Origin of the sequence: Hymenobacter sp. B1770, assembly GCF_049896385.1 — a bacterium.
In the GTDB taxonomy this organism is placed as follows: Bacteria; Bacteroidota; Bacteroidia; order Cytophagales; family Hymenobacteraceae; genus Hymenobacter.
This window is the reverse complement of sequence record NZ_JAFCUF010000001.1, coordinates 172,156-229,826: the sequence shown is the minus strand read 5'-3', so window position 1 is coordinate 229,826 and position 57,671 is coordinate 172,156. Positions and strand designations below refer to the sequence as shown.

The following is a 57,671-nucleotide window of genomic DNA, read 5'->3' as shown; positions in this document are numbered from 1 at the left end:
CGTGGGCAGCTCCCAGCCCTTGGTCGACAAGCTGAAGTACCAGACTGAAAGCGCCACGTCCACAGCCGGGCAGCTCTCTACCGCGGAGGTGCTGACCGTGAAGCTGCGCTACAAACAGCCACAAGGCCTCAGCAGCAAGCTACTTACCCAGTCCCTCACCGGTGCGCCGGCTGCCATTGCCACCGCATCGCCTGACTTCCGCTTTGCCGCTGCCGTAGCGCAGTTCGGGATGCTGCTGCGCCAGAGCACCCAATGCGGCACCGCCACCTGGGCCACCACCGAGGAGCTGGCCAACAGTGCCCGCGGCACCAATGCCGACGGCTACCGCGCCGAGCTGGTGCGCCTCGTGCGCCTGGCCGAAGGCCTCAGCAGCAGCAAAACCGTCGGAAAGCGGTAGCAAGGCATCCGCCAAAGAATATTGTCTGAGCAATTACTCATGTTTTGGCTATGACAGCCAAAAAAAGGCCCCGCTGTTTCCACGGCGGGGTCTTTTTGATTCTTCAAAATGGGGTAAACTACGGGCTAACCAAGTTCAGGCTGAGGTTGAAATACAGCGGGTTGGTGAGCGTGTTCTTGAACAGCTCCGGCTCCGAGCCCAGCGGACTGGAGCGTTCGCCGGTTACGTTTTGGTTGCGGAAAGCGTCGTTGCGGTAATTGTAGCGCAGGCCGGCCTGGGCCGACAGCCACACAAAGCCCGACAACTGGCGCTCGTAGGTGAAGCGGGGCTTCAGCTCGCCGCGGCGCAGGTACACTTCATCGGCGCCAACTTTGCCCAGGTAATAGGTGTTGCCTTCAAGCTCGTAGCCAAATTTCAGCAAGGAATTAGTGCCGAAGTTGCGGCGAATCTCGGCGCGGGCCGGGAAGATGACTTCGCAGCCCCACTGCGGCGAGAAGGTGCGATTGTAGAGCAACACTGGGATGTAGAGCAGCTGCCCGGCGCGGTACGTGCGGCTCAGGCCCAGGCCCCACTGTAGGTTGTCGTTGGGCTTCCAGCCGTAAATGCCGGTGCCGCTAAAGGTGAAGGCCTCACTCTGCACATCGCTGAAACTACGGTAGTTGCCGTTGGCGTCGAGGTTGAACTGCAGGATGAAGAAGTGCTTGTTGTCGAAGGGGTTGAAAACGGTGGTGTTGATGCCCGTGGTGCGCAGGCCATCCTTCAGCTTGTCGAAATACTGCGAACCTTCGGCGTTGGCTAGGTTCAGGCCGGTGTTCCAGTAAGTGAGGCCTACGTTGAAGATGAAGTCGTTGCGCGAAATAACCGGCGCGTTGAAGGCCAGGCGCATGCCCCGGGCCGAGTTGACGCGGGTTTCGGCCGACGTCGTGTTGGCTGGCAAGGGGCCGGATGAAGTCAGGTTGAAAGGAAGCTGGGCCTCATAGCCCACCGAAATCAGCTTGGTGGGGGTGAGGTAGAGCACCTTTTGGGTGTTGTAGTTGCCGCCACCCGTGCCGGCATCGCCAAACTCATCGAAGTTGTCGTCGCCGGCCGGAGCCGAAGTGCGGGTAGTGTCGGTGACCTGTGCCGCTGCGGGTGTCAGGGCCAGCAGGCAGGCAGCAAGTGCGTAGTAGCTATATTTCATGCAGCAGGTGGGATGGTATGGGGTGGGAAGATACAGCTAAAAAGCATTGTCCCGAGCCACTGCCCGTTGGGGGCAATAACTCGGGAGCTTGCTTAGCAGCACGCAGGAGCTACTTCTTCACCTGGCGCTTCCATACGTCGGTCCGTCCGAAGAGCGAGACGCCGATATAGCCACGCACTTCCAGCGTGTTGGGGTCAACCAAGGTCATTTCGCAGCTGTAGTCGTTGCCGTTCTTGGGGTCGTAGATTTTGCCGTTGTCCCATTTGTTGTCGCCGGCGTACTTAAAGTCCCGCATGTTCTCCAGGCCTTTGAGAGAAACTTTGCGCTTGCTCTCGTCTGGGTTGTTCACGTCGGTGCGGGGCGTGCCATCGGGGTTGTTAGGCACTTTCAGCCACACCAGGCGGCCAAAGTACTTATCACCCTTCTTGAATATCTGAATCATGCCGGTACCCTCACCGTTTTTCCATACCCCGAGCACGTCGTCGGGATTGGTAGCGGCCTGGGCCGAGAAGGCAGCCATTACTAGGCTAAGGAGCAGGACGAATCCTAGAAAACGTTTGGTCATGGTGGGATTTATATGAAAATGTGAAAAAGCAATTAAAAGCAAATGTATACAGCGAAGTGACCCAACCTAAGAAAAATTTCAGTTGAAAACCGATTTGTAATGCGCGACCGAACTGCTGTAGCGTTCAAGGTTCTAAAAAGTAGCCAGCTCTCGGGTACCAAGGCGCAGCGGCAGCCACAGTTTTGAGGGCCAATTACCCCTGCGGTTGGTTGGTAATAAGCTGTTTTGCAGGAATCGTACCAATTATGAGCCTCCGTGCCACAAGGTGATTTTGTGGACGATTTTAGCCTCTATACTATGGCGAATCGGTAATCTTTTTTCACACTGAAAAGAGACCTTTTGGTATCTGCCGCATCTGGGCAGCACCTGGTCTGTTCGGGCTTGTGAACAGGCTGGGTAGAGTTGTTTTCTCTCGCAGGTGGGGCAGTGTCAGGTCAAGAATGCGGCTGGAGCAAGCCGCTTCTCAAGTGCGCTGCTGAACGATTTGGGCTGTGATGATAAGATGCTTCGTGGCTCAGCATGACAGACGCGGGGCAGATGGAGCGAGCGAGATGCTTGGCTACGCCGACCTTCGGTTCGCTGCGCTCTGCATGACCGTTCTCCTAAAACCAGAAAGGCCCCGCCGTTGCAGCGGTGGGGCCTTTTCAATAAGCTATTTCGGATACTGACCCGAGCAATAAGTGAACTTAGATAATTGAAATAGGATGGCTGATAATCAGCAATGGGGTTAAAAGGAGTAGTTCAGGCCCACTTTCACCACGCGGTTCTGGGCGTCGAAACGGTTGCCGGAGTCGAGGGAGGAAAGGCCGTAGTCGTAGCCCGCGCTCAGGCCGAGGCCGCTTTCGAACTGGTAGCCCAGGCCACCCACGGCGGCGAAATCAATCTTGCGAAGCTGATTTGAGAGGTCAAAGTCCTGGCGGTAGGCGTTAAAGCCGAGGGCGCCAGCTTCCACGCGGGCCTTGCCGCTAACTAAGAACGAGGCCTGCGGACCGGCGTAGAGGTAGAAGCCAGGAGTCACGAAAACTTTGGCAAGCACCGGCACATCGATGTAGGCGAGGCGGGCCGTGCCGGTAAGCTGGGTGTTCAGGAAATCGAGGGCCGGTACGGGTACCCGGCCTCGCAGCACGGTGCCTTTTTCGGAATACGTGATGCCGGGCTCAATAGCAAAACTAGGGCCAAGGGGCAGCGTGGCGTAGAGGCCCGCATAGAAGCCCGGACGCATCTGCCGGCTGATGGAGCCTTCTGGAGCGTAGCTGGTCAGGTCGGTGAAGCTCTTCACGGCATCGCCCTGCACATCGGCCAGATTGAGGCCGCCGCGCAAGCCGAAGCGGACGCTGGAGTTGCCGCCAGTGCTGGCCGGAGCCGAGTACGATGGCTGCGTGCGAACAGGGGCGCGGCGCACCGGCGCGGAGTTAGGACGGGGCGACGGAGCGGCTTTGGGGTTGCCGTAAGCATCGCGGGCGCCCTGGGCCGACGCCGAACCGGCAAAAGCAGAAATAAAAAGGCAAGCCGCGGCCAGGCCGCCCGAAAGGCGTGAAATTTTCATGACCAAAAAGGTTGGAGGAGTGAATGAAGCCGGCCCGTGTGGCATCGGGCTCAGTGCCCGGCTACCGGCCGATGCAAGGCTGTATTACAAAACCGTGCCAAACCATTTGCCTGGGAAGCACTCGGAATTTACCTGGTCATAATTATCTCGACCAGCAGCTAAGAATCACTGCTTAGCAGGCTAGGGGCAACGACCAAAAGTTAAGTTGCGCTACAGGTTGCCTTGCGCCACCTCTACCTCCTGAGAAGCTTTGCACTTGTGTCGAAAACCTGCCCCAATTACCCGGTGGGGGTAGCAACATGCCCATCGCAGAATATATCCAGAGCAAGCTGGTTTATCCTGATGTAGCCTCCGCTAACCGAAAATCAGGCCGCGTATTTGCCTCTTTTTACGTCGATAGCGATGGCCGAATCCAACAAGGTAAAGTCGTGAAAGGGCTGGACCCGATATACGACGCGGCAGTGGTGGTGGCCGTGGAGAAATTGCCCCGTTTCACGCCCGGCACGCAGAACAATAAGCCAGTATCCGTCACCTTCACCGTGCCCGTCGAGTTTACGCGGTAAGTTCTTGCTGCAAAGAAAAGTGATGGCCTGCCCAGAGGTCGGGACTTCGGTCCCGGGTGCTCTGTAGCCTGCTGCTTAGAGAAACCGCCGAAAAGCTCCGCCATAGGCTTGGGCTTTTCTGCGTTTGACTCGACAGCAACCGGTCAAAATAGGTTAACTTGCGGGTAGTATTGGCCTTTCATTTAGCTTTATTCAGTGTTTTTTTCCCTCCTGCCCCGTCACGCTGTAGTGGCCGCTTCTTTGAGCTTGCTTGCCGCCGCTAGCCTGCCCGCTTGCCAAACCCGCCCCGTTGAAGGCGAAACCGCCAACGGCATCGCTGCCGATGGCTCTGGCGCTGCTGCTAAGCCTGCCGTTATCGACAGCGCCCAATTGCGGGCTCAGGTCGTACGTCGCGACTCGCTGCTGGCTGACTCCATCATGAAGAAAAGCGGGCAACTGCCGGGCGCCATCCTGCCTGGCAAGCGCATTGTGGCGTTTTACGGCAACATTCGCTCAAAGGGCATGGGCATTTTGGGCCGCGAGCCCAAGGAGCAGATGTTCCGCAAGTTTGAGAAGGTGCTGGCCGAGTGGCGCGCTGCCGACCCCAGCCGGGGCGTGCAGCCGGCCCTGCACAACGTTACCATCACGGCCCAGGGCACGCCCGGCAAAGACGGTAAGTGGCGCCTGATGAATTCCAAAGCCACCATTGAGGAGGTGCTTAGCTGGGCCAAGGAGCACAACTGCATTCTGTTTCTGGACGTGCAGCCCGGTCACAGCACCCTGCAAACCGAACTGCCCAAGCTGGAGCAGTACCTCAAAGACCCCATCGTTCACCTCGGCATCGACCCTGAGTTTTCGCTTTCTACCATGCCCGGCGTGCGCCCCAATCAGCGCATCGGCACCCTCGACGCGAAGGACGTGAATTTCACGGTGAACTTCCTAGCTCGCATTGTGAGCGAGAACAAGCTGCCGCCCAAGGTGCTCACCGTGCACCGCTTCACGCGCAAGATGATTTCCAACTACAAAAACATCAAGCTCGACCCACGTGTGCAGATTGTGATGCACATGGATGGCCACGGCGACCCCACCCTGAAGAAGGATTCCTACCAGCACTACATCGTGAACGAGCCCGTGCAGTACACTGGGTTTAAGCTTTTTTACGAGTACGACGCTCGGCCTAAGCCCCACCACATCATGACGCCCCAGGAGGTCATCGCTCTCAACCCCGCACCGCTGTACATTCAGTACCAGTAAGCGCGGAAGGCTGTCATTGTGAGCAGAGCGAAGCAATTCGTTCTTGTCTCAGTGACTTGCTTTTAAAGTAATAAGCCTCGCCTCTAACTAGAGCCGGGGCTTTATTTATGTAATAAATGGTCTGTAAAATATTACCGGTAGTGAGGCGGGCGACACTTGCTGCGGGAGTTACTTTGAGTCTGCATGCACTTAATATCCCCTTTCGATGAAAACGTTAGCTGACATGGTACTGCTCGGTGACCCGCGCCTGTACGAAACCTGTGAAGCCGTGACCGAAGCAGACCTGCCCCAGCTCGCCGGCTGGGTGGCCGACTTACACAACGTGATGAGCGAGGTGCGGGCCAAGTACCACTTTGGGCGGGGCATTGCCGCGCCGCAGCTGGGCATCATGAAACGCTTGGTCTACCTCAACCTCGACAGGCCCATGGTGCTCCTCAACCCCGAGCTCACCGACCAAAGCGCGGAGATGTTTGAGCTGTGGGACGACTGCATGAGCTTCCCCAACCTGCTGGTACGTGTGCAGCGCCATTCGGCTGTGACGGTCCGGTACCGCGATGAGCACTGGCAGCCGCAGGTATGGCCGGTGCAGGACGCCCTGTCGGAACTGCTCCAGCACGAGTGCGACCACCTGGATGGCGTGCTCTGCACGATGCGCGCCATCGACCAACAGTCGTTCCGCTGGAAACCTTGAGGTGGCCAGCGCTGGTGCGTAAATGGTGTAGAGACTTGCCAACAGGAAACCCTCTGGAAACAAGAATGCCCGTCATGCTGAGCGCAGCCGAAGCATCTCGCGTGGAGTAGTAAAATTAAACGAATGGATTATTGCTACGGGCGAGATGATTCGGCTGCGCTCAGCATGACGGACATTCTTTATAATTTGGGGTAAGAGCAGGCTGATTCAGTGAAATCCGCAAGGGAATGAAAGAGCTTCGCTTTCTGCAGCGCGCAACCTCCAGGGGTAAATCGAAGTTGAACAAGCTCCACATTCCCCGTTCCTGATGCGCTTCCTTCAACCCCTCGCCGCGGTAGCAGCCTTGCTCGCCGCGTGCCCCGTCATTGCCCAAAACGTGCCGCCCGAGGCCACGCCGTTCAAAATGACGGGCAACATTTACCTGCCCAAAAAGCTGCCCGCCACCGATGCCCGCGTGGCCAGCCTGAAAGTGCCCGCCGGCTTCGCCATCACGAAGTATGCCGAGGGACTCGACAAGCCCCGCATGATGGCCGTGGCACCCAACGGCGACGTCTACGTCTCGAACCGCGTGGCCGGCACCATCACACTGGTGCGCGACGCCAACAAAGACGGCAAGGCCGAAGTGATGCGCCAAGTAGCGCAAAAGCCCAACCTACACGGAGTAGCCCTGAAGGATGACAAGCTATATATAAGCGCCATTCGGGAGGTGTACGTGGCCGACGTGCAGCCCGACGGCGGGCTGGGCGAGATCAAAGTGTTGTACAAAGACCTCGCCGATGCTGGCCAGCACGCCAACCGCACCCTCGCCTTCGGCCCCGATGGCCAACTCTATCTCTCCGTGGGCAGCACCTGTAACGCCTGCGATGAGGACAACCCCGAAAACGCCACCATGCTGCAAATCAAAACCGACGGCTCGGGGCGCAGCATCTTCGTTACGGGCTTGCGCAACACCATTGGCTTCGACTGGCACCCCACCACCGGCCAACTCTTCGGCATGGACCACGGCATTGATTGGCTCGGCGATGAAAGCCAGATGGAAGAACTCAACCAACTCAAGCAAGGCGCCAACTACGGCTGGCCCTCCATCATCGCCGACGGCAAGCCCTACCCCGCCAACAAGCCCAAGAGTGGCGAAACTTATGCCCAATTCGATGCCAAAGCTGTGCGTCCAGCCTTGCTCTACAAGGCCCACTCGGCCCCGTTGGCTCTTGTGTTTTACCGCGGCGCCCAGTTCCCAGCTACTTATAAAAACGATGCCTTCGTAACCATGCACGGCTCCTGGAACCGCGCCCAGCCCTCGGGCTACAAAATCGTGCGCGTGCACTTCGACGCCCAAGGCAAGCCCGAGAAATTCGAAGATTTTATTACCGGTTTTCTGGTGGAAAACGACAAGTCGCACTTCGGCCGGCCCTGTGCGCTAGTGCAAGCCACTGATGGTTCTTTGCTGATGACCGATGACGACAACGGCATCATCTACCGCATTGCCTACGCCAAGAAATAACGGTTGAGCTATGGTCGCCGACGGACGTCAGCCGTACACCGGCTTACTTTGCACCAATCAACCACTTATCATGGCCAACACGACGACCACGCCCCAGCACACCGACCCTGCTACCAAGAGCAAGGAAAAGAAAAACGAAGTGGAGGTGAAGGACAAGCCCTCGGGCAAGACCATCAAGACTCAAAAGAAATAGCTTCTCCAAAACACCAAAACACCAAAAGAGCCCGGAGCGTCTGACGTTCCGGGCTCTTTTGCGTTGTTCCCTTTTCAGTTATGAAGCAGCGCTGCTTATTTCCAAGCGTGAAGCAGGCGCCGCACCAGGATGATTTCGCCGGTGTGATAGGCGGCATGGTCGCCAATCAGCAGGGCTTCCCGCAAAATGGTTTGGCCGGTACCATGGGGCAGGGGCGCCAACAAGTTGGTGCCGGGGGCGTGCAGCAAATGAAGAAAGCGCTGCCGGTCCTGCCGAATGTGGTCTATGGTGTCCTGCCACTGGTCTTCATCGGCGGTGGTATCTGAGGAAGGCCAGTAGCCTTCCGGCCATTTGGGCGATTCGTGCTTGGGTTCGAGGCAGAATTCTACAATATCCCACTGCGCAATGCGCACGTGCTCAACCAACTGCCAGATAGTGTAGGGCACATCGGGCACATGCTGGTTCCAGATTTTTGGTGTCAGGTTAGCGCAGGCCTCCTCAAACGTGGCGTGGGCATTGCCCTTCGTGAGCAGGCTGGTTAGCTCGGCCACGAGGCCTTTTTGGTTGGGCCTATCCATTGGAGGTATGTTGCTTGTTATCATGAGTTTACTTCCAATCAGGTTGCTGTCCCCAGTCCGGGGTTTGAAAGATGCAAGGCATTCCGCGCTCCGGTAGATTGCAGCGTCCACCCTATCAACACGGGCTGAAAAACAACCGACCCATTTGCTTGGCATCGGTCTACCCGGCGGCGGATGTTAAGGAGGGGCCGAGCCACAATTCTATCCGGTTGTGCAAGACGTACTGTTCGTATAAGTTCTTAATGGGCTTGCAGCCAGTTGTTGCCGGTGCCCACTTCTACCTCAAGCGGCACGCCGCGCGGCAGCAGCAGTGCCTTGGTCATCAACTCCTTAATTTTGGGCGTGATGAACTCTACTTCTTCTTTCACGGCGTCGAACACCAATTCGTCGTGCACCTGCAGAATCATGCGGGTCTGGAGCTTTTCCTCGCGCAGCCAGTGGTAGATGTTAATCATGGCCATCTTGATGATGTCGGCGGCCGTGCCCTGGATGGGGGCGTTGATGGCGTTGCGTTCGGTGTAGCCGCGCAGCGTGGCGTTGCGCGAGTTAATGTCGCGCAGGTAGCGGCGGCGCTTGAGCAGCGTTTCAGCGTATTCCAGCTCCCGGGCCTTATTGATGCTCTCGTCCATGAATTGCTTCACCGAAGGGAATTCCTGAAAATAAGTCTCGATGATGTCGGTCGCTTCCTTGCGGCTGATGCCGATGCGCTGGGCCAGACCAAACGCCGAAATGCCGTAGATGATACCGAAATTGACCGTTTTGGCCTTGCGGCGCATCTCTGAGTCGACTTCTTCGATGGGCACTTTGAACACCTTGCTAGCGGTGCTGGCGTGCACGTCTATGCCCTGGCGAAAGGCTTCAATCATGGTTTGGTCGCCCGAGAAGTCGGCCATGATGCGCAGCTCCACCTGCGAGTAGTCGGCCGCGAGCAGAACGTGTTGGTCGTCGCGCGGCACGAAGGCTTTACGGATTTCCCGGCCCTTTTCCGTGCGGATGGGGATGTTCTGCAGGTTGGGGTTGGTGCTGCTGAGGCGGCCTGTGGCGGTCACGGCCTGGTTGAAGTTGGTATGCACGCGGCCATCGGCCTTGTTCACCAGCTGAGGTAGGGCCTCCACGTAGGTCGAGCGCAGCTTGGTGAGCTGGCGGTATTCCAAGATGAGCGCCACGATGGGGTTATCGGCGGCTAGGAGGCTCAGAATTTCCTCGCCGGTGGCGTACTGGCCGGTTTTGGTCTTCTTGATTTTCCCCTTGCCGATGTCCATTTTGTCGAACAGGACCTCGCCCAGCTGCTTGGGCGAACCGATGTTGAAGGGCCCACCGGACTCGGCAAAAATCTGCGTTTCCAGCTCCTGAATGTAGCCTTGCAGTTCGGCCGAATACTCGTTCATGGCGTTGGAGTCAATCCGCACGCCTTCGTACTCGATGCTGGAAAGCACCGGCACCAGCGGGTTTTCTACATCGTTCAGCAAGCCCAGCAGGCCGAGGTCTTTGAGCATGGGCTCGAACACGTGCTTGAGCTGCAGGGTCACGTCGGCGTCTTCGCAGGCGTAGTCCTTCACCTCGGCGGGCGGGATGTCGGCCATGGTTTTCTGCTTCTTGCCCTTGGGGCCGATAAGGTCGGTAATCGATACCGGCGAGTAGTGCAGGTAGGTTTCGGCCAGCACGTCCATGTTGTGGCGCATGTCGGGCTCGATGAGGTAGTGAGCCAGCATCGTGTCGAACAGCTTCCCGCTCACTTCCACCCCGTAGTGCCGCAGAATGGTGAGGTCGTACTTCACGTTCTGCCCAATTTTCAGAATGTGCTCGGCCTCAAAAAATGGGCAAAACTCGTCTACAATGGCCTGCACTGCCTCTGGGTCTTCCACCGGCACGGGCACGTAGTACGCCTCGCCCGGCAGCCAGCAGAAGCTCAGGCCCACGAGCCGCGCCGTCATGATGTCCAGTCCCGTGGTTTCGGTGTCAAAGCTGACTTCGGTTTGCTGCAGCAGGAAGCCTAGCAGCGACTGGCGCAGCTCCAGCGTGTCAATCAAATGGTACTGGTAGGGCACGTCTTCTAGGCGCTTGCGGGGCCCGCTGGGCGCGCCGTAGCTGCCGGTTTCGCCTTCCTCGGCCCCGGTGGCAATGGCTCCATCGCCAGGGTTGCCAAATAGGGAAGATTGGCCATCGGCTGCGGCTTTGGGCCGCCGAGCCCCGGTGGTGCCGGGCTTGGCCACGCTGGCGGGGGTGCGCGCCGGACCGCCCCCGAGCACGCGGGCCGCTAACTGCCGGAATTCCAGCTCGTCGAATAATTCGCGCAGCTTGGCTTCGTCGGGAGCATCCAGCACCAGCATGTTGGGCTCGAAGGGCAGGGGCACGTTCACGTGGATGGTGGCCAACTCCTTACTCATCAGGCCTTGCTCGGCAAAGTTGCGCACGTTCTCCTGCTGCTTGCCCTTGAGCTGGTCGGAGTTGGCAATGAGGTTTTCTACCGAGCCGTACTGCTTAATCAGGGTCTTCGCCGTCTTCTCACCAATGCCGGGGATGCCGGGAATGTTGTCGCTGGCGTCGCCCTGCAGGCCCAGGATATCAATTACCTGCTCCACGCGTTCAATCTCAAAGCGCGCCAGCACGTGGTCCACATCTAAAATTTCGGCCGCGTTGCCCATGAAGGCCGGGCGGTAAATCTTAATGTTCTTGGTAACTAGTTGGCAGTAGTCTTTGTCGGGCGTCATCATAAACACCTCGAAGCCTTCCTTCTCCGCGTTTTGCGCCAGCGTACCAATTACGTCGTCGGCCTCGTAGCCCGGCATCATCAGGATGGGGATGTGGAAGGCCTCAATGATTTTCTTGATGTATGGAATGGCAATGCCAATGTCTTCGGGCATGGCTTGGCGCTGGGCCTTGTACTCGGCAAACTGCTCGTGGCGAAACGTCTTTTTGGCCGCATCAAAGCACACACCAATGTGCGTAGGCTTCTCCTTTTGCAGCACCTCCACCAGCGTGTTGGTGAAGCCGAGCACGGCCCCGGTGTTCATGCCTTTGGAATTGACGCGCGGGTTTTTGCTGAACGCAAAGTGCGAGCGGTAAATCAGGGCAAAGGCGTCGAGCAGGAAAAGCTTCTTGGGAGCGGTGGGAGCAGCGGTATCGGTCATAGCAGGCGAAAGTACGGGTGGGCTATGGTACGGCAATAAGCGCCGCACAGTCGGGTCGGCGAAGTATTTTTCAACAGTTACGGTCGCTGACAGTTTCAGCATGCGGTGGCATCGCCGTTTCCGCTAATAAGAGGCGTTCCCCACCTGCCCCTTCTTGCGTACACCCGCCCATGCGCTACATTTCCCTCGACCTTGAAACCTCCGGGCCCAACCCCCAGCGCCACCAAGTGCTCGAACTGGCCGCCGTGGTGGAAGACACCCGCCACCTGCGGCCTCTTGCCGAGCTACCCGCATTTCGGCGCGTGGTGCGCCACCCCGAGTACGTGGGCACGGCCGGCGCGCTGGCCCTCAACGCCAGGCTGCTGGTGGAGCTGGCCGAAAAAAAGCCGAACCCCGAACTCTGCACGCCCGACGAGCTTCTGCCCCAGCTGCGCGAGTTTCTGCTGGCCCACGGCTTCCGGCCCAACCCCAAAGACTGCCTCAACGTGACCATGGCCGGCAAAAACGTGGCCTCCTACGACCTCGGCTTCCTCAAAGAGCTGCCCGGCTGGGGCACCCTAGTGCGCGCCGACCCCGCCATGCTCGACCCCGCTGCGTTCTACCTCAACTGGCACAAAGATTCGCGCCTGCCCAGCATGAGCATCTGCAAGGCCCGCGCCCAGTTCGACGACCACGAAGTAGCCCACGAAGCCCTCGCCGACGCCCTCGACGTGGTACGCCTGTTGCGGCCGTTCTACGAACTGCCCGTGTACAAGCAGCTCAACGAAAAGAGCGAAGGAGCTTAGATACGCTGTAGGCTCTTGTAGAACCCGTCCTGATACGACTTGCCGATGGGCACGAAGTGGCCGCCGCGCAGGTTGGCCATGTTGTCCTCAATCGACTCGATGTGCTGAGTATTCAGCAGGTAGCTGCGGTGCACCCGCATAAAATTGGGAAACGTGCTAAGCCGCGTTTCCAGGGCTTTCAGCGTGGTGTACACAATGTACTTCTGCTTGGCTGTGACGATGTTGACATAGTCCGACAGCGCTTCGACGTAGAGCACGTCGTCAAAATTGATGCGCACCATGCGGCTGTTCACCTTCACAAACAGGTCGGTGTTGGCTGGGCTCTCGGCCGCGGGCTGGGGCGCGGGGGCCGCCGCAATTTTACGCGACTGCACCCGCTGCACGGCCTGCGAGAAGCGAGCGAAGTCGAAGGGCTTTACTAGGTAGTCGGTAACCCGAAGCTCAAATGCATCGACGGCAAAGTCTTGACGCGAAGTAGTGATGATGACTTCGGGCGGGTCGGTGAGCACGCGCAGCAGTTCCAGCCCGTTCAGGTGGGGCATCTCGATATCGAGGAACAGCACATCGACCTTGTTGCCCTCGCGGAAAAAAGTGAGCCCGGCAATGCCATCAGCAAGCGAGGCTTCCAGCTTCAGGTGGGGCGCTAGCTCAATGTAGTGCTCGAGGGTAAGACGATTGATTTCATCGTCGTCGATGATAGCGCATGTTAGCATAGCAATGGCAGAAGCGAGTGTTAGGCACAAATATGGCGACGGTCAGGTTAAATCGCCCGCCGCTATAAATTAACCATTTGCTCTCCAAAAATTTACCGCAAGCCCGCGCCCTTCCCTTAGGCCGGCCACCACCACTTAGCTTAAGCTAGGGCAATGACGAGCCAATAAGTAGCTGTTTTACTGCGCTCCCATTTCCTGTTGCACCAGCTCCTGCACCGCGGGCTGGTCAAAATCGGCTTCGGTTTGAATGTGGGCCATGAGGCGGGCCATGATGGCATCCTGCCGTTGGCCCGCGGCCCAGGCCTCGGCGTAGGGGGTGTGCGAAAACGTGACCTGCGAGTACAGCGGCGTCCAGCGCCCGGGGTACTGACTGGCTATTTTGGCCTCAATTTTCTTTTGCAGCAGAAAGCGCGGGTCGGCTACTCGGTCGCGCATTTCGGCGAAGTTGTAGAGGGCCAGGTCGGCCATGGCATCGGCATTGGGCTTGCGCTGGGTTTGAAACTCGTTGAAAATGGTGGCCCAGTTGGCATCGCCGTGCTGCTCGAGCAGGTCGTTGAGCACGCTGCAGTCTTCAAAGCCGGCGTTCATGCCCTGCCCATAAAAGGGCACAATGGCGTGCGAGGCATCGCCGAGCAGCAGCACGTCGTCGTTGTACTTCCACGGGTAGCAGCGAATCGTGACCAGCGAGCCGGTGGGATGTTCAAAAAACTCCTGCGTGAGCGCGGGCATCAGCGGCACGGCATCGGGAAACACTCGGTCGAAGAAAGCGCTGACGTCCGCCGGGGTTTGCAGAGCCGCGAAGCTCTCGACGCCTTCATAAGGAAAAAAAAGCGTACAGTTAAAGGAACCGTCGAGATTGGGCAGCGCAATCATCAGGTACTGCCCACGGGGCCAGATGTGCAAGGCATTTTTCTCCATTTGCCAGGCGCCATCGGGGCCGGCCGCAATGGTGAGCTCCTTGTAGCCGTACTCCAGGTAGTCCTGCGAGTAGTCGTAGCGGTCGGTTTTCTGCAGGGCGCCGCGCACCGCCGAGAAAGCACCATCTGTGCCGAACAGGCGAGTATAATGCTCGGTGTGCTCCTGCTGGGTGGCGGTGTCGAGGAGGTGAAGGTTCTGCTTTTTCAGGTCGATGTGCAGGCACTGCTGGCTAAAGCTCAGCTGCACATTGGGGTGGGCATCGGCCAGGTCGAGCAGGCGTCGGTTGAGGTGGCCGCGGTTGACGGAGTAAATGGCTTGGCCGGCTTGCCCGTAGGGTTGGCGCGTGAGGTTGCCCTGCGGGTCGTGCATTACCCGGCCAGTCATCGGAATGCCCACTTGGCGGATGTCATCGGCTACGCCCACGCCTTCCAGAGCCCGCCAGCCACGGTCCGACAGCGCCAGGTTGATGGAACGGCCTTCCTGAAACCCAGCCCGGCGAGGGTCGGCCCGGCGCTCATACACTTGCACCAGATGCCCGCGCCGAGCGAGGTACAACGACAGTAAAGACCCCACCAGGCCTGCACCCATCACGGTAAGGGATTCGGCAGCGGGCATAGGCGAGGCAGGTGTGGTGCTCATAGACTAAAAAAGTGAAGCAGCGAAGCTACTACGCACCAGACGCTCGAACGGTGAAATGCAGTTCAATTGGGCATTCCAGTTCTAGGAATGACTTTCCCAAATTGATTCGTCGGGTGAAGGCGGATGTTTGCCGAGCCGAAACCCAGTTTCACCGGAATATATAATTGAGGACCTCATTACGTGACCTTTGAATGGATTATAACAAAACCACTTTTAGCCATGATGCAATTTCGATTCCGGCACCAACGGACGGGCTCTGTTCGGTGGCGGTATCGCGCGGCTAGCCGACGCGCGTTGTCAGTGGTGCTACCCTTGGACGGGTTTGCTCATCAAACTACAAACGCGGCTGCCTGGCGTTATGCTGCTCCCGCAATCATTCAATTACCGCCAGTAACCAAGGTGCTGCACATAGGTGGTTTTATGGTAGGTGAACATGGCGACCCACAGCTTCTGGGACATCCGGGCATTATGTATTAACGCTCTTAAAAACAAGTAATTACATAAAATATATTTCCTGTTGTTAAATCTTATTGGCTTGTTGTGAAATATAAATGGTAGGTTTGCAGCCTAGTTTTTTAATTTTTCACGTATGCGGCAACATTACTTTCTTTTTATTTTATGCTTCTTGTTCCCTCTGGGAGCTTGGGCACAAGCCACTCAAGCCATCAGCGGGACGGTGCAAACCGAGGCAGGTACGCCCCTGCCGGGCGCTACCGTTTTCATTAAGGGAACCTACACCGGGGGAGGTACCAACGAGGAAGGGCAGTTTCAGGTAAAATCGGATTTTTCCAAGGCGCCCGTAGTCCTGTATGTGTCTTTCGTTGGCTTTGAAAGCCAGGAAGTGCCGCTAAGCGAGCCCGATAATGCTCTCATCGTCACGCTTCGGCCCAGTGCCATGCTCGACCAAGTGGTGGTAGCAGCTTCCCGTGTAGAAGAAAACATTGGGCAGGTGCCGGTGACAGTAGAAAAGCTCAACCAGCGTCAGGTGGAGCAAATCACTACGCCCGACTTGGTGGCCGGTCTGGCCCGGTTCAAGGGCATCGACATCAGCAGCTCGAGCATGCTCACCACCAGCTTCAGCACGCGTGGCTTCAACTCCTCGCGTTCGGAGCGCGTAATTCAGCTGGCCGACTACATGGACACCCAGGTTCCTAGCCTCAGCAGCAACTTCGGCAACCTGTTGGGCACGCCGGTGCTCGACGTGGCCAGCGTGGAAATTGTGCACGGCCCAGCCTCGGCCCTCTACGGCGCCAACGCCTTCAACGGCGTGTTGCTCACCAACTCCAAAGACCCCTTCCGCGACCAGGGCCTGACCATGCGCCTGCGTGGCGGCACCCGCGACCTGCTGGATGGCCAACTGCGCTACGCCGTAAAATTCGGCGAGCGAGTGGCCTTCAAAATTTCAGGCGGTGCCGTGCGTGCCAAAGAATTTCTGCCCAATAACGAAGCGGCTACGTCGTCACTGATTGAGCCCGGCAACAACCCTGTCGGCTCCAACTTGGGCTACGATGCCGTGAGCCGCTACGGCGATATCGGCAACACCTTTACCGCTTCCGGTGGCGCCCTGGCGGGCAAAACAGTGTTCCTGCCCGGCTACAGCGAAGCCGAGCTGCTGGCTGGTGACGATAGAACCAGCTCTTTTAAGGTAGCGCCCAGCTTGGCGGTGCTGTTGACCAATCGCATCAAAGCCACTGTCGATTACAAGTTCACCGAGGCAAGCACCACCTACCAAAGCGCCAGCCGCTACCGCTTCTTGAATAGCGGCGCCCACCAGGGCCGCGTGCAGCTAGAGGGTCGCAACTGGTTTGTGCGGGCCTTCACAACGCGCGACTTCTCGGCTGGCCGCGACCCGCAGACCGACGGTTCCTACAACCTGGGCTTCTTGGGCGCCTTCCTGCAAACGCAGGTTGCCCCCGGCTTTAACGTACCCAATGGCAGCGGCGGCACGCGCCCCGGCACCTACGCCGAGCGCTATTTTGGTACATACGCGGCCGCCTACAACCAAGCTTTTGCTGCTAACGGTAACAACGCGGAAGCTGCTGCCCAGGCGGCGCGCTCCTTCGCCAATACCAATGCCCCTCTGCTTCGCCCCGGCACGGAAGAATTTACCACCGCTCGCAACCAGATTATTCACGACCCGACGCCGGGCAAGGGCGCCCGCCTCGTCATTCGCTCGGTGCTGAACGAAGGCAGCGGCCAGTATACCTACCGGAACAACTTTGCCGATGTAACCATGGGCGCGGCCTACCGCCAGTTTCTGTTGGGCTCCGACGGCAGTTTGTTTGAAGACAGAAGAGACGGCGACCGCATCCTCAACTACGAGTACGGTGCCTACGCCCAGGCCAGCAAAACCTTGCTTGACGACCACCTGAAGCTGGCTGCGGCTGGCCGCGTCGACCGTTTCCAGAACTTTGGCAACGCGTTTTCGCCTCGTTTCTCGGCCGTGTACTCGGCTGGTGCTGATAAGCAACATAACTTCCGCGCCAGCTTTAGCCGCGCTTTCCGGGCTCCCACGCAAAACGACCAGTACATCCGCCTCGACGTGAGCCGGGCCATTTTGCTGGGCAACGTGCGCGGCGGTTTCCGCGGCTACACCACCGCCCTGGGGGGTAAACTCTCCACCGACCCCGGCGTTTTGTCGCCGGCCCGCAGCGCCGAATTGGCCACCTACGACTACAGCGCTCCAGCCCTAAAACTGGAAGAGGTGAACAGCTACGAGGTCGGCTACCGTGCCCAGCTGGTGAAGAAGTTGTACATCGACGTAGACTACTTCTACAGTGCCTACAATAACTTCATTGCTACCCAAAACTTTATCGGCAACATTGACGGCAGCAAGCCTACCAATGCGGAAATTGGCGCTGCCGCTGGCAGCCGCTTCCAGAACCCGGCCTTCTCTACCCGCGTCATTCAGATTGCGGCCAACGTAGACCAGCGCGTGCAAAGCCATGGTGCGGGCATCACCGCTACCTACGCCTTTGCTCCCGCCCTGACCGTGACTAGCAACTACAGCTTCAACGACCTCCTCACGAAGGAGTTTAAGGAAGGCACGCAGTCGTTCTTCAACACGCCCCGCCACAAGTTCAACCTGGGCATTGACGGCCAAACTTTGGAGCGCAAGCTGAGCTACAACGTGAACTACCGCTGGGCCGAAGCCTTCCTTTATGAGTCGACCTTCGCCATTGGCACCGTGCCCGTGGCCCAGACCCTCGACGGGCAGGTGGGCTACACGCTCAAGAACCTGCACACTACCCTGCAAGTGGGCGGCACCAACCTGCTGAATGCACAAAACCTGCAGGTATACGGGGCCCCCAGCATTGGCCGCATTGGCTACTTCGGATTGCTATTCGACATCAAATAGGCGAAACGAAGCTCGATAAAGAAAACCCCAGCCTGCACAAGGCTGGGGTTTTTGATTGCTGGGCGAGCCTAGGGTCGGGGCCCTACCCAACGGAAGGTCAGGTTTAGCCGCGGGCCAACGGAACGAGCGGTTTTGGGCAGGGCGTGCTGCCAGTGCTGCTGGGTGGGGGCCCGCATCAGGAGCAAGCTGCCGGAGGGCAGCTCCACGCCCAGGGGCGAGTGCGCTAACCCGGCCTTGGGGCGCAGGCGGAAGCGGCGCGTCGCACCCAGGCTGAGGGAGGCGATGGTGGGAGCCGTGCCCAGCTCGGGCTCATGGTCGGCGTGCCAGCCCATGCTGTCGCGGCCGTCGCGGTAATAGTTCAGCAGCGCGCTATTGAAGGATGTTTGGGTAGCCGCTTCAACACGCTGGCGAAGGGTGAGCAAGGGCTGCGGCCACGGCAGCGGATTCCAGGTCAGGCCCGAGTAGGTGTAGCGGGCCGCTGGGTCGCCGTACCAGGCGGTAAGGCGGGGTTGCGGCATTTCCTGGCCAAAAATGCGAATGTTGCGCTGCTCCCAGACGACCTTGGTCGTGAGCACGACCAGTAGTTCCTCGGCTTCGGTTGCGGATAGGAACGCCGGGTCAAAAAGCAAATCGGCTTGCGGAAGGTATAGTGGGTCGAGGGCCATGGCAGGAGGGGTGCGCATCAGGGACAACCCCTGACCGGCTGTTTACAGCAAATGCAGCTACCGTTGCCCGGCTATTTGAGCGAGACTACTGGGGCCTGTCTTATCGCGAGGGCTTAAAATGGATTGCGCAACACGACGCGTCCCCGCAACTCAACGTGACGAGCAATATAAATGGCCTTATTCACAACAATCTCACCATCATGAAGCCCGCCGACCGGGCCCGTTTTCGGATAGGTGGCAGCGGAGAAGGGCAGTACTTCTTAGGGGTCTACCGAACGCATTCGGGCCCTTACCCTGCCAGCTTGGGCAAAGAAGTGCACGTGGTAAGGGCCTTCGGGATAGAGGTGCTCTCTATTCGCTACAAAGAATAAGCCCGGTCGCCTGCGCCCACCGCTACTTGGGCATCATCTTTTCCATTTGCTCGCGCACTTCCTTGGGTTGCTTCTGTATGAGGTAGTTGCTTAGCTTCTGGAGACCAAACACCAGCGCGAAGCACACTAGCAGCGGCGGCAGCCAGCTCCGACTGCGGTAGTTGAGGGAGCCCACGTTCCGGGGCCAGAACCAAAGCACATATACCAGAATAGCAGGCAGGTTAAACAGCGGACCATACCACTGGCTCATGCCGTAGCGCGGCAGGGCCCAGTTCAGGGCCACTGCTCCCAACACGATGTAGGCTAGTAGAAACAACACCAGCCCGAGCAGTGCGCGTTTGCGGTCAAGCCGCCACAGGTTCAGGCCCAACAAAATGCCCCCGGCGATGAACGTAAACGGTATCGAGAACAGCACGATGGTGATGGGCGAGTAGAGTGCCGGACCCGTAGCCTCGGCGGCAACTGGGTCGGCTGCAATGGCCGCTTGCTCGCGTTCGGCAGCGGCGGCTTTCTCAAGGGCCAGCTGGGCAGCTGCAGCTTCTTCCAGGCTGGGGCGCAGGGCCGCTTCTTCGGGGGCCGGCTGACCGCGGCGGCGCAGCTCATCGAGAGCCGCGAGCACGGCAGCCTCGCGGTACTGGGCATGGCCGGTCACGTATTCGCGCAGGGCCGCGTCGGACTTGAGCAGCATCTTGGCGGCGTAATCTTCCATGGGTTTCAGTTGACAGTTAGCAGTTATCAGGGAGTATTGGGGGGAGAGGGCGTCAACGAGGTGCTATTCAGTGCGTACTGGTCGCCGTAAATTTCTGTATCGCCTCGGTTACCCGCCACACGTCCTCAAACGAATTATAAAGCGGTACGGGTGCCAGGCGAATGACGTTGGGTTCCCGCCAGTCGGCAATGATGCCGCGGCTGGCTAGGTAGTCGAACAGCTCGCGCCCCCGCTGGTGCACCAGGATGGAGAGCTGGCAGCCGCGCTGGGCGGGGTCGGCAGGGGTAATGATTTCCAGCTGCGAGGTGGGCAGTGCTAGCTCGTTGATGAGGGCTTCGAGGTAGCCCGTCAGCTGTTCGCTCTTGCGGCGCAGGGCGGCCATGCCGCCGGCCCGCTCCACTAGGTCGAGGCTGGCGCGGTGAATGGCCATGGGGAAAATCTGGGCGTTCGACAGCTGCCAGCCGGCTGCTCCGGCCATGGGCCGGAAGCCTTTTTTCATTTGAAATCGGTCGGAAGGGTCGTGCCCCCACCAGCCGGCCAACCGCACAAGGTCGGGGCGGTGAGCAAACCGCTCGTGCACAAACACGCCCGAGGCACCGCCGGGCCCGGAGTTAAGGTATTTATAGGAGCACCAGCAGGCGAAGTCCACGTCCCAGTCGTGCAGGTGCATTTCGAGGTTGCCGGCCGCGTGGGCTAGGTCGAAGCCAACCAGGGCGCCCACCGCATGGCCCGCCCGCGTGATGGCGGCCATGTCGAATGCCTGCCCCGTGTAGTAGTTTACGCCGCCGATGAGAACGGTGGCCAGCGAGTCGCCCAGTTCCTGAATGGTGGCCTCAATGTCTTCGGTGCGCAGGGTGTGCTCGCCGGGGCGCGGCACCAGCTCCACAATCACCTCGGCGGGGTCCAGGCCGTGCAGACGGGCCTGGCTCTCAATGGCGTACTGGTCAGAAGGAAACGCACCGCCTTCCATCAAAATCTTGTAGCGCGAGGCCGTGGGGCGGTAAAACGAAACCAGCAGCAGGTGCAGGTTCACGGTTAGGTTGTTCATTACCACCACTTCGAGGGACCGGGCACCCACCAAAGCCGCCGAGCCTGCGGCGAGGGTTTCGTGGTAGTGCATCCAGGGCGAGGTGCCGTGGAAGTGGCCTTCCACGCCCAGCCGCTCCCAAGCGTCGAACTCCTGCTCTACGGCCGCACGAGCAGCTTTGGGCTGCAGGCCCAGCGAGTTGCCGCAGAGGTAAGTGCACGGCTGGCCGTCGGGCCCCGGAGGAATGTGGAACTCTTGGCGGAAAGCAGCCAGCGGGTCGGCCGCATCGAGCTGGGCCGCAGAAAGAGTGGGAGAAACGTCGTTCATGAATCGCAAATATCGGCGGTAGGCAGCGGGCTCAGTTCTAGTTCGCCGGAAAGATTCGGGCCTGCTGCGGCTAATAGCCCGTTAGTAGTGAAGGGGCGCTGGCAAACCGCTCCTTGGCCAGACCCAGCCAGTCGAGGGCATTCTGGCCCAGCATTTGGGCCTTGAGTTCGTCGGAAAACGGCATGGACCTGATGAGCTGGCCCGGTTCCAGCTCGCCCAGCGGGAACGGATAGTCGGTGCCCAGCGTGATTTTATCAGCGCCCAAGGTTTTCACCAGGTAATCGAGCATCAGCGGGTCGTGCACCAGCGAGTCGACCCAAAACTTGCCCAGGTAAGTGCGCGGGTTGTGGGGGTTGTCGATGGCGCAAAGGTCGGGGCGCACGTGCCAGCCGTGCTCGATGCGGCCAATGGTGCTGGCAAACGAGCCCCCGCCGTGCGCCACGGCCACGCGCAGCTTGGGCAGGCGCTCCAGCACGCCGCCAAATATCAGCGAGCACAGGGCCAGGGTGCTTTCGGCGGGCATGCCCACCAGCCAGGGCAGCCAGTATTTGGGCATTTTCTGCTGGGCCATCATGTCCCAGGGGTGCACAAACACGCAGGCGCCCAACTCGGCCGCCGCGGCGAAGACCTCAAACAGCTCGGGCTGGTCGAGGTTCCAATCGTTGATGTGGGAACCGATCTGTACGCCCGCCAAGCCAATTTTCATGCAGCGCTCTAGCTCCTTGATGGCCAGGGCCGGTGCCTGCATGGGCAGGGTGCCCAGGCCCACGTAGCGGGTTGGGTAGCGCTGCACCACGCCCGCAATGTGGTCGTTGAGCAGCTGGCTCAGGTCGAGGCAGTCGGCAGGCTTGGCCCAGTAGCTGAACATGACCGGCACGGTGCTCAGCACCTGCACTTGCACGCCAAACTGGTCGTACTCGCGCAGCCGCACGGCCGGGTCCCAGCAATTGTCCTGCACTTCCCGGAAGAACTTGTCGTCTTGCATCATGCGGGCGCAACATGGCTTGTGGTGCTCCAGCCGAATGAAGCCCCCGTAACCGTAGCGGTCCGCTAAGTCGGGCCAGCGCTCGGGCAGAATGTGGGTGTGGATGTCGATGGAAAGCACAGGGTGGGATGCGGGGTGGGCGTTGCGCGGGCTGTAGCTGCTGTTACGTTTTAGGGCGTATTGGAAGCAAGCACCGCTAGCGCTAGAGCGAGGTATGGAAGGAGTTTCGCCAGTAAAGCTCGGCGGTATTGCGCTCGTAAGGCAAAATGCCGTCTGCATACTGGCAGGTTTGCCAGTGGTTCAGGCAAGTGCAGAACGCCGAGGGCGGACCATTTGTCCCTGTTATTTGCTGGCGGAGCCGCAAAGACCCATTGGCCGGGCCGCCGTGCACGTAGGCGCCCAGAAAACACGACGGCTAGCCAAGAGTCTCATGCATAATGTAGCACGCATAAACCCTAGCTGGCCACGGGGGGCGCCGGCGCCTCCATGTAGGTGCCGCACTGTTTGCAGGTGCGCTTCTCATCGTCCTGCCAAAAGGCGTTCATGATGGGCGGTAGCTGGGCCACGATGTCTGTGATTGCAGCGAACTCTTCGTAGAGCTTGTTGCCACAGTTTTCGCAGTACCACTGAAAGCCGTCGGCCTCGCCGGCGTCGCGGTAGCGCTCCAGTACCAGACCCACGGTGCCGGCCGGGCGGCGTGGGGAGTGGGGCACGTTGGGTGGCAGCAAAAACATCTCACCCGGGCCAATGGTGATGTCTACCGGCTGGCCGTCCTCAATGATTTTGACGGTCATTGTACCCTCAATCTGCCAGAATAGCTCCTCGCCCGCGTCGACGTGGTAGTCCTTGCGGGCGTTGGGGCCACCTACCACCATCACGATAAAATCTTTGTTGCCCTTGAACACCTGCTGGTTGCCCACCGGGGGCTTCAACAAATGGCGGTGTTCGTCAATCCAGGCCTGGATGTTGAAAGGGCGAGTGATGGGCATGGCGTAAGACGATTGAGGTTAGAAGAGTGGTGGGATAAAATTCACTTGCAGGTAAGGAATCGGGGCCGGACGAGCGGCATGATTTAAGCCACCCACTCGTGCGCTAAGAAGCGCATCAGCAGGTAAAGCAACAGCCCCGTGCCGACCAGCATCGTGGGCAACGACGCCCACCGACGCACCAGTGGCTGCTGATGAGCATTGAGCAGCCATAGCATCACTACGGCACTGACGGCCGTGTACCCTAGCACGCTACGAATGTGCATATAGGCCCCAAACAACGCCAGCCACGCGGCTTCCATCAGCAAAAACAAGATGACAAGCTGACGGCTCGACAGCCGGACCCGGCCCTTGAACTCTGCCAGCAGTAGCAAAAAATAGGGCGTCGCGTAGATGTAACGACTCAGGCTCACCAGTACGCCCCCCCGGGTAGCCACGGTAATAAACGTCACCCCGCCTAGATAGGCCAGCGCGAATATAATCGGTTGGGCCACTGTTGGTAGTGGCTGGCGCCAGTGGCGCCATGCCAGCCAGACCAAGCCTACTGCGCAGCCCAGGCCAATCAGAAACGGGGGCGCTTCGAAACGGGTGGGAAAGGAGCCGGCCCAGTTGCGGAGGGGTAGCGTGGGCCACTGCAGATGATTGTCCCAGAAACGTTGTGCCTTGAATACCGAAAGCCATTGCCCGGTGTAGGACTTATGCACCAGCATGCTGATGCCCAGGCCCAACAAGGTCGCTGCGGTCGCGGTCAGTGCTGTGCCAACATGCCGTAGGCGGGGCGGATGGGCCAGCAAAAAAGTTGCGGCCACTGCCGGCAGTATTACGAACGCGGCCGCCCGGCACGTGCAACTCAGCAGCAGGCCCAGGCAATACAGCCACGGCAGCTGTCGGCGCAGCCCGAGCAGCAATGCCGTCCCGCTAGCAAAGAATACCGCCTCGCTAAAGGGCAGGGCCATAAACATGAGCGACGGTACGCTGAGCAACACCAGCTGCGTGCGCCAAGGCCATTGAAACTGCCAAGCCAACGCGGCAAAGCTCACCGCGAACAAGGCCAGATTGAGCAGCCCCATGGCCACGGGCGAAACGTTCAGCCAACGCCACAGATAGGGGAAAAGCGGAAAAAATGCGGTCCGCATTTCATCGTAGCCGTGCAGCCTGATATATAGATAATGTTCCGCGTCCCAGTTGCTGAAGGCGCTTTGTGTCAGGTGCCAGCTAGCAGGAAATACGGCGTTTAGGGCTAATACTGCTCCCACCAGCAAGCCGCACCACGCCACCACGCCCGCCAAGCATTGCCCAAAGGTGAACGGCACGTGGGTTTCTTTCAGCTGAAGCAGGGGTGCCGGAGTTGAGAGCGCAGTAAGCATTAGAACGAGATGTAGCGATTGGAGCGCAGGCCGGTAGAAGGAATAGGCAGCGGGGTGTTTGTTTTGCGGCCGGACTGGAAATGGAGTGCCAATTTCGCACTTTTGCGCGCAAGTCGCTCGGTGCCCGCGTGGGTCGGTCGATTATCTCTTCATTCTCTGCTCCTCTTTTTCGTATGCATACCGCAACATACCTTGCCCCCTACCGAGCCCTAATAGGCGGCTCTACCCAAGGCATCGGCCGCGCCGTGGCCCAGTTGCTGGCTGAGCGTGGATGCGCCGTTACGCTGCTGGCCCGCAACGAAGAGCGCCTGCGCGAAGCCGTCACTGCCCTGCCTACCCCCGGCAACGCCCACCACAATTACTTGGTGGCCGACTTTACCGCGCCCGAAGCCCTGGCCGCCACCGTGCGCGAGTACCTGAGCAAGGCAGGCGTGGGCTTCGATATTTTGGTCAACAACACGGGCGGCCCTCCCGGCGGCCCCTTGCTTTCGGCTACGCCCGCCGATTTCCGAGCGGCTTTCGAGCAGCACCTTATTGCCAACCATCTCCTGGCTCAAGCCGTGGTGCCGGGCATGCAGGCGGCCGGTTTCGGGCGCATCATCAACATCGTGAGCACCTCGGTTAAAGTGCCGTTGCCGGGCCTAGGCGTGAGCAACACCATCCGCGGAGCTGTGGCCAGCTGGGCCAAAACCCTGGCCAACGAGTTGGGCCCGCTCGGCATCACGGTAAACAACGTGCTACCAGGCGCCACCCTCACCCAGCGCCACACCTCGCTCATCAAAAAGAAAACAGCCCAGACAGGGCAATCGGCTGAGGCCATCGAAGCCGACATGCTGAAGCTGATTCCGGCGCGGCGCTTCGGGTTGGCCGAGGAAGTAGCGGCGGCGGTGGCCTTTCTGGCCTCGCCGGCCGCGGGCTACATCAACGGAACCAGCGTGCCTGTCGATGGCGGCCGCACGGGAGCTCTTTGAGGAGGGAACGGAATCGACCATTCATGCGGCAATAAAATTACTTTTGTTGCTTTGTAGCAGCGCCCAGCTTTTCACTTGTGGTAAAATTCGATACGCTCTCCATTGTCATACCGGTTTATAACGAGGCCCGCACCATCCACCAGATTCTGGATTTGCTGCGCGAGCTAAAACTGGTAAATAATATCGGCAAGGAGATTATCCTGGTGAATGACTGCTCGACCGACGGCTCGGGCGATACCATTCGGGCGTATGCCGCGCGCCACCCCGAAATGGGTTTGCGCCTGCTCGAGCACGCCGTGAACCAAGGCAAAGGCGCCGCGCTGCACACCGGCATTCGTGAGGCCACCGGCAACTACGTCATCATTCAGGACGCCGACCTCGAATACGACCCCGACGAATACAACCTGCTGATTAAGCCCATTTTGAAAGGCTTTGCCGACGTTGTTTATGGCTCCCGTTTCATGGGTGGCAATCCGCATCGCATCTTGTTCTTTTGGCACAGCATCGGCAACAACATCCTCACCTTTCTTTCGAACATGGTGACGGACCTGAACCTGACCGACATGGAGACGTGCTACAAATTATTCCGGCGCGACATCATTCAGGGCCTGACGCTGGAAGAGAAGCGCTTCGGCTTCGAGCCCGAAGTAACCGCTAAAGTAGCCCGGGTGAAAGACGTGCGCGTGTACGAAGTGGGCATCAGCTACTACGGCCGCACCTATGCTGAGGGCAAGAAGATTGGCTGGCGCGATGGCTTCCGGGCCATCTACTGCATCATTAAGTACGGGCTTCTGGGACAGTAGCTTAGCATTGCTAGTTCTAAAGTAAGTGCTTTAGAAAGGTGCCTCTTACAGCTAGCTTCCTATTGTTTAAATAATTTACTTTCCATCTACCGTCTTTCCAGTGCAAGAAGTTGTTTTGCCAGCTGCTCATATCTCCGTGTCCCGTGCCCGATGGCATTGGCTGTGGTTTGCCATCGGAGTTTTGGTGGCCATTGCAATGACCCGTTACTACTCGTGGCTGCTGCTCGATGCACGGGTCGAGACAGATGTACAGGGGCATATTGAATTTATTGGTAATGTGTGTGCTAAGGCCTTTGCCTGGCCAGCGAATCCAGGGTTTCATTGGCTGACTTGGCTACTATCAGGTCGGAGTTGTGATAGTGAGCGCCTGTTGCGTGCAGCAACCGTGGTATTGGGAGGCTGCTGGGGGGCATCTGTTTATCTGACTGTCTGGGTCGGAAACTGCTTAATAGACTGGCACAGTACTTCATCTGTTATGCCTTCTGCTTCTAGCGGGCGAATTGGAGCCCCAGCAGCCATTGGGGCGGCAGTAGTAGCCTGTTTTTTATTCCCCCCAACAGTAAGCTCCCTTATCGGCTCGCCTGATAACTATGTGGGCTTGTTGCCACCCAATGTCTATCACAACTCAACCTTGATTAGCGCAATGCCCTTTTCGGTCGCAGCGTTTGGCTTAGGGCTGCGGCAATTGCGAGCGGGTATGGCCAGTAGCCTATGGATTGATGTATTGCTGGGGTGGGTGCTGGTAGGCGGCGCATTGTGTAAGCCCAGCTATGCTTTTGCATTTGTGCCTGCATACGGATTGTTGAAACTGCTGCAAATCAATCGTAAATCTTACGGCAAAACGGTAGTGAGCTTACTAATAGCGCTGGCTCCTGTATTGCTGCTCATCATTGGACAAGCTTGGTGGCTTAGCGCGCATCCGGAGGTGATGATTTACGGAAAAGCAGAATTTGCACTGGGCTTTCCGGCCGGATGGAAACAGTTCTTACCGGAGTTGACTGCCTGGAAAAGCTTCATGCTAGCAGTGGGTTCATTTGCTTTGCCACTGTTGGCCTACATGCTGCGCCCGGTTTGGCTGCAATACCCTGCACATCGGCTGGCCCTTGGGTGCACCGTCTTGGCATTCATACAGTTTATGCTGGTGTATGAAACCGGCGAACGGGCAGGGCACGGTAATTTCACATGGCAGGTAATAGCCGCAAACCACCTTTTGTACTGGGTTATAGCTTTCGACATCTTGAATTGGCAACCCGTCACCAAATCGGAACGGTTACGACAGGGTGCTCTAATTGTAGCTGTTGCCCTGAGCGCTGTCAATGGGTTGGTCTACATGTATACCATTGTCACTACCAGCACTTACCTCTAATTGCAACCTAATTTCCAAGCACAAGGAGCTTATTCATAGGTAGCAAAGAACAGATTGGCTTCGGCAGCTTACCACTGGGTCTTTGGCTCAAATAGCTCGGCCTGGATATCATCAATGTAACAGCTCGAGCTGTTTTCGCTTAGCACATACACTTTAAGAATATCATTGGGTTGGGCGTCGTCGGGTAGGGGGGCATCGAAGTAGATGTGATTCCAGGCACGGCTGATGCTCAAGTTGTTTTGTAGGCGAACCCCGTTCCAAACCACTGGTTTGTTATCTCTTTCCAACGTCATTACCAACTTATTGCCCCAGGCGCCATAATCGGAAAAGACCCGGCATGACGCCCGGATATACTGGCCTGCCGTGAGGCCCGCATCGGCCAGCCTAAGACTTATGGTTGGGCTATAAACGTAAGCGGCATCGGCGTGATACGACTGGCGACTAAAATAGCCCAGGTCGGCTGAAACATGGGTTGTGGAATCCGATGCCTGATTTTCAAAATCCAGTTTACTCAATACCCGGGGGGTGTAGTGCCGCTCTGATTTTGGCAAATGGGTTTTGACGTCCAGCAGCGTGTAGTCCAGCTGCGTTGGCATTGTCTTGTTGAATACTGCCCAATAGTAGCGTCGGTTCATTTCCTCCGGGTCGATGATGGAGCGCATGTATTGCCAATGTTGAAACAGATTAAGCGTAATCAACAATACGCCCACTGCCACCGCTATGTGAAGCCGCAGGCGTTGCCCTGCCAGCCACGCCACAGCAGCCCCCCAAGGCAAGGCTAGCGCGGCGTAGGACTGCACCAAAGCGCGTTGACCAAAGCTGCCTCCGTACCACCAGATATCCCACGCCGATACCACCCAAAAGTTCAACACGAAATACGTTAGTATCGGGACTGCGATGGACCGTTGCTTCCGCCAAAGAAAGACAAAGCCTATCAGCGGCATCAGCAGGAGGGGAGAGTAAATCAGCCAGCCCTTTCGGTAGCTAAATAGAACCTGGTACACATGCGGTTGCAAAAAACTGAATTTTTGTTCACCGTAGCTGTAGAAAAGAAAATGGCCAGTGGCCCATTTCCAATACAGTAGCTGGGGAAGAAGGCCAACAATACCGGCTACCACCAGCAGAGCCAAGTCTGGCCACCGTTGCAATGCCAAGGCTAGCTTGGCACGGGCCGTAGCCAGACCGGTCACTCCCCACAAGAGCGGAATCACCACTGCCACCACTTCCGATGGCCTGATGAGCACCAGGAGGCCAAGCGTAAGCCCAATGCCTGCGGCTTTGATTCGACTAGGTTTTGTGTGCCAGAGCCCCGTAAGCCACAATAACAATGCATATAGCGAAAAAAGCGGGCTGTGCGTCATGGCCGCATCAAACACGGCGTACTGAAAGTAATTGCTACCCAGAACAAGCAGTACAAGTACCACCGTCGTAATAGCATCAGAGAAATACCAGAGCAGTACCCGACGCAATAAGCCTAGGCCCATGAGTCCGTACAAGAGGCCACCAAACGCAATGGCTATTTGATAAGGGGCTGAAAAGCCATCTTGCGGGTAGCTCAACCAACCGGCGGCCCAGTGTCCCAGCCAGAAAAAAGGGGTCCACAGAACTGCCAGCCCGCAAGCATATTTCATCACCAGCTGGCCCTCGGGCCCGCCTGGTACTTGGAATGCTTGGTAAAACGACCCGCTGGGCGCGTATTCGCGCATGATGTCGGGAATAAAGGTCAGCCGCCCGAGGTCGTGGTAGATAAATTGAGCGGGCAAATAGAGATAGTAGCCCATTGCATCCCAGGTAAGGATGGCTTGCACGTTGCGGGTGTCCCAGTACGGCGCCCACAGCCGGGCCTGCACCATGAGCACGAACATGATAAGCAAAGCCAGCAATGAATAGCTGCCGGTCAACTGCCGATTGGGATGGGCCATTTCTGCCAAAGGCCGACCGGTTTGCAAAGCAGCTGTACTCATTACACTGTAGGACTGATTGACGAGGGTTTGCCGTCAGGCGCTTCCACCACACCCACTGCCAGCACTACCAAGTAAAACGACAAGAAAAAACCAACTACGGCCAGATACAGGTATGGCACTTGCAGCAACGCGTAGAAGGTGGTGAGGTACAGCTTCAGGGCAATCACGGCATAAGGCCGGTAGCTTGTCCGGGGCACCTGCTGGCGCCAATACACCAGCGCTGCGCCGGCTACTATGATTGCAATAGCGACCAGATGCACCAGTTTAGCTAGGTTTAGCTTCGCTAGCAAGTCACCTTGGCCGAACTGATAGAAAAAATGAGTGAGGCCAATGCCATTAAACAGATGCATCGGCAGACCTCGCCCGTCCAAGTGGTTCCATTCGCCCAGCGTTGTTTCAGTATAAACCTTCTGCACCCGCATGAATAGGCCCCAATCGTGCGACAGCACCGGAACCACGTAAAAGACCAGCACTCCAGCGGCCGCCAGACCCGTGATGGACCAGGCCCAACGCCGGGATTCGCTTACGTACACTAGTCCCACGTAAAGAGGTGCCCAAAACACCAACGAAAACCTGGAAAGTAAACACAGTATCAGGGCCGCAACCAATAAAGGGCGCGCGGGTAACAAGATGCCAGCCACCAAGAGTAGATAATAGCCAACGATGAGGGGCTCAACGGTAAGCGTGAAAACCTCGGAGTTTTTGACGAACAGGCAGTAGGTGAAAAGCAACGGCAGTGCGCTCAGCCCGAAGGTGACGAGCGCCGAGCGGCGCAAGCGCACCACTACAACCATGTACCCAAGTATCCCCAGCAGCAGTACGAAGCTGCTCATCCAGCGGTAGTCAAACCGGAAGTACTCCGGCACTATAAAAGGGAACCACGTCGCCGGTAAATACCCCGGCTCCAGAAAGTAGCCGATGTTTTCGGTGAGAGGGCGATGCACCATTTCCCCCGCCAGAAACCGCTGGCAATAGACCGTAATTGCTGGAATAATATCGGAGTAGTCCTGCGGAAGAGTGCCGCGTAATAACCTGTTGAGCAGGGGGATGCAAAAGAGCAAGCCGATGCCCAGAGCCAGTGCTGCCGGCCACCACGTCCAACCACGCACTGCCACCGGCGTCAGATTTGGCCAGGGCTGATGCCGAACCGCCTTGGCAGCCGCTACACACAACGCCACTGCCGTTAGGTACAGTACTACCGGACTAGCATCGTCGCCAAGCCTGTTGAGAAAAAATACGACTTGAACAGCCTCCAGTATAACCAATGCAAGCACCAGCCATTTCAGACTACGCTGGGAAGAGCTGTTCTTTTGGGTTAACATACCAGGCATAAGACCATGCGCTTAACATCCTGCGGACACGCAAACTCAGTATTGTGTTGCGTGTCCGCAGCTGCAATAGGTGGGATGAGAGGGAGGCCAGGCGCTTAGCCTTTTGTGATTTCCAAGTCATCGAGATAAGTTGTCTGCTCCGGGCCGTTCCGCCACATGTACACCTTAAGTTCCTGGTTGGAATTGATGGTGCTGGGCAAATCAAAATCCTTATCAATTTCGGTCCAGTGATTGAGCGTTTTGACTTCGGCTCTGATGTTCATGGCCTCCCAATAAATCGGGGGGCCGCCTTTGGCAGGGTCCGTAATCTGCACAACCATCACGGCCTTGGCTTTGGGGCCACTCAAAAGCACCCAGCCATGTACGTGTATTTTGTTGATTTTACGGTCAGATACCCGAATCAAGTTATTGGTGTACCCAATGCTGTATTCCGTCTCGGGGTCTACTTTAACCGAGTACCGGCCAGAGTGAGCTTTCGCAGTGGTTAAAGAGGAGGAGACAACTCCCCAGCCTTCCATCGATTCAAAATCGTTTTTTGTAATTAGGTTTTCCGGAGTAACATCCTCTTTCTTAGAAGAAGAGCAGGCCACGGCCCCTAGCACAAGCGTGCAAGATGCTACGAGACGGAGAAAGCGGCGTTCTGCCAAGAAAAGTAGAGATGGTAACATTTAACTGAATGAAAGAAAAGAGAGTAAGGATATTAAAGCCGAAATTAACTGATTACACTTAAACACGGTCTTGGCAGGCTCTGCTGCTATAAAAGCAGCGTTACCATCGCAGCCGAAATACCGAATGCACGCGTCGACCATCAGCCCATACCTGATGGATTTCATTGGGGTAGGAGTACGGTTCGGGGTGCCAGCGGTAGTTCGTAATGAAGTAGTCCGCTTCATCCGGAGTATCCACGATTTTTAGCCGTTCGCGCTGTCCATCGGGCAGCATAAGTCGGGTCATCACCACCGGTGTAGGGGGCGGCGAATACACCGTAATGCTTGGCCGCGCATCGTGGGCCGTGATGTAAAGCAAAGACTCTTTGTAGCCCAGCCCCCAATAATCCATTTCAAATCGTTGGGCGACATTGGTGCCAGCCAATAAGTTGAAGTACACGTTCTGCAACGGATGGTCGCGCACCATTTGAGCGGCTGTGACCACCACACTAAGCATGGTAGCGGCGCGCAGTGCCACGGGCCAATGAGCCCACTTGGGTTTCCAGTGCAGTGCCGCTACCCATCCGCGCACGGCTAGCAATAAAAAAAGCGGGTAAATAAAGTAAAGCTGCCGCCAGCCATCATAGAGAACAGATTTCAGGACGATGACTGCTACCAGCGGCCCAGTGCAAAGGGCGAGGAATAGTACATCTTGCAGTTGTTGCTCATTTGCCCATAAGCGCCAGCGCTGGCGAACCATTTGGCGCAGCACTAACCCAATACCCAGCAGTCCTGAGCCCAAATACAAGAGCGGGGTGGTAATGGCAATCCATACTGGAGCATAGTGCCACGGCAACTCGGTCGCCATGGTCATATTCCCTCGGTAAAGCACCGTGCCGCCCCACCGAAAAGTGCTCATGTTATGATAGGCGGCCAAGAAGTTTTCGAGCGGGCTAGGCCATAAGTACGGCCAAAAGAGAACGATAAGCGCACTTGTCAGAGCTCCATAAGCTAAACTTACGCCCAGCACCCGCGGCCATTTCAATTCGCCTGTTACGCCGCGCCAAACCAACACACCCAGCGTAGCCATTGGTAGCAGAATGCCCATGATGCGTACATCAATGGTAATAGCGCATGCCAAAGCGTGCCAGAAGACGCGGCCAGGGGTTGGGCGAACCAGTAGTCGAACACCGGTATTCGTGGCGATAACAAAAAGAGCCATGAATACCGCATCCTTGTCGTTGTAGAAAAAGTCGGCAAAAAGCCTGGGCGACAGCAGCAACCACACAGCCGCCAATAACCCCAAACGCCAATCACGAAAACGCCGGGCAGCTAACTGATAAAGGGCAATGATGCCCCCAAAGCATACCAGGAAGGTGCATAAGTGCCGCAGGTGAAACTTTTCCCGGATGTCATTGTAGCCAAGCAAGCGCTCCAGAAGCGCAACGGGAGTTTCAAATGCTACCCCATAGTCGGCATCAAAGTACTCCGCTAGCGGTGTTTGGTAAGGGTCAAAATCACGGTCTGCTGCAACCCAGGCCGGCGCGATTTTTTGGGCCACGTGCTTTAGTGAAACCATGCCTGTATCGCGCTGCTGGTTCTCGTCAATCGAAAAGCCATAGTCGCGAAAAATCAACAGCCCCATCGCCAGCACCACTGTGAAAAAGGCCGGCACTACCCATCGCTGAATAGGGGAAGAACGCGAAAAGTCAGGCATGGATTTGTTAAATCTAAAGGCAGCTTTCGCAGACCTGCGGTGGCCCTTTATGGCATAAACTAAAAGGATTATCGCACCACCTTTTATTATTTGCCCCGTAGAGCAACGTGTGCGAGGGCAGTGCCTATCTTGGCGTATGCATAACTTAGTACACGTAGCCTGATTCGAGTAAAGGCTATCATTTCAAGTTGCGGCTGGATGGAGTCACTCCCTCTCGTGTGTTGCGCAGCGCTTCATCGTAGAGACCACGCTGGGCACGGCGGCGGAGCTGTCGAAGTTCCCGAAAGCCATCCAGGCCGTTGAGAATGCCTACTTTGCTGCCGGTGGCATCGTTCCAGTGTACGGGTTGCTCACGGAGGCGCAGCCCGGCGCGGTGAGCCAGGTACAGCAGTTCCACGTCGAACCCAAAGCGGTCCAGGGTGGCACCGGCCACAATGGGCCGGCAAGCCTCGAGCCGGAACGCCTTAAAGCCGCACTGGGTGTCTGAGTAGGGCAGGCCGGTGGCCAGTTGCATTATCAGATTGAAGAAACGGCCGCTTTGCTCCCGCAGCCACGGCTGGTGCACCCCAATGAGGCTACGGTCCATGGCCCGGGACCCAAACACTACATCAAAATCGCCCGCCAGAATTGGGTCGAGCAACAGGGGAAGGTCGGTTATTGGCGTCGACAAGTCGGCGTCGGAAAATAGCGCAACGGTGCCCGTAGCGGCCAGCAGGCCTTGGCGCACAGCATAGCCCTTGCCCCGGTTAGGGGTATAGCTCAGCAAGCGAGTAGGAATGCCCAACGAATAGGAGGCAAAAACAGACTCGACGACCAAGGCCGTGTCATCGGTAGACCCGTCGTTAACGACAATTACCTCACTGCTATAAGGCTGAGCATGAAGATAGGCGAGCACCAGTTTAAGAGTATTGCCTAGCCGCGCTGCCTCATTGTATGCTGGAATGACAAAGGATAGAACGTGCAAGGGAGGAAAGGTTAATCGCCAGCTAACTGCGAGTGCGTTTAAAACCGTGAAAATAATAGACCGCTGTCAACTGCTGATGAAGTCTAAGCGGGTTTGTCTGCTACTTAAAGGACGATTGCGGCGTATGGTAATTAGTAGCTATGGCTGCGTAACTAGCTGCTTTTATCAAATGCTTCCTGCTGCGCAATAGCCACAAAAGCGAAGGGCGACGAAGCCCTTCTATCCTGAAACGTTGCCCAATGCCGGTGCGGCATGGAAAGCTTAAATTCGGCCTTCCCCCACGCAGGTTACACCAAACAACTTATTGGCAGAAGCTAGCTTCATTTCGGCGCTAGTTAAGCCCAGGAGCACTCGGTTGACGACCGGATGAGCAGGCTGCATGTTTGAAGCTGCTACTTTTTGGCGAAGGTTGTTGAGGCGGCGTACAGTCCAGATTAGCGGAAACAAGGTGCCGTAGAGGTAGTAATTCTTGATTTGACGGAAGCTGGCTTTTTCCAGTACCTCGCGCAGCATTGGAATGCGGTAGCGGCGATAATGGCCCAGAAATACATCGTGCCCGCTCCAAAGCGACCGAAAAGCCGGCACCGTGATAAAAAAGTGGTTATTATCTCCAACACAGGCTTGCTTGATGGATTTTAGCATCGCCAGGTCATCGGGGAGGTGCTCGAGTACGTCCATCAGCAGTACCAGGCCGTTCTCGATGATGGGCGGAATGGCCAGGACCTTCTCAATTTTCTGTCCACGAGTAGCCGCAATTTCGGACTCTGAATAACCAATGTCAACCAGGTATACCTTGGAAATGCCAGCGCCGTAGTGCTTTTCCAACTCCAACGCAAAAAAACCCGAGCCGGCGCCAACGTCCACAATTGTCAAAGGCTTGCCATGCTTCACTAGCTCCTTGGCGTAGTTGAACAGGGGTAGCTTTTTGCTTTGGTAGTACCAGTGTACGTCAGGATTGACGCCGTTCTCAAGTTCTTTTAAATCCATAAGAGTAGTGACAAGCACGTAAACTTAGTGTCTTTTGCCGCGGGCTGCCGTTGATTGCCCGTCAAGCTACGGTGTAGCGCCGGCGCGTTTTAAGGCTATATGGTTTGCTTATGCTACTTCAGTCAAGACCAACGTTAAGGCAAAGCGAGCCGTAAGATATTGTCTTACATAAAGGTAGCTTTAAGTCGCCGGTTCATCCTGCTGCCCTGCCTCGTGCCGATTAGGGCAAAGCTCAGCCGAGGGGAATGCTTTTCTCTCAGGACCTATTTTTGGCGCCGCTTATTCATTCACTGCCCATGCTACGCATCCAGAATTACATCAACGGCCAACTGGTGCCGCCCCAATCCGGCCACTACCTGGATAACATCGAGCCCGCCACCGGCCGGGTCTATGGCGAAATCCCGGATTCTGGAGCCGCTGATGTAGCCGCCGCCGTGATGGCCGCCGAAGCTGCCCTTCCCGCTTGGCGGGCCCGCTCGGCTGAGGAGCGCGGCCGCCTGTTGGTGCGCATTGCCGCCCTGATAGACGCCAACCTAGAACGCTTGGCCCACGCCGAAAGCCAAGACAACGGCAAGCCCCTGAGCTTGGCGCGGGTGATGGACATTCCACGGGCCGCTTCCAATTTTCACTTCTTTGGCACTGCAGCCGAGCATTTTGCCAGTGAGGCCCACATGCAGGAGGGGGTGGCCCTAAATTACACGGTGCGCCATCCCATAGGTGTAGTGGGATGTATCTCGCCCTGGAACCTGCCGCTGTACCTGTTTACCTGGAAGATTGCGCCGGCCCTGGCGGTGGGGTGCTGCGTGGTGGCCAAGCCCTCGGAAATCACGCCAGCCACGGCTTTTTTGCTGGGCGAGCTGTGCATGGAAGCAGGCTTGCCGCCGGGCGTGCTCAACATCGTTCATGGCACGGGCCCCAGTTGTGGGCAGGCCATGGTAGAGCACCCGGGCATCAAGGCCATCAGCTTCACGGGCGGCACGGCCACGGGACGTCACCTGGCGCGCACAGCGGCGCCCATGTTTAAAAAACTCAGCCTAGAGCTAGGTGGCAAAAACCCCAACCTCGTATTTGCCGACTGCGACTTGGCCGCTGCCGTGGCTACCAGCGTCCGCAGCAGCTTTGCCAACCAGGGTCAAATTTGCCTGTGCGGCTCCCGTATTTTTATCGAGCGGCCGATTTATGAGGCTTTCAAATTCGAGTTTCTAAAGCAACTCGAGGCCCAGAAGATTGGCGACCCACTGGACGCCACGACCAAGCAGGGAGCACTTGTGAGCGAAGCGCACCTGAATAAGGTGCTGGATTACATCAAGCTAGCCCATGAGGAGGGCGGCGTGCTATTGGCGGGCGGCCAGCGTGCCACTGTGCCCGGGCGTTGCGCCGATGGGTATTTCCTAGAGCCCACCGTGTTCGAAAACCTGCCGCACGACTGCCGCACCAACCAAGAAGAGATTTTCGGCCCCGTAGTCACGCTCACGCCCTTCGATGCCGAGGAAGAAGCCATCACCTGGGCCAATTCCACCGACTACGGACTGTCGGCCACCATCTGGACCGCAAACCTCAACCGGGCGCACCGCGTGGCCCAAACCCTGCACAGCGGCATTGTGTGGGTGAACACCTGGCTGCACCGCGACCTACGCACGCCCTTCGGCGGCATGAAAAACTCCGGTGTGGGGCGGGAAGGCGGATTGGAAGCACTGCGCTTCTTTACTGAGGCGCAGAATGTATGCGTGAAGTTCTAAGCATCGGCGGGTTAGGTTACTTAATTAAGCGAATCGTAATTCTAACCCCGCCCTGCCGCTTACCTTTGCGGGCTGAACCACCTGCCTGCTTGCATGCCCCACCCTGCCTCTGATTATTATGCCCATCCCACGGCCGTCCTCGATGAGGGCTGCCAGATAGGCTCAGGCAGCCGCATCTGGCACTTTTGCCACATTTGCGCCGGCGCCGACTTAGGGGAGCAGTGCAATCTGGGGCAGAACGTGTTTGTGGCCGACGGCGTGACCCTGGGCCGCAACGTGAAGGTGCAGAACAACGTGAGCCTCTACGGCGGCGTTGTCTGCGAGGACGACGTTTTTCTGGGGCCTTCTGTGGTGTTCACCAACGTAAAAAATCCGCGTAGTGCCGTACCGCGCAAGGGAGCCGGGCAGTACCAAACCACCTACCTAGAACAGGGCGTGACCATTGGGGCCAACGCTACCATTGTCTGCGGGGTGCGCCTGGGGCGCTATGCTTTTGTGGGTGCGGGCAGCGTGGTCACGCACGACGTGCCCGCCTATGCCCTGGTCTACGGCACGCCCGCCCGGCCGCAGGGCTGGATGAGTGCCTATGGCCACCGCCTAACCTTTAATGCCAACCGCCGCGCCACCTGCTCCGAAAGCGGGGAGGTGTACGAGCTGAGTGCCGATGGTAACTCGGTTCAGCCAGTGGCTCGGGTTATGAATAAGTTGCCGAAAATCAGCAACTAACAATTAAAAATTAGCAACTGACAATTACTCAAGTGTACGACAAACTATTGCGCAAAGAGGCCACCCTGGCCGTCATCGGCCTCGGCTACGTGGGCTTGCCCATCGCACTCGAATTCGCGAAACAACTCAAGGTCATTGGTTTCGACATCAATGCCGGCCGCGTGGCCCAGATGAAGCAGGGCATTGACCCCAGCGGCGAACTGGAAAAAAAGGATTTTGAGGGCTGCGATATCACCTTCACCGACTCGCTGGAGGTGCTACGGCAGGCGCAGTTCTACATTGTGGCCGTGCCCACGCCCATTGATGAGCACGCCCAGCCCGACCTTAAGCCGCTGCTCGGCGCTTCGTCGTCGGTGGGTAAGGTGTTGAAAAAGGGCGACTACGTGGTGTTCGAGAGCACGGTATACCCTGGCTGCACCGAGGAAGACTGTATTCCGGTGATGGAAAAACTCTCGGGCCTGAAGTTCCCGAACGATTTCAAGGTCGGGTACTCGCCCGAGCGCATCAACCCCGGCGATAAGGAGCACACCCTGCGCCGCATCGTGAAAGTGGTGTCGGGCAACGACGAGGAAGCCCTCGAAACCGTAGCCAAAGTGTACGAACTGGTGGTCGACGCTGGCGTGCACCGCGCCAGCAGCATCCGCGTAGCTGAAGCGGCAAAAATCATCGAAAACACGCAGCGCGACGTCAACATCGCCCTGATGAATGAGCTGTCGATGATTTTCGACCGCATGAGCATCAACACCTACGAGGTGCTGGAAGCCGCCGGCACCAAGTGGAACTTCCTGAAGTTCTCGCCCGGCCTGGTAGGCGGGCACTGCATTGGTGTTGACCCTTATTACCTGACCTACAAAGCCAAAGAGCTGGGCTACGACGCCAAGGTTATCCTAAGTGGCCGCACCACCAACGACAACATGGGCGCCTACATTGCCCGTAAGACGGTGCAGATGATGATTAAAAAAGGCAAGGACGTGGCCCGTAGCCGCGTGCTCGTGATGGGGGCCACCTTTAAGGAAAACGTGGAGGACATACGCAATTCCAAGGTGGCCGATGTGATTCAGGAACTGAAAAACTTTTCGGTGAACGTCGATATTGTTGACCCCCATGCTGATTCGGATGAACTGCACCACGAGTACGGTTTCCGCCTCACGCCCAACGACGACGTGCGTACCGATTACGACGCCGTTATCGTAGCCGTGAGTCACTTGCCTTACGCTGCAAAGGACGAAGCCTATTTTCAGTCCATTACCTCCGACAATGCCGTACTGGTCGATATCAAAGGCCTGTACCGTGGCAAAATGAAGGAGCTGCAGTACTGGAGCCTGTAGTATTTCACCCACTTAAAAGCTTCGTGCTACTACCGCTAAGCACAACTCGACCCCTTTTGCTATGACTTCACAACGCACCAAAATACTCGTTACGGGAGGCGCCGGCTACATTGGCTCGCACGCCGTGGTAGAACTATATCAAGCCGGCTATCAGCCGGTTATCGTTGATAATTTCAGTAATTCCGAAGAGTCAGCGCTGGCGGGTATCGAATCCATTTTGGGTGTTGCTGTGCCTACTCACCGCATCGATTGTGCCGATGAGACCGCGCTGCGGGGCGTGTTTGAAGCCGAGCCGAACATTGCGGGCGTCATTCACTTTGCAGCCTTCAAGGCTGTGGGCGAGTCGGTGCAGAAGCCGCTGGCCTATTTCCAGAACAACGTAGGTTCTTTGCTCACGCTCTTGGCTGTGATGCCCGAGTTTGGCGTTGAAAACCTGGTGTTTTCGTCGTCCTGCACCGTGTATGGCATTCCCGATGCACTGCCCGTGACGGAGGCCACCCCCACCAAGCCAGCTTCGTCGCCCTATGGGCGCACCAAGCAGATGTGCGAGGAAATCATCCACGACGTGTCGGGCGCGCCGAACAACAAGCTGCGCACCATTTTACTGCGCTACTTCAACCCCATTGGAGCCCACGAGTCGGCCAAGATTGGCGAATTGCCCTTGGGCGTGCCCAACAACCTCGTTCCGTTCATCACCCAAACGGCCGCCGGCATTCGCGAGAAGCTGACCATTTTCGGCAACGACTACGACACGCCCGATGGCACCAACATTCGGGATTACATCCACGTGGTAGATTTAGCCAAAGCCCACATTGTGGCCGTGCAGCGCTTGCTCGACCACAAAGCCGATGAAATCGTTGAGACGTTTAACGTGGGCACGGGCAATGGCAACACGGTGCTGGAAGTAGTGCAAACCTTCGAGAAAGCCAGCGGTCAGAAGCTGAACTACGTTATTGGCCCGCGCCGTCCCGGCGATGTGCCCGCCATCTACGCCGATGCCACGAAAGCTGAGCAAGTTCTCGGCTTTAAAACCGAAAGCTCCTTGGCTGATTCACTGGCCAGTGCCTGGAAATGGCAGGAGCAGCTCCGCAACAAATAAAAAAGAATGTCATACTGCCCTTACCGAAGGATTGCAACTGCACAAACTGGTAGCTGCAGTAGCAAAATCTGAGGTAAACTGAGTCTGACTAACCCTTCCAAATCATGAAAATCCTCGTCACCGGCGGCGCCGGCTTTATTGGTTCCCATGTCGTGCGCTTGTTCGTAACGAAGTATCCGGAGTACCAGATTCTCAATCTTGACGCACTGACTTACGCGGGCAACCTAGAGAACCTGCGCGACATTGAGAACGCACCGAATTACCGCTTCATCAAAGGCGATATTTCTGACCAGGCTTTTGTTGACCAGCTGTTTGCCCACGAGGAACCCGACGCGGTTATTCACTTGGCAGCCGAGTCGCACGTGGACCGTTCTATCACGGACCCCATGGCATTTGTGAAAACCAACGTCATTGGCACAGTGAACCTGCTGAACGCCGCCCGCCACCTGTGGCAGCCTGGTGGCTACGACGGCCACGTGTTCTACCACGTGAGCACCGACGAAGTGTACGGCTCGCTGGACTTCGGCCCCGAGATGTTCACGGAGGAGACTTCTTATGACCCTCGCTCGCCTTACTCGGCGTCCAAGGCCAGCTCCGACCATTTTGTGCGGGCTTGGCACCACACCTACGGCCTGCCCATCAAGCTGAGCAACTGCTCGAACAACTACGGCCCTAATCATTTCCCCGAAAAGCTGATTCCGCTGGCTATCCATCGCCTGCGCACCGGCCAGCCGGTGCCGGTGTACGGCAAGGGCGAAAATGTGCGCGACTGGCTGTTTGTAAAAGACCACGCAACGGCCATCGACGCGGTGTTCCACAAAGGCAAAAACGGCGATACCTACAACATCGGCGGCGTGAACGAGTGGCAGAACCTGAAGCTCATCGAACTGCTCTGCGACGTGGTAGACCAGAAAACCGGCCAGGAGCAAGGCACTTCGCGCAAGCTCATCAAGTTCGTAACCGACCGCGCCGGCCACGACATGCGCTACGCCATTGATTCCAGTAAAATCATGAACGAATTGGGCTGGAAGCCAAGCGTGACTTTTGAGCAGGGCTTGGCCCAGACCGTAGACTGGTACCTCGAAAACGAGGAGTGGCTGAACCACGTGACCAGTGGCGCCTACCAGGATTATAACCAGAAGCAGTACGCTGGCCGCTAGGCAAAAAGCGTTAAGCTGATTAACTAAAAAGAATGTACGATACCCCTTTCCACGAGCAGCCGCTCGATAACCTTACGTTTCTCGTTACGGGCGGCGCGGGCTTCATTGGTTCAAACATCGTGGAGTACTTGTTGAAATACGGCGTTAAAAAGGTGCGCACCTTGGATAACTATTCCAACGGCTTCCGCAAGAACCTGGCGCTATTTGCCGGCGATTCCCGGCTGGAAATTATGGACGGCGACATCCGCGACGCTGCGGTGTGCGCCGCCGCCTGCGCCGGAGTAGACGTGGTGCTGCACGAGGCCGCGCTGGGCTCGGTGCCCCGCTCCATTAAAGACCCGGTGCTGACCAACGATGTGAACGTAGGCGGCTTTGTGCAGATGCTGACCGCCGCCAAAGACGCCGGCGTGAAACGTTTCGTTTACGCCGCTTCTTCATCGACCTACGGCGACCATCCCGGCCTGCCCAAAGTGGAAGACCGCATCGGCAAGCCGCTCTCGCCTTACGCTGTCACCAAGTATGCCAACGAGTTGTATGCTGATGTATTCGGCCGCACTTACGGCATGAAAATCATCGGCTTGCGCTACTTCAACATCTTCGGCCCACGCCAGGACCCAGGCGGAGCTTATGCGGCCGTGATTCCGCTGTTCATCGACGCCATTCTGCAAAACCAGCCGCCTACGCTCAACGGCGACGGCGGGCAGACCCGCGACTTTACCTTCGTGGAGAACTGCGTGCAGGCTAATATTCGCGCTGCGCTGGTGCAGAATCCGGCGGCCCTGAATCAGGTTTACAACATTGCCGTGGGCGACCGCACTTCGCTGGTGGAGATGTACGACATCCTGCGGGAGGAGGCCAATTCGGACCTGGCGCCTAAGTTTGGCCCCGACCGGGCAGGGGATATTCGTGACTCGCTGGCGGATATCTCAAAAGCCAATAACCTGCTCGGCTACGACCCCAAGATTCGCATCCGCGAGGGCCTGCGCCAGACGTTGGAGTGGTTCAAAGCTAATCAGGAGTTCATTCAGGCTCGTAACTAGCATTTAAGCAAAATAAACGTCATGCTGAGCGCAGCCGAAGCATCTCGCTCACGAATATAAATGATTTTACTGCTGCACGCGAGAAGCTTCGGCTGCGCTCAGCATGACGTTCTGGTTTTCAATCGTACACCCATACCCCATGAAAGGAATTATCCTTGCCGGCGGCTCCGGCACCCGCCTGCACCCGCTCACCCTGGCCGTATCCAAGCAGCTCATGCCCGTATACGACAAGCCGATGATTTATTATCCGCTGTCGATTCTTCTCATGGCAGGTATCCGGGAAGTGCTGATTATCACCACGCCCCACGACCAAGCACAATTCCAGAAGCTGCTCGGCGACGGCAAGAGCCTGGGCTGCAACTTTCAGTACGCGGTGCAGGAAGTGCCTAACGGCTTGGCCCAGGCCTTCGTTATTGGCGCCGATTTCATTGGTGATGACAAGGTGGCGCTGGTGCTCGGCGACAACATTTTCTACGGCGCGGGGCTGGAAGAACTACTGAAGTCGAACAGTAACCCGACGGGGGGCGTGGTTTTCGCCTACCACGTACACGACCCCGAGCGCTACGGTGTGGTAGAGTTCGATGGCGATAAAAATGCTCTCAGCATCGAGGAAAAGCCTGCCGAGCCCAAGAGCAACTACGCTGTTCCTGGCCTGTATTTCTATGATAATGACGTTATCGAAATAGCGCGCAACCTAGAGCCCAGCTCCCGCGGCGAGTACGAAATAACCGACGTGAACCGCGAGTACTTGCGCCGCGGTACGCTGAAAGTCGGCATCCTCGGTCGGGGCACCGCCTGGCTCGACACTGGCACCTTCGAAAGCCTGATGCAGGCCGGCGAATTTGTGCGTGTGATTGAGCAGCGCCAGGGCTTGAAGGTCGGCGCCATTGAGGAAATTGCTTATCGCCAAGGCTATATCGATGCCGACCAGCTCCGTGCCATCGCTGCACCGCTGCGCAAAAGCGGTTACGGTGACTACCTCATGCACCTGCCTGAGCAGTTGGTGATGGCTGACTAAAAAACCGAAATCAAATGAACACAAAAGCGCTCCGTAACGATGTTACGGAGCGCTTTTGTGTTCATTTGATTTCAATAATTGGTGATGCTACTCATCTAAATACAGGTGCACGAACTTAATGGCCATGCTGCCTTCGCCCACGGCCGAGGCCACGCGGGCCATGGCGCCAGCCCGGCTGTCGCCGGCCGCAAAAATGCCAGGCACGCAGGTTTCCAGCAGAAACGGCTCGCGCTGCTTTTTCCAAGTGGCAGCAAAGCGGGAGTCAGCTACTAGGTCGCGGCCGGTGAGCAGGAAGCCTTTGCCATCGCAAAAAATCTGGTCGTTGACCCACTCGGTGCTGGGTTTCGCACCAATAAAGACGAATAGGGCCCGGGCTGGCCTTTTCTCCACTGTTCCGTTTAGGTCGACCATCACGGCTTCGAGGTGGTCTTGGCCGCACACTTCCTTCACTTGCGAAAAGGGCAGCAGCTCGATGTTGGGCGTGGTGCGAATCTGCTCGATTAGGTAGGCTGACATGCTAGCAGCTAGGTCGGCCCCGCGGATGACAATGAACACCTGTCGGGCATATGTAGCCAAAAACATGGCCGCCTGCCCAGCCGAATTACCGCCGCCGACGATGTACACGTCCTGGGCCTCGCAGCTTCGGGCCTCGGTGCGGGCGGCACCGTAGTATACGCCGGCGCCACTGAGGCGGTCCATGCCGGGCACGTCGAGCGTGCGGTAGCTTACGCCGGTGGTCAGCACCACGGCCCGGGTGCTGATTTCGCTGCCGTCGCCAAGGGTGAGCACTTTGTAGCCATCCTGCACACATAGCTGGCTTACTTCCTGTGGGGCCAGGAACTCGGCCCCGAGGCGCACGGCCTGCGACCAAGCGCGGTGCGCAAGCTCGGCACCGCTGAGGCCGGTGGGGAAACCCAGATAGTTTTCGATGCGCGAACTGGTGCCGGCTTGGCCGCCGGGCGTCTGCCGCTCAATGATGAGCGTCTTTAGACCTTCGCTGGCCCCGTAGACGGCAGCGGCCAGCCCGCTGGGGCCGGCGCCTACCACTACCACGTCGTACATCTCCTGCGTGGCCTTGCTGTTGATGCCCAAGTGCTGGGCCAGCGAGGCCTTCGTTGGATTGGGCACGGCGGTGCCATCGGCACAAATGACCAGCGGTAGGTCAGCGGAATCATACCCGCTAGCTCTTAGCAGCTCCTGAGCTTCAGGTTGAGTTTCAAAATCCAGCCACTGGTAGCCCACCATGTAGCCGCTGAGAAAATTCTTGAGCTCGTGCGAGAGCGGCGACCACTGAAAGCCGATGAGCCGGATGCCGTCGTACCTGGGCTTGTGGGCGGCCTGCCAGGCATTCAGCAGGTCGTGCAGGGTCGGGAACAGCAGCTGCTCTGGCGGGTCCCAAGGCTTCATCAGGTAGTGGTCGAGCCGGGCGGAGTTGATGGCCCGAATGGCCGCTTCGGTATCGGCATAAGCCGTCAGCAACACTCGCTTGGCGTCCGGAAACAGGTAGCGCGAAGCGGTGAGCAGCTCCACGCCCTCCAAATCGGGCATGCGCTGGTCGGCAACGATGAGGGCCAGCGACTCTCCCTTCACGCGAAGCTCCTGCAGCGTCGTCAGAGCCTCGAGGCCGGAGCCGACACGCAAAATGCAGTAATTTTTGCTGAACTCCTGCCGCAGGTCGCGGGTAATGGCGGCCAGCACTTGCGGGTCGTCGTCGACAGCTAAGATGAAGGGCTTATTGGAGGCCATGTTTTAGTTGAATTAAGGCAAAGCACGTCAGTGGGGCGACAGCCTATCATCGTTGCCGCATGGGAAATTTTGACAAGTAAAATGGGAATGATTAAACTGATTCGTCGACTCTGGGTAGCAAGACATGCTTCATTAACCCAATGGAACGGCTATCGGCAGCCACGCGCAAAACTCGGTGTGACCGGGTCGGGAGCTGGCTTCCAGGCGTCCATCGTGCTGCCTGATGATGCGCTGGGCAATGTCTAGCCCCAGGCCCGAGCCCGCGCCGGCTTGCTTAGTGGTATAAAACGGCTCAAAGATGTGCGGCAGTACGTCGCCGGGGATGCCCGCACCATTATCAATTAGAAAAACGCGCACAAAGGCTCCTTCCACGCGGGTCCGAAGGGTGAGTTCTCCGCCCTGGGCCGGCAGCGCGTAGATGGCGTTGTCGATGAGGTTAGTCCATACTTGGTTCAGGCTACTTACCTGGCCCCGAATCTGCGGTAGGCCAGGGGCGTAGTCGCGGGTGAGGTGCACGTTCTTTTGGCGCAGCTCGAATCCGACCATATTAAGTGTGCTATCAAGACCGGCGGTAACGTCGAGCAGTTCGAAGCCGCCGGCGCGGTCCATGTGCGAGTACGTTTTCACGTCGGCTACCAGCTTGCTGATGCGGCTGCCAGCCTCCTGCACGTCGCGGATGAGCTGCATGGTGCTCTGCTGGCACTCCAGCCAGGCAAAAGCAGCGGGGCGAGCCGACATAGGCAGGACTTTCGCCGCAGTGGCCAGTATGTCCGCGGTCAAGCCAGTTTCGAGCAAGCCCGGGGCCAGTTGATACCCATCGGGTACGCCTTGATCGGTCAGCCAGTCGGCCAGTTCATCTTCGCGCTCTGAACGCTGCATGGGCGAGAGTTGCAGCGGTGATGTGGCGCTTTTGAGCATGGGCACTGCCAGGGCTGTGAAGGCGCAGAGAGCCTGTGGATTGGGGCACTGCTCAATGAGCTTCTGCAGCAGCTGCGGCTTGATGGCGGCCCGGTCAGCCAGGGCTTGGGAGGCGCGGGCGATGGCTGCAGCAGGGTTGTTCAACTCGTGCGCCAGCCCAGCCGAGAGCTTGCCCAGCGCCCGCAGCTTGTCGTCGCGCTCCTGGCCGCGGGCCTCGTCGCGGGCGCGGTCGCTCATTAGAGCCACCAGGCGTTGTATCAGCTCGGGGCTGACTTGCTCGAGGGCCGGGAAGTGGTCGCGGTGCAGCAGGTACAGCACGGTGTGCCCCGCGGCCAGACCGAGGCCGTTGATGATGCGCAGCCGGGAGTAAGGCAGCACGCCGGTCACCTGGCTCTTCTCGACTCGAAACCGGGGTTCTCGGGTGCCATTTTGCAGGGTATAGAACTGGATGCCGCCTTTTAGAATAGCCATGAGGTACACGGCCGCATCGCCGGGCTGGGCAATGGAGCCGCCTTCGTCCAGGTCACGCCGTTCGCCGTGGGCTAGTAGCCACTCCAGCACGTTATCTGGAAGGCCCGTAAAGGCGGTGACAGTAGCTAATTCGGCAATGGTCAGGGCAAGCGTATCGGACATTGGGAAGCAGCCCAATAAGGGACAAAAAATGGAACATAGTGAGCCCTAAGCAGGCGTACTTTGTAGTTGTATTACAAACGGACAAATAGTTTTAATGCTTTATGAATGTAAGACTTTTACTGAAAGAGCACGCCATGAAAGCAAATAGGGCCCGAGTGGCTTTGCTGGGGGTAGCCTGTCTGGCCGTCAGCCCAGCGGCTAACGGGCAGCAGGCTGTGCGCATGGCCAATCGGGTCGATTCGCTGCGGGCTGCTCGGGACGGCAAGCCCGTTTATTCTACGGCAATGTTCACCTTCGTCAGCGGGAAGCAGGTGCGCGGCTACGTCGACGGCTACTACACCTGCCTGCTCGACCAAGTGCAGTGCTATGAAGTGCCCCCTGACCGCCTGCCAACTCCCCCATCAAAGCCATTAGTATCGAGCGCCTGAAGAGCATGACCGTGGACGGCCACACACTGGAAGCGCTATACATGCGGGGCAAGCCCCTCAAGGTGCTGGCCGAGAACCTCGCCACTCCCGGCCCCATGGAAATTTTTGGCTATGCAAAAACCAAAAACGACATGCTGATACCTATTCCGCTATTGCCTGCTGGAGCGTTGCTTATTTCTACCGGCACGCACGAGAAATATTATTGGTACGTGCGGACAGCTGGTAGCGAGTTGCAGGAGGTGCCCCGGGGTCATAAAGCCTTTGTAGAGTTCATGGGCAAGATGTGCGGCAAGGCCCCCGCGCTGGCAGCCGAATTGCAGCAGTTGGCCAAAGGCAGTGGGGACACCAAACCGCGCTATCGGCTTGATAACGCTCCCGAACTGGTAAGCCAGTACAACGCCATAGTAGCGGGACAGTAGAGGTAAGGGCATATTAGATGGCCGGGCATAAAGTAAGCCGTGTCACATTCCAAATTCCATTTTAGAGGCACTTTTAGTGTAACAAAAAGCTTATCTAAAGCTGGCCTTAAATAATGCGTCAGTTTTCAATATATGGCCAAAGCAAGAACTGTTTTTTTCTGCCAATCCTGCGGCGCTCAATCGGCAAAATGGATAGGGCGCTGCCCGGCGTGCGGCGAGTGGAATACCTACGTCGAAGAAGTCATTCAAAAAGAAACAGTGGCTACCACCACCGGCCAGTGGAAGCCCGCCAGCACCGTGCCCGGCGGCAACCTCACCAAAGCAGCCAAGTCGGTGCCGCTCGGCGATATTCTGGCCGAAGACGAGCCCCGCATCATCACCCCCGACGGCGAGCTGAACCGCGTGCTGGGTGGCGGTATTGTGCCCGGCTCCATTGTTCTCATTGGCGGTGAGCCCGGCATTGGCAAGAGCACGCTCATGCTCCAGATTGCCTTGAGCCTGCGCAAGATGAAGGTGCTCTACGTGAGCGGTGAGGAAAGCGAAGCTCAGATTAAGATGCGGGCCGAGCGCATGGCCGACGGCCAGCATTCCGGCTGCTTCATTCTCACCGAAACCAACACCCAGAACATCTTCCGGCAGATTGACCAGGTGCAGCCCAACATCCTCGTCATCGACTCCATCCAAACCATGCACTCTACGCTGGTAGAGAGCGGCGCGGGCAGTGTGAGTCAGGTGCGCGAGTGCACCGCCGAGTTTCTGAAATTTGCCAAAGAAACCAGCACGCCGGTGCTGCTCATCGGCCATATCACGAAAGACGGCAGCATTGCCGGCCCCAAAATTCTCGAGCATATGGTCGACACTGTGCTGCAGTTCGAGGGCGACCGGCACATGAGCTACCGTATTTTGCGCACCACCAAAAACCGTTTCGGCAGCACCTCCGAGCTGGGGATTTATGAGATGCAGGGCGACGGCCTGCGCCAGGTGAGCAACCCCTCCGAAATCCTGCTTTCGCAGCGCGGCGAAAGCTTGAGCGGCATGGCCATTGGCGCCACGCTGGAAGGCAACCGGCCGCTGCTGGTGGAAGTGCAGGCCCTGGTTACGCCTTCCACCTACGGCACGCCCCAGCGCAGCAGCACCGGATTCGACGCCAAGCGCCTGCAAATGCTGCTGGCCGTGCTCGAGAAGCGCGCCGGCCTGCGTCTGGGTCAGCACGATGTGTTTTTGAACATTGCCGGAGGACTGCGCCTCGACGACCCCGCCCTGGACATGGCCGTGTGCGCGGCCGTGGTTTCTTCGCTAAATGATTTGCCCATTCCCGGCGATGTCTGCCTCGCGGCTGAGGTCGGACTTAGTGGAGAGATTCGAGCGGTGTCGCGACTCGACCAGCGCTTGGCCGAAGCCGAAAAATTAGGATTTCGGGAGATGTACGTTTCGCAGTTTAATGGCAAGGGACTTGACCTGGCGCGGTTTGGCTTAAAAGTGCACGCCGTGAGCCGACTCGATGAAGTGCTCAATGGCCTATTCGGTTAGGGCAAAATTGCACTGATAATCAGTTGGTGGCTGCCGTAGCTAGCAGCCACCAAATAGGCTTTTACCAGATAAAGTGAAAAATTACTGAAGAGCTAATTTGGATTTTATAAACTAAAAAGCCTTATCTTCGGAGGACTGATAGGCTTTTACCGCGAATTCATATGTAAAGCTGGTCGGTATTGTCGTTTTGTATTCGGTTATCGGCGGTCGACGGTGGTCGTCTTCTGCTAGTTTTTTTGTGATATGATGTCTGCTTTCATCACTTGTGCGCGTCGCCTGCTGGGAACGGCGCTGCTTGCGGCTCCCTTGCTGAGCTATGGGCAAAGCAAGCCTGTTCCAGCAAAGAGTACAGTCCAGCCAAAGCCAGTGCCTACCTCGAGCGCAAGCCCGCGTAAGCCGGCTTCCGCCACGGGCGCAGGCAGCCACTCGAAGCCCACGTCCAGTGTGGCAAACGGCAAAAAGGCTCCTGCTGCCAAACCCGCGCAAACTAAAACGGCGGCTCCTGCGGCCGCCGCTGATGAAGTGGAAACCACCACGGCCGTAGCCCCTGCCGCAGCCCCTGCTACGACGGCTCCGGCGCCAGCAAAGGCAGTTCAAGTAGCTTCTGCTGTGGCAAAGCCGACGGGCACTGCCGTGCTCACCGGTCGCATCACCGGCCCCACTACCGACTCGGTGGGGGTTACGCTGCGCGAGAATCCCCTTGACCCCAAGGAAAAGCTCATCCGCGTTCCACTGAATGACAAAGGCGAGTTTAAGCTGGTAGTTCCCGTGTACGGCTCTACCAAAGCCGACCTGGTGTACGGCGATGACGTAGCGCCCCTGTTCCTGGACGCGGGCACCGACATGGACGTGCGCTTCAAAGGCAGCGACATGTCGGGGACACTCAAATTTAAGCCCAACGATGTGCCGACCGGCTTGGCTACCAAGCTGCGCAACCGCGCCAACCTAAACGAGGAGCAGCGCCACCGCCAGCAGGCCGCCAATGCCAACAATTACCTCGTAGAGGCCGACGCCCAGTTTGTGGAGAACGACGGCTTCCAGGTATTGCCCGATAACATTCAGCTTTACGAGGCGCCGTTCCTGTCGTTTTTGGAGTACCGCCGCAAGCACCAGTTCAACTTCTTGGAAGACCACGCTGCCAAGCAATCGTTTACCCAAGATTTCTACAACTACGCCCGCGCCGAAGTGGTGTACGCCTACGCCAATGACCGGCTGACGTTCCAGGACCTGCGGGAGCAAGTAGTGAATACCGAAGGTCGCCTTAAAATGGCCCCGGACTACTACAACTTCCTGCGCGAGCCCGGTCTGCTTAATGAGCCTAACGCCATTCAGAGCGAGCTCTACCACGAGTTTTTGCTGAACTACATCCACTTTGCCGTAGCCCAAGACAAGCGCCAGCGCTCCGACCCGGACTTTTATCCGGCTTCGTACGCCCTGGCCAGCAAGAAGCTCACCGGCCCCGTCCGGGCCATCATTCTAGGCCGCATCCTGCAGGAGTCGTTCCGTTTCGGGCACGTGAAGCAGTCGGCCGCCATGCTGGCCGACTATCGCACCTACGACCCCAAGAACCAGTTCTATCCTACCCTGCAAGCTGATTTCGACCAGCACAAGGAGTTTGCCATCGGGGCCCCTGCACCCGATTTCAGGCTGGCCACGGCCGAAGGTGATACCGTGAACCTGCACGATTTCGCTGGTAAGCTGGTGTACCTCAACTTTTGGAAGAGCACCAACGGCTTGTGCCTGCGCGACTTGGCCTATGCTCAGGAGTTGATTAAGAAGTTTGAAGGCAAGAACATCACCTTCATCAACATCGCCCTCGATGAAAACGAGCAGGCCTGGCGACAGCTCGTCACCGTGAAAAAGCTGCCCGGCGTGCAAGTGCGCGTGCCCGGGGGCGGCTTGCGCTCGCAGCTAGCCAGTGACTACGCCTTGCAGGAGGTGCCCACCTACATGCTGGTGGGTGAAGACGGTACCTTCCTCAACACCAAGCCCAAGCGCCTGAGCAGCCGTGCTGCCATCGACGAAATCAATCAGTCTTTTGGCAAAGCCAGTACTTATACTAGTGCCATTGATTTTCCGGCAACCAAAAAGTAACCGGCAGTAATACAACCGAAGTAGCGCGAACTTTGTAGTTCGCGTCCCCGCGCCACTTGGTCTCGTCCACTGGCGCGGGGACGCGAACTACAAAGTTCGCGCTACTGCTTTATTCCGCTCCCATGTCCGTGCTTACCGATAGCCTGAACGTTTTGTCAAAAGCCACGCCGCTTCGCGTCTGGAATACGGTGCAAATCGTTGGCTCTTATATTATGAGCAAGCTTACGGGCAAGGCGCGGCTGGCGGGGATGCCCATGGCCCTCAGCTTCGAGCCCACCACTAGCTGCAACCTGCGCTGCCCGGAGTGCCCAAGTGGGCTGCGCTCATTCACGCGGCCCACGGGCATGCTGCCTGAGGACTTATTCAAAAAGACAATTGACGAAGTGGCCAGCCGGCTCTGGTACCTGATTTTCTACTTCCAAGGCGAGCCGTATTTGCACCCGAAATTTCTGGAATTGGTGAAGTACGCGGCTGATAAGGGTATTTATACCGCTACCAGCACCAATGCCCATTACCTCAACGACCAGAACGCCCGTCGCACCGTGGAAAGCGGGCTTGACCGCCTCATCATTTCCCTCGACGGCACTACCCAGGAGGTGTACCAGCAGTACCGCGTGGGAGGCAAGCTGGAGAAGGTGCTGGAAGGCACCCGCAACATTGTGAAGTGGCGCAAAGAACTGAAATCGAGCACGCCGCGCATCATCTTTCAGTTTCTGGTGGTGCGGCCCAACGAACACCAGATTGACGATGCCAAACGGCTGGCCGAGGCCATGGGCGTGGACGATGTGTGGTTCAAGACCGCGCAGATTTATGACCACCAGCACGGCTCCCCGCTCATTCCCACCATCGATTATTACTCACGGTACCAGAACAACCAAAACGGCACCTGGAGCCTGAAGAACAAGCTGGTCAACCATTGCTGGAAAATGTGGCATTCCTGCGTGATTACCTGGGACGGCCTGGTGGTGCCCTGCTGCTTCGACAAGGACGCCGAATACCGGCAAGGGGACCTCAAAACTGAAACCTTCGGCCAGCTCTGGCGTGGTTCCAAGTACCAGCAGTTTCGGGGCAGCCTGCTCAAAGGGCGCGACCAGATTGAGATGTGCCGCAACTGTTCGGAAGGCACCCAGGTGTGGGGCTAGGAATCGGCAGCAACTTATTGTGGCTTTAGGGAAATAACTGCTCACACATGTCTGAATTGGAATCAGCGGCACACTACCCGGCCGGCTCCCATCCGCACAAGTACGAGTTTCCAGGGCGGGCGCTGACGGAGCTGAGCAGCGCAATTATTGGCAAGCACTGCAATGTCTGGCCCACGACCGATGCCCGGGCGCTGGCCGCCATTCAGCCCGAAACGCTGGCGCTGAACTACGGAGTATTTACCAGCACGATGTCCGGACCGCTGCGTTTCCCCACTGTGGTAGTGCAACAACAAGAGTCGGGCTTACTGGTGTTCTGCGCTTGTGCAGGACCAAAAAGCGCGCTATGCGAGCACCAGGCGGTAGTGTTGCTAAGTATAGTGCAGCGCAAAGAGCTACGCCTATTTTTCGATAAGGTCTTGCGGCAGCAATACTTGCTGGCTTCGGCTCGCGACTTCGGGATAAACGAGAGCGAAGACCTTGACGCCTACTTCGACCTTACCTACAGCCGACCGGCAGCAGTAGCCGCGACGCCCAAGCGCGCCGACCTCTACCCCGTGACCGCCGCAGCGAAGCAGGAGATGCTGGAGCAACTCATGCCCGCAAAACGTCCGCTTGCCCTGCCACTACCCGCCGGCTCCCGCCTGCTGATACTGGACCGTCACCGCTACTACGGACACCTGACCATTCACCTGGCCGAGGCGGGTACCACCGCAGCCGGGAAGCTCAAGAGCCCCGTAGCCTTGATCAATCCCCTGGACGGCATCTGGCAGTTGCAGGACCCCGACGAGGTAAAGTTTTATACCGCCCTGGGCCGCTTCCAGCACAATTACGATGAGGCCCGCTCTGCCGTGGGCATAGCTGCCCTGCGCGCCATTGTGCGCAATCCGCACCAGCTGCCGGTGTATGCGCACAAGCCCGGGGTATCTGACAAGCCCACGGCCAAATCCTTGCTGCCGGTGCAGCTGCGCAGTGCCAAAACCGACCTGCGGCTACGCGTGACGCAGCAGGGCGAGTATTACGAAGTCCGCGGCGAGCTACTGCTGGATGACGAACCCTTCGACCTGACCACGCTAGCCGTTCGCTACGAATACTTTTTAGCGGTGCGTGAATCACTGTACTTGCTCGATGACCTGGACGTGTGGCGGGTGGTGGAGTTTTTCCAGAAGCGCAACAATACCCTGCTCATTCACCACAACAAGTTTGCTGAATTTCAGCGCGATGTGCTGGCAAATCTGGAAGACAGGCTGCACATAAATTACGGCTATGTGCGGCCGGCCACGCCTGAGCAACGGGTTGAAGGCGGCTTCGGCCAGGCACCCGAGCCACTGCTGTACCTCACCGATGCCGGAGCCCACGTAGAGCTGCTGCCAGTGCTGCGCTACGGCCCAAAGGAAGTGCCCGTGCTCTCGCGCCGCCAGCTTTACGCCACCGACGAGCTGGGGCGCCCATTTTTGCTAACCCGAGATGCTGCGGCCGAAGCGCGCCTGCTAGCGGCCCTGCTCCGGCACTATCCTGATTTCCAGGAACAACTCAACCAGGACTCACTGTATGTGCCCAAAACCCTTTTTCTAAGCGAAGAATGGTTTCTGGAAGCTTTTGAGGACTGGCGTAGCCATGGCATTACCGTTCTGGGATTCAACCAGCTCAAGAATAATGTCCTCAACTCTCATAAGGCACGGGTGAAAATTCGGGTGACGGGCGAAACAAACTGGTTTGATACAACACTACGAGTGAAATTTGGCCGGCAGCAGGCCTCGCTGCAGAACCTGCACAAAGCCGTGCGCAACAAGAGCCGCTATGTGCACCTCGACGACGGCACCCGCGGAATTCTGCCGCAGGAATGGATGGAAAAGTTTGCAGCTTATTTCGAAGCGGGCGAAGTGGTAGAAGAACGGATTCGAACTCCCAAAATCAGCTTCGTTACCTTGGCTGCACTCTACGCCCCGGCCGACCTGACGCCCGCCACCCAAGCTGAGCTGGCCCGCTACCAGGCCGCTGCGGCCGACTTCACCGGCATTGCCCCAGTGGCCGTGCCCAAAGCCCTGCGCGCCACGCTGCGCGAGTACCAGCAGCAGGGCCTCAACTGGCTGAATTTTCTCGATACCTTCAACTTCGGTGGCTGCCTGGCCGATGACATGGGCCTGGGCAAAACCCTGCAGGTGCTGGCCTTCATTCTGCTGCAGCGCGAAAAAGGGTTGGCTGTGGCCAACCTGGTGGTGGTGCCCACTTCGCTGGTGTTCAACTGGCAGGCTGAGGTAGCCAAGTTTGCCCCGTCATTGCGGGTGCACGTGCTGCACGGGGCCAGCCGCCGCCAGAGCAGCCGCGAGTTCTACGCCTACGACATTGTGCTAACGACCTACAACACGGTGGTGTCGGACATCCAGTGGCTGAAAGACTACTGCTTCAACTACGTTTTTCTCGACGAGTCTCAGGCCATCAAAAACCCTGATTCGTTGCGCTACCAAGCCGCCTGCCTGCTGCAGGCCCGCAACCGGGTGGTAATCACGGGCACACCCGTCGAGAACAACACTTACGACCTGTACGGGCAGCTTTCCTTTGCTTGCCCGGGTTTGCTGGGCAGCCGGCAACATTTTCAGGACCAGTACGCCGCGCGCATCGACAAATTTAAGGATGCCCGGGTGGCGCAGGTGCTTCGCCAGAAAGTCAACCCTTTCGTGCTGCGCCGCACCAAGGCCCAGGTGGCTACCGAGCTGCCCGATAAAACCGAAATGGTGCTCTACTGCGAAATGGGCACCGAGCAGCGCCAAGTGTACGAAGCTTGCCGGCAGGAATTCCGGGCCAAGCTGATGGGCCTGCACGAGGAAACACCGGGCAAAAGCAGCCTGCACATTCTGCAGGGCCTAACCAAGCTGCGCCAGATTTGCAACTCGCCGGCTCTGCTGCCCGACGAAGAATACTATGGCCCGGCTTCGGCCAAACTAAAAGTGTTGCTGGAGGAAATCAGCACCAAGTCGCCGCAGCACAAGATTCTAATTTTCTCGCAGTTCGTGGCCATGCTTAACCTCATCCGGGGGGAGCTGGACCAGCGCGGCGTTGCCTACCAGTACCTGACGGGCCAGACCCGCAACCGGGCCGCGGCCGTTACTGCTTTTCAGGAAGATGCCAGCGTGCGCGTGTTTCTCATCAGCCTGAAAGCCGGTGGCACGGGCATCAACCTGCCCGCCGCTGACTACGTGTACCTCGTGGACCCGTGGTGGAACCCGGCCGTAGAAAACCAAGCAATTGACCGCAGCCACCGCATCGGCCAGACCAAGAAAGTAGTTGCCGTGCGCCTCATTTGCCCAGATACAATTGAGGAGAAAATCATGAAGCTGCAGGAAACCAAGCGCGCCTTAGCCCACGATTTGGTGAAAACCGACGCGGCTTTTTTCAAGGAACTCAGCAGGCAGGAACTGCTAGCTTTGGTTACCTAAGTGCTTGTGCAAAAGCAACCAAACCTAAAAATAACGTCATGCTGAATGGAGCTGAAGCATCTCGCGTGCAGTAGTAACCAAAACCGTTTTCACGATATGGAATACTAACCCGAGTGAGATGCTTCGGCTCCGCTCAGCATGACATTCTTCCTTATTGCCTGAATGATTTAGGGGCAATAGTTAAAAGAGCCTTACTTGTGCTTTTTAACCAGGTTCTTGCCCAGGGTTTCTACCTGCGTGAGAAACTCAAGCGCGTCGCTGTCGCCGTAGGTGCCATAGGCGGAGGAGATGGTGCCGCGCACGCCGTCGTTGGCTTCAAGGGCGTAGAGGATGGACATATCGTCGGGGTTGCTCTCGCCTTCGAAGCGGTAAAAATCGACAATAGTGATTTCATTGGGCGCGTAGCTCTTTTCCGAGGTGTGGCCAATGGTTTGCAGGCGGCCGTTCACGACGGTGAAGTCCTGGGTGAAGCCATCCTTTTTAAGCTTGTTTTCGACGTTCACAAGGGAGCGTTCTTCTTCTTTGTCCTGCATAGCGGTGGTGTTTTGGAGTAGTAAAGCGAAGCGGGAAGGTGCAAACGCAGCCCGCCCCCGCGTCGGCTATACGCAGCCGAGGCAGGGGCGGGTTATCTGAACCAGTAGAAAAATGCGGGCGCCGTTAGCGGCTGGACTGGGCCGTCGCGCGGGCCTCAATGGTGCGCTGCAGCTGGTCGACATCAATGCTCCCGCAGGCGCCGCCGCACCCTTTGGCGCAGCCCGCAGCCGTTTTGCTAAAGAAGGCTCGCCAGAAAATTCGGCCCACATAAAAGGCTGCCGCTATAAACAGGGCACCAATCAGGCAATACTGTATTTCGACGGAGGTGAGGGCGAGCAGGAGCATGTGTGACAAACCGCGGGCGGAAAAGAATAGTTTGCGAATTTACGACCTTGCCAGCTTTGCTACGCAGCCTTCAGCAAAGCGGACCGGCGGGCCTTCAGGGCAGGCCTACTGCCAGAACTCGCCAATGGCCTGTTGCATCTCGGCGTGCACGTGGCCGTTGCTGGCTACCACTTCACGCCCGAACAGCGGGTCGCCATCTTCCAGAAACTGAGTGACGTGGCCGCCTGCTTCGCGCACCAGCAGAATGCCGGCCGCTACGTCGTAAGAATTTAGGTTGAACTCGAAGAAGCCTTCGCAGCGGCCCGCTGCTACATACGCCAAATCCACGGCGGCAGAGCCGAGGCGACGCACGCCGTGGCTGCGGCTCATGAAGGCGCCGAGCACTTGCAGGTAAGCACTCATTTTGCCGAAATCCTTGTAGGGGAAGCCGGTGGCAATGAGGCTGCTGCCCAGGTCTGCAATGTCAGTCACCCGGATGGGCAGGTCGTTGCAAAAAGCGCCGCCGCCGCGCACGGCCCGGAAGCTCTCTTCGCGGTTTACTTCGTGCACCACTCCCACCACCAATTCTTTTTGATACAGCAGCGCCACACTGATGGAGTACACCGGCAGGCTGTGCACGAAGTTGGTGGTGCCGTCGAGCGGGTCAATTATCCAGGTGAAATCTTCGGTGTGGCTATCGGGACCAGCGGTGCCTTCTTCGGTGATAAAGCCGGCTTCGGGCAGCAACTCACGCAGGCCGGCTACCAGCCGGCGCTCGGTTTCCTGGTCTACGTAGCTCACTAGGTCGTGCAACCCTTTCTGCTCGATTTTGCTGCGGTCGAAGGAAGCCGCTTCCTGGCGGATGAACAGGGCCGTATTGCGGCACAAAGCCGCCAGGTCTAAGGATAGTTGGGTGAAGTTTCTGGTCATGAGGTGATTGTAAGAACGAAAACTCCCCGCTTCAGCTGAAGCGGGGAGGGGGTATTCAACGGGCTAAGTGCTTTTTACGTTGGCCCTGCACTATGGCAATTACCAAGAGCAGGACAGCCAAAATCTGCGTGCCTCGCCCAATCAGCTCGCCGTATCGGACGTAGAACGTCACTTCATCATTGAGGTGAACCGTGCCGCGGCTGGCAGTGGGAATCCAGGCCTGCTCGCGCTGAATGACTTCGCCTTTTTGG

At 57.7% G+C, this 57,671-nt stretch carries 50 protein-coding genes (2 of these 50 only partly in view); 25 read left to right on the top strand and 25 right to left on the bottom strand.

What is annotated here, in order from left to right:
- On the top strand, window positions 1–397 hold the 3' end of the coding sequence (locus tag ACP7AJ_RS00865) for a YfbK domain-containing protein (RefSeq protein ID WP_426058296.1). It extends 1,565 nt beyond the left edge of the window; the window shows 397 of its 1,962 coding nt (coding positions 1,566–1,962); its start codon lies off the left edge, out of view; it ends in the stop codon at window positions 395–397.
- A gap of 118 nt (window positions 398–515) precedes the next feature.
- On the opposite strand, the gene ACP7AJ_RS00860 is transcribed toward ACP7AJ_RS00865, so the two are convergent.
- The 3 genes from ACP7AJ_RS00860 to ACP7AJ_RS00850 form a co-directional block, all read right to left on the bottom strand.
- Window positions 516–1,577 carry a DUF6268 family outer membrane beta-barrel protein gene (locus ACP7AJ_RS00860; RefSeq protein WP_426058295.1) on the bottom strand — a complete coding sequence of 354 codons (1,062 nt, stop codon included), beginning with the start codon at window positions 1,575–1,577 and terminating at the stop codon, window positions 516–518.
- A 109-nt stretch (window positions 1,578–1,686) separates the two neighbouring features.
- Window positions 1,687–2,142, bottom strand: a complete 456-nt coding sequence (locus ACP7AJ_RS00855) for a DUF2147 domain-containing protein (RefSeq protein ID WP_426058294.1) — start codon at window positions 2,140–2,142, stop codon at window positions 1,687–1,689.
- 727 nt (window positions 2,143–2,869) lie between these two features.
- A complete protein-coding gene (locus ACP7AJ_RS00850) occupies window positions 2,870–3,688 on the bottom strand; it encodes a porin family protein (protein WP_426058293.1) in 819 nt (272 codons plus the stop codon).
- A gap of 299 nt (window positions 3,689–3,987) precedes the next feature.
- On the opposite strand from ACP7AJ_RS00850, the gene ACP7AJ_RS00845 reads away from it, so the two are divergent.
- The 5 genes from ACP7AJ_RS00845 to ACP7AJ_RS00825 all read left to right on the top strand — a co-directional run bounded on the left by ACP7AJ_RS00845 (window position 3,988) and on the right by ACP7AJ_RS00825 (window position 7,869).
- Complete coding sequence (locus ACP7AJ_RS00845; RefSeq protein ID WP_426058292.1) at window positions 3,988–4,251, top strand: energy transducer TonB; 264 nt, start codon at window positions 3,988–3,990, stop codon at window positions 4,249–4,251.
- Window positions 4,252–4,446: 195 nt separating this feature from the next.
- A complete protein-coding gene (locus ACP7AJ_RS00840) occupies window positions 4,447–5,484 on the top strand; it encodes a hypothetical protein (RefSeq protein ID WP_426058291.1) in 1,038 nt (345 codons plus the stop codon).
- 205 nt (window positions 5,485–5,689) lie between these two features.
- A complete protein-coding gene (locus ACP7AJ_RS00835; RefSeq protein ID WP_426058290.1) occupies window positions 5,690–6,175 on the top strand; it encodes a peptide deformylase in 486 nt (161 codons plus the stop codon).
- A 307-nt stretch (window positions 6,176–6,482) separates the two neighbouring features.
- Window positions 6,483–7,676 carry a PQQ-dependent sugar dehydrogenase gene (locus tag ACP7AJ_RS00830; protein WP_426058289.1) on the top strand — a complete coding sequence of 398 codons (1,194 nt, stop codon included), beginning with the start codon at window positions 6,483–6,485 and terminating at the stop codon, window positions 7,674–7,676.
- A 70-nt stretch (window positions 7,677–7,746) separates the two neighbouring features.
- Entirely contained in the window at window positions 7,747–7,869 is a 123-nt protein-coding gene (locus tag ACP7AJ_RS00825; protein WP_426058288.1) for a hypothetical protein, read from the top strand.
- Between the two features lie 95 nt (window positions 7,870–7,964).
- Here the strand turns inward: ACP7AJ_RS00825 and ACP7AJ_RS00820 are convergent, their stop codons facing one another.
- Window positions 7,965–8,447, bottom strand: coding sequence for a DinB family protein (locus ACP7AJ_RS00820; RefSeq protein ID WP_426058287.1), 483 nt, complete (start codon window positions 8,445–8,447; stop codon window positions 7,965–7,967).
- 239 nt (window positions 8,448–8,686) lie between these two features.
- Complete coding sequence (gene polA / locus ACP7AJ_RS00815; RefSeq protein ID WP_426058286.1) at window positions 8,687–11,578, bottom strand: DNA polymerase I; 2,892 nt, start codon at window positions 11,576–11,578, stop codon at window positions 8,687–8,689.
- Window positions 11,579–11,748: 170 nt separating this feature from the next.
- Here polA and ACP7AJ_RS00810 point away from each other — a divergent pair, with 170 nt between their 5' ends.
- Window positions 11,749–12,363 (top strand): hypothetical protein, encoded by a 615-nt coding sequence (locus tag ACP7AJ_RS00810; RefSeq protein ID WP_426058285.1) that lies wholly within the window; start codon window positions 11,749–11,751, stop codon window positions 12,361–12,363.
- Here ACP7AJ_RS00810 and ACP7AJ_RS00805 read toward each other — a convergent pair.
- Both ACP7AJ_RS00805 and ACP7AJ_RS00800 read right to left on the bottom strand, forming a co-directional pair.
- Window positions 12,360–13,076 carry a LytR/AlgR family response regulator transcription factor gene (locus ACP7AJ_RS00805; RefSeq protein WP_426058284.1) on the bottom strand — a complete coding sequence of 239 codons (717 nt, stop codon included), beginning with the start codon at window positions 13,074–13,076 and terminating at the stop codon, window positions 12,360–12,362. The genes ACP7AJ_RS00810 and ACP7AJ_RS00805 overlap by 4 nt on opposite strands.
- Window positions 13,077–13,253: 177 nt before the next feature.
- Window positions 13,254–14,633 (bottom strand): FAD-dependent oxidoreductase, encoded by a 1,380-nt coding sequence (locus tag ACP7AJ_RS00800; RefSeq protein ID WP_426058283.1) that lies wholly within the window; start codon window positions 14,631–14,633, stop codon window positions 13,254–13,256.
- Between the two features lie 625 nt (window positions 14,634–15,258).
- Between ACP7AJ_RS00800 and ACP7AJ_RS00795 the strand changes: the two genes are divergently transcribed.
- On the top strand, window positions 15,259–17,991 hold the full coding sequence (locus ACP7AJ_RS00795) for a TonB-dependent receptor (protein ID WP_426058282.1): 2,733 nt from the start codon (window positions 15,259–15,261) through the stop codon (window positions 17,989–17,991).
- 68 nt (window positions 17,992–18,059) lie between these two features.
- On the opposite strand, the gene ACP7AJ_RS00790 is transcribed toward ACP7AJ_RS00795, so the two are convergent.
- On the bottom strand, window positions 18,060–18,674 hold the full coding sequence (locus ACP7AJ_RS00790; RefSeq protein ID WP_426058281.1) for an alpha-ketoglutarate-dependent dioxygenase AlkB family protein: 615 nt from the start codon (window positions 18,672–18,674) through the stop codon (window positions 18,060–18,062).
- Window positions 18,675–18,811: 137 nt separating this feature from the next.
- Between ACP7AJ_RS00790 and ACP7AJ_RS00785 the strand changes: the two genes are divergently transcribed.
- The gene (locus ACP7AJ_RS00785; RefSeq protein WP_426058280.1) at window positions 18,812–19,027 is read left to right on the top strand and encodes a hypothetical protein; all 216 of its coding nucleotides are present in this window, start codon (window positions 18,812–18,814) and stop codon (window positions 19,025–19,027) included.
- 22 nt (window positions 19,028–19,049) lie between these two features.
- Here the strand turns inward: ACP7AJ_RS00785 and ACP7AJ_RS00780 are convergent, their stop codons facing one another.
- The 5 genes from ACP7AJ_RS00780 to ACP7AJ_RS00760 form a co-directional block, all read right to left on the bottom strand.
- Window positions 19,050–19,736, bottom strand: coding sequence for a hypothetical protein (locus tag ACP7AJ_RS00780; protein WP_426058279.1), 687 nt, complete (start codon window positions 19,734–19,736; stop codon window positions 19,050–19,052).
- Window positions 19,737–19,803: 67 nt separating this feature from the next.
- Entirely contained in the window at window positions 19,804–21,090 is a 1,287-nt protein-coding gene (kynU, locus tag ACP7AJ_RS00775) for a kynureninase (protein ID WP_426058278.1), read from the bottom strand.
- Between the two features lie 70 nt (window positions 21,091–21,160).
- On the bottom strand, window positions 21,161–22,195 hold the full coding sequence (locus tag ACP7AJ_RS00770; RefSeq protein ID WP_426058277.1) for an amidohydrolase family protein: 1,035 nt from the start codon (window positions 22,193–22,195) through the stop codon (window positions 21,161–21,163).
- Window positions 22,196–22,530: 335 nt separating this feature from the next.
- Window positions 22,531–23,064, bottom strand: a complete 534-nt coding sequence (locus ACP7AJ_RS00765) for a 3-hydroxyanthranilate 3,4-dioxygenase (RefSeq protein WP_426058276.1) — start codon at window positions 23,062–23,064, stop codon at window positions 22,531–22,533.
- An 83-nt stretch (window positions 23,065–23,147) separates the two neighbouring features.
- Window positions 23,148–24,428, bottom strand: a complete 1,281-nt coding sequence (locus tag ACP7AJ_RS00760) for a hypothetical protein (RefSeq protein WP_426058275.1) — start codon at window positions 24,426–24,428, stop codon at window positions 23,148–23,150.
- Window positions 24,429–24,601: 173 nt separating this feature from the next.
- Here ACP7AJ_RS00760 and ACP7AJ_RS00755 point away from each other — a divergent pair, with 173 nt between their 5' ends.
- The 3 genes from ACP7AJ_RS00755 to ACP7AJ_RS00745 all read left to right on the top strand — a co-directional run bounded on the left by ACP7AJ_RS00755 (window position 24,602) and on the right by ACP7AJ_RS00745 (window position 27,568).
- Entirely contained in the window at window positions 24,602–25,399 is a 798-nt protein-coding gene (locus tag ACP7AJ_RS00755; RefSeq protein WP_426058274.1) for an SDR family oxidoreductase, read from the top strand.
- A 77-nt stretch (window positions 25,400–25,476) separates the two neighbouring features.
- Complete coding sequence (locus tag ACP7AJ_RS00750; protein ID WP_426058273.1) at window positions 25,477–26,202, top strand: glycosyltransferase family 2 protein; 726 nt, start codon at window positions 25,477–25,479, stop codon at window positions 26,200–26,202.
- 100 nt (window positions 26,203–26,302) lie between these two features.
- On the top strand, window positions 26,303–27,568 hold the full coding sequence (locus ACP7AJ_RS00745) for a hypothetical protein (protein WP_426058272.1): 1,266 nt from the start codon (window positions 26,303–26,305) through the stop codon (window positions 27,566–27,568).
- Between the two features lie 68 nt (window positions 27,569–27,636).
- Here ACP7AJ_RS00745 and ACP7AJ_RS00740 read toward each other — a convergent pair whose 3' ends face one another.
- The 6 genes from ACP7AJ_RS00740 to ACP7AJ_RS00715 all read right to left on the bottom strand — a co-directional run bounded on the left by ACP7AJ_RS00740 (window position 27,637) and on the right by ACP7AJ_RS00715 (window position 35,178).
- A complete protein-coding gene (locus tag ACP7AJ_RS00740; protein ID WP_426058271.1) occupies window positions 27,637–29,349 on the bottom strand; it encodes a hypothetical protein in 1,713 nt (570 codons plus the stop codon).
- A gap of 182 nt (window positions 29,350–29,531) precedes the next feature.
- Window positions 29,532–30,647 (bottom strand): hypothetical protein, encoded by a 1,116-nt coding sequence (locus ACP7AJ_RS00735; protein WP_426058270.1) that lies wholly within the window; start codon window positions 30,645–30,647, stop codon window positions 29,532–29,534.
- 311 nt (window positions 30,648–30,958) lie between these two features.
- A complete protein-coding gene (locus ACP7AJ_RS00730) occupies window positions 30,959–31,531 on the bottom strand; it encodes a carbohydrate binding domain-containing protein (RefSeq protein WP_426058269.1) in 573 nt (190 codons plus the stop codon).
- 100 nt (window positions 31,532–31,631) lie between these two features.
- Window positions 31,632–33,227, bottom strand: coding sequence for a hypothetical protein (locus ACP7AJ_RS00725; protein ID WP_426058268.1), 1,596 nt, complete (start codon window positions 33,225–33,227; stop codon window positions 31,632–31,634).
- A gap of 178 nt (window positions 33,228–33,405) precedes the next feature.
- Complete coding sequence (locus tag ACP7AJ_RS00720; protein ID WP_426058267.1) at window positions 33,406–34,191, bottom strand: dolichyl-phosphate beta-glucosyltransferase; 786 nt, start codon at window positions 34,189–34,191, stop codon at window positions 33,406–33,408.
- 261 nt (window positions 34,192–34,452) lie between these two features.
- The gene (locus ACP7AJ_RS00715; RefSeq protein WP_426058266.1) at window positions 34,453–35,178 is read right to left on the bottom strand and encodes a class I SAM-dependent methyltransferase; all 726 of its coding nucleotides are present in this window, start codon (window positions 35,176–35,178) and stop codon (window positions 34,453–34,455) included.
- Window positions 35,179–35,423: 245 nt separating this feature from the next.
- Between ACP7AJ_RS00715 and ACP7AJ_RS00710 the strand changes: the two genes are divergently transcribed.
- The 7 genes from ACP7AJ_RS00710 (at window position 35,424) to rfbA (ending at window position 43,288) form a co-directional block, all read left to right on the top strand.
- On the top strand, window positions 35,424–36,917 hold the full coding sequence (locus ACP7AJ_RS00710) for an aldehyde dehydrogenase (protein ID WP_426058265.1): 1,494 nt from the start codon (window positions 35,424–35,426) through the stop codon (window positions 36,915–36,917).
- A 93-nt stretch (window positions 36,918–37,010) separates the two neighbouring features.
- Window positions 37,011–37,643 carry an acyltransferase gene (locus ACP7AJ_RS00705; RefSeq protein WP_426058264.1) on the top strand — a complete coding sequence of 211 codons (633 nt, stop codon included), beginning with the start codon at window positions 37,011–37,013 and terminating at the stop codon, window positions 37,641–37,643.
- A 32-nt stretch (window positions 37,644–37,675) separates the two neighbouring features.
- Window positions 37,676–38,971, top strand: a complete 1,296-nt coding sequence (locus ACP7AJ_RS00700) for a nucleotide sugar dehydrogenase (RefSeq protein ID WP_426058263.1) — start codon at window positions 37,676–37,678, stop codon at window positions 38,969–38,971.
- Window positions 38,972–39,032: 61 nt separating this feature from the next.
- Window positions 39,033–40,070 (top strand): UDP-glucose 4-epimerase GalE, encoded by a 1,038-nt coding sequence (gene galE, locus ACP7AJ_RS00695; RefSeq protein WP_426058262.1) that lies wholly within the window; start codon window positions 39,033–39,035, stop codon window positions 40,068–40,070.
- A gap of 104 nt (window positions 40,071–40,174) precedes the next feature.
- Window positions 40,175–41,230, top strand: a complete 1,056-nt coding sequence (rfbB, locus tag ACP7AJ_RS00690; protein WP_426058261.1) for a dTDP-glucose 4,6-dehydratase — start codon at window positions 40,175–40,177, stop codon at window positions 41,228–41,230.
- A 32-nt stretch (window positions 41,231–41,262) separates the two neighbouring features.
- Window positions 41,263–42,270 (top strand): SDR family oxidoreductase, encoded by a 1,008-nt coding sequence (locus ACP7AJ_RS00685; RefSeq protein WP_426058260.1) that lies wholly within the window; start codon window positions 41,263–41,265, stop codon window positions 42,268–42,270.
- Window positions 42,271–42,409: 139 nt separating this feature from the next.
- Window positions 42,410–43,288, top strand: coding sequence for a glucose-1-phosphate thymidylyltransferase RfbA (gene rfbA, locus ACP7AJ_RS00680; protein ID WP_426058259.1), 879 nt, complete (start codon window positions 42,410–42,412; stop codon window positions 43,286–43,288).
- 87 nt (window positions 43,289–43,375) lie between these two features.
- Here rfbA and ACP7AJ_RS00675 read toward each other — a convergent pair whose 3' ends face one another.
- Complete coding sequence (locus ACP7AJ_RS00675; protein WP_426058258.1) at window positions 43,376–45,034, bottom strand: FAD-dependent oxidoreductase; 1,659 nt, start codon at window positions 45,032–45,034, stop codon at window positions 43,376–43,378.
- A gap of 132 nt (window positions 45,035–45,166) precedes the next feature.
- Entirely contained in the window at window positions 45,167–46,585 is a 1,419-nt protein-coding gene (locus ACP7AJ_RS00670) for a sensor histidine kinase (protein ID WP_426058257.1), read from the bottom strand.
- Window positions 46,586–46,719: 134 nt separating this feature from the next.
- Between ACP7AJ_RS00670 and ACP7AJ_RS00665 the strand changes: the two genes are divergently transcribed.
- The 6 genes from ACP7AJ_RS00665 (at window position 46,720) to ACP7AJ_RS00640 (ending at window position 55,632) form a co-directional block, all read left to right on the top strand.
- Entirely contained in the window at window positions 46,720–47,013 is a 294-nt protein-coding gene (locus tag ACP7AJ_RS00665; protein ID WP_426058256.1) for a hypothetical protein, read from the top strand.
- A gap of 11 nt (window positions 47,014–47,024) precedes the next feature.
- Window positions 47,025–47,432: a hypothetical protein gene (locus ACP7AJ_RS00660; protein WP_426058255.1), complete on the top strand. Its 408-nt coding sequence runs from the start codon at window positions 47,025–47,027 to the stop codon at window positions 47,430–47,432.
- A gap of 132 nt (window positions 47,433–47,564) precedes the next feature.
- Window positions 47,565–48,962: a DNA repair protein RadA gene (gene radA / locus ACP7AJ_RS00655; RefSeq protein WP_426058254.1), complete on the top strand. Its 1,398-nt coding sequence runs from the start codon at window positions 47,565–47,567 to the stop codon at window positions 48,960–48,962.
- Between the two features lie 444 nt (window positions 48,963–49,406).
- Window positions 49,407–51,056, top strand: a complete 1,650-nt coding sequence (locus ACP7AJ_RS00650; protein ID WP_426058253.1) for a TlpA family protein disulfide reductase — start codon at window positions 49,407–49,409, stop codon at window positions 51,054–51,056.
- A 122-nt stretch (window positions 51,057–51,178) separates the two neighbouring features.
- On the top strand, window positions 51,179–52,198 hold the full coding sequence (locus ACP7AJ_RS00645) for an SPASM domain-containing protein (protein ID WP_426058252.1): 1,020 nt from the start codon (window positions 51,179–51,181) through the stop codon (window positions 52,196–52,198).
- 47 nt (window positions 52,199–52,245) lie between these two features.
- Entirely contained in the window at window positions 52,246–55,632 is a 3,387-nt protein-coding gene (locus ACP7AJ_RS00640) for a DEAD/DEAH box helicase (RefSeq protein WP_426058251.1), read from the top strand.
- Between the two features lie 191 nt (window positions 55,633–55,823).
- On the opposite strand, the gene ACP7AJ_RS00635 is transcribed toward ACP7AJ_RS00640, so the two are convergent.
- The 4 genes from ACP7AJ_RS00635 to lnt form a co-directional block, all read right to left on the bottom strand.
- On the bottom strand, window positions 55,824–56,165 hold the full coding sequence (locus ACP7AJ_RS00635; RefSeq protein WP_426058250.1) for a hypothetical protein: 342 nt from the start codon (window positions 56,163–56,165) through the stop codon (window positions 55,824–55,826).
- 124 nt (window positions 56,166–56,289) lie between these two features.
- On the bottom strand, window positions 56,290–56,520 hold the full coding sequence (locus ACP7AJ_RS00630; protein WP_426058249.1) for a hypothetical protein: 231 nt from the start codon (window positions 56,518–56,520) through the stop codon (window positions 56,290–56,292).
- Window positions 56,521–56,616: 96 nt separating this feature from the next.
- The gene (locus ACP7AJ_RS00625) at window positions 56,617–57,420 is read right to left on the bottom strand and encodes an inositol monophosphatase family protein (RefSeq protein ID WP_426058248.1); all 804 of its coding nucleotides are present in this window, start codon (window positions 57,418–57,420) and stop codon (window positions 56,617–56,619) included.
- Window positions 57,421–57,475: 55 nt separating this feature from the next.
- Window positions 57,476–57,671, bottom strand: partial view of an apolipoprotein N-acyltransferase gene (gene lnt / locus ACP7AJ_RS00620; RefSeq protein WP_426058247.1) — the end only. It continues 1,559 nt past the right edge of the window; only the last 196 of its 1,755 coding nucleotides appear in the window; its start codon lies beyond the right edge, outside the window; its stop codon occupies window positions 57,476–57,478.

Excerpts from the sequence above, each read along its gene's own strand:
- ACP7AJ_RS00645 (WP_426058252.1), top strand. The coding sequence starts at position 51,179 with ATGTCCGTGCTTACCGATAGCCTGAACGTTTTGTCAAAAGCCACGCCG.
- ACP7AJ_RS00675 (WP_426058258.1), bottom strand. The coding sequence starts at position 45,034 with ATGGCCTCCAATAAGCCCTTCATCTTAGCTGTCGACGACGACCCGCAA.
- ACP7AJ_RS00755 (WP_426058274.1), top strand. The coding sequence starts at position 24,602 with ATGCATACCGCAACATACCTTGCCCCCTACCGAGCCCTAATAGGCGGC.
- ACP7AJ_RS00640 (WP_426058251.1), top strand. The coding sequence starts at position 52,246 with ATGTCTGAATTGGAATCAGCGGCACACTACCCGGCCGGCTCCCATCCG.
- galE (WP_426058262.1), top strand. The coding sequence starts at position 39,033 with ATGACTTCACAACGCACCAAAATACTCGTTACGGGAGGCGCCGGCTAC.
- ACP7AJ_RS00705 (WP_426058264.1), top strand. The coding sequence starts at position 37,011 with ATGCCCCACCCTGCCTCTGATTATTATGCCCATCCCACGGCCGTCCTC.
- ACP7AJ_RS00760 (WP_426058275.1), bottom strand. The coding sequence starts at position 24,428 with ATGCTTACTGCGCTCTCAACTCCGGCACCCCTGCTTCAGCTGAAAGAA.
- ACP7AJ_RS00725 (WP_426058268.1), bottom strand. The coding sequence starts at position 33,227 with ATGCCTGACTTTTCGCGTTCTTCCCCTATTCAGCGATGGGTAGTGCCG.
- rfbB (WP_426058261.1), top strand. The coding sequence starts at position 40,175 with ATGAAAATCCTCGTCACCGGCGGCGCCGGCTTTATTGGTTCCCATGTC.
- ACP7AJ_RS00625 (WP_426058248.1), bottom strand. The coding sequence starts at position 57,420 with ATGACCAGAAACTTCACCCAACTATCCTTAGACCTGGCGGCTTTGTGC.
- ACP7AJ_RS00665 (WP_426058256.1), top strand. The coding sequence starts at position 46,720 with ATGAAAGCAAATAGGGCCCGAGTGGCTTTGCTGGGGGTAGCCTGTCTG.
- ACP7AJ_RS00635 (WP_426058250.1), bottom strand. The coding sequence starts at position 56,165 with ATGCAGGACAAAGAAGAAGAACGCTCCCTTGTGAACGTCGAAAACAAG.
- ACP7AJ_RS00715 (WP_426058266.1), bottom strand. The coding sequence starts at position 35,178 with ATGGATTTAAAAGAACTTGAGAACGGCGTCAATCCTGACGTACACTGG.
- ACP7AJ_RS00685 (WP_426058260.1), top strand. The coding sequence starts at position 41,263 with ATGTACGATACCCCTTTCCACGAGCAGCCGCTCGATAACCTTACGTTT.
- radA (WP_426058254.1), top strand. The coding sequence starts at position 47,565 with ATGGCCAAAGCAAGAACTGTTTTTTTCTGCCAATCCTGCGGCGCTCAA.
- polA (WP_426058286.1), bottom strand. The coding sequence starts at position 11,578 with ATGACCGATACCGCTGCTCCCACCGCTCCCAAGAAGCTTTTCCTGCTC.
- ACP7AJ_RS00670 (WP_426058257.1), bottom strand. The coding sequence starts at position 46,585 with ATGTCCGATACGCTTGCCCTGACCATTGCCGAATTAGCTACTGTCACC.
- ACP7AJ_RS00845 (WP_426058292.1), top strand. The coding sequence starts at position 3,988 with ATGCCCATCGCAGAATATATCCAGAGCAAGCTGGTTTATCCTGATGTA.
- ACP7AJ_RS00850 (WP_426058293.1), bottom strand. The coding sequence starts at position 3,688 with ATGAAAATTTCACGCCTTTCGGGCGGCCTGGCCGCGGCTTGCCTTTTT.
- ACP7AJ_RS00710 (WP_426058265.1), top strand. The coding sequence starts at position 35,424 with ATGCTTTTCTCTCAGGACCTATTTTTGGCGCCGCTTATTCATTCACTG.
- rfbA (WP_426058259.1), top strand. The coding sequence starts at position 42,410 with ATGAAAGGAATTATCCTTGCCGGCGGCTCCGGCACCCGCCTGCACCCG.
- ACP7AJ_RS00800 (WP_426058283.1), bottom strand. The coding sequence starts at position 14,633 with ATGAGCACCACACCTGCCTCGCCTATGCCCGCTGCCGAATCCCTTACC.
- ACP7AJ_RS00835 (WP_426058290.1), top strand. The coding sequence starts at position 5,690 with ATGAAAACGTTAGCTGACATGGTACTGCTCGGTGACCCGCGCCTGTAC.
- ACP7AJ_RS00830 (WP_426058289.1), top strand. The coding sequence starts at position 6,483 with ATGCGCTTCCTTCAACCCCTCGCCGCGGTAGCAGCCTTGCTCGCCGCG.
- ACP7AJ_RS00805 (WP_426058284.1), bottom strand. The coding sequence starts at position 13,076 with ATGCTAACATGCGCTATCATCGACGACGATGAAATCAATCGTCTTACC.
- ACP7AJ_RS00820 (WP_426058287.1), bottom strand. The coding sequence starts at position 8,447 with ATGGATAGGCCCAACCAAAAAGGCCTCGTGGCCGAGCTAACCAGCCTG.
- ACP7AJ_RS00825 (WP_426058288.1), top strand. The coding sequence starts at position 7,747 with ATGGCCAACACGACGACCACGCCCCAGCACACCGACCCTGCTACCAAG.
- ACP7AJ_RS00860 (WP_426058295.1), bottom strand. The coding sequence starts at position 1,577 with ATGAAATATAGCTACTACGCACTTGCTGCCTGCCTGCTGGCCCTGACA.
- kynU (WP_426058278.1), bottom strand. The coding sequence starts at position 21,090 with ATGAACGACGTTTCTCCCACTCTTTCTGCGGCCCAGCTCGATGCGGCC.
- ACP7AJ_RS00765 (WP_426058276.1), bottom strand. The coding sequence starts at position 23,064 with ATGCCCATCACTCGCCCTTTCAACATCCAGGCCTGGATTGACGAACAC.
- ACP7AJ_RS00740 (WP_426058271.1), bottom strand. The coding sequence starts at position 29,349 with ATGGGCTACTATCTCTATTTGCCCGCTCAATTTATCTACCACGACCTC.
- ACP7AJ_RS00810 (WP_426058285.1), top strand. The coding sequence starts at position 11,749 with ATGCGCTACATTTCCCTCGACCTTGAAACCTCCGGGCCCAACCCCCAG.
- ACP7AJ_RS00780 (WP_426058279.1), bottom strand. The coding sequence starts at position 19,736 with ATGGAAGATTACGCCGCCAAGATGCTGCTCAAGTCCGACGCGGCCCTG.
- ACP7AJ_RS00730 (WP_426058269.1), bottom strand. The coding sequence starts at position 31,531 with ATGTTACCATCTCTACTTTTCTTGGCAGAACGCCGCTTTCTCCGTCTC.
- ACP7AJ_RS00855 (WP_426058294.1), bottom strand. The coding sequence starts at position 2,142 with ATGACCAAACGTTTTCTAGGATTCGTCCTGCTCCTTAGCCTAGTAATG.
- ACP7AJ_RS00790 (WP_426058281.1), bottom strand. The coding sequence starts at position 18,674 with ATGCGCACCCCTCCTGCCATGGCCCTCGACCCACTATACCTTCCGCAA.